The sequence below is a fragment of the Paenibacillus sp. D9 genome, from assembly GCF_001188365.1.
Lineage (GTDB): Bacteria > Bacillota > Bacilli > Paenibacillales > Paenibacillaceae > Paenibacillus_O > Paenibacillus_O humicus.
This window is the reverse complement of sequence record NZ_JZEJ01000001.1, coordinates 4,414,694-4,472,364: the sequence shown is the minus strand read 5'-3', so window position 1 is coordinate 4,472,364 and position 57,671 is coordinate 4,414,694. Positions and strand designations below refer to the sequence as shown.

Sequence of the window (57,671 nt, the reverse complement as noted above, 5' to 3'; positions counted from 1 at the left end):
GATCTTCGACGCACAGCTCTGCGATGGCGCCGAGCGCGTTGTACAGGAAATGCGGATTGATCTGGGAGCGCAGGAAGGCGATCTCCCGCTCCCTCGCTTCCTTGACCGACTGCCGCAGCTTGACGAGGCTGCGCACCCTGGCGAGCAGCTCCTCCGCCTCGAAGGGCTTGGCGACGTAATCGTTCGCGCCGAGATCGAGGGCCAGCTTGCGGTCCTCCTCCCGGCGCCGGCCGGTCAGCATCAGCACGGGAAGCTCGGAAGGCGAGAAGCGCTCCCTCGCTTCCTGAAGGGCTTCGTAGCCGCTGCCGTCCGTGAGCGATACGCCCAGCAGCACGAGGCATAACTCCCGTTCCTTGCCGAGCGCCTCCCGCATCTGCTTCGCCGAATGGACAGCCTCGACCCGGAGCCCTTCCTGCTCCAGCAGCTGGGAAATCGCGTGCAGGCTGGCGGTGTCGGGATCGGCCACAAGCACGGCCGGACGCTGCCTGCCGTCGCGGGCGGCCTGGAGGAAATGGGCGGCGGCAGCCGGCTCCTTCGCTCCCGTTCCCCTCCGGGCCGGCTTGCCGCCATGCTCGGCCTCCAGCAGCAGGGCGAATCGGAACGGCAGCTCCGCCTCTCCCGGCGCCGGCTGCAGCACCCGGCCACCCTGCAGCTCGATCAGCCGGCGGGAGATCAGCAGCGCCAGATCGGCGGAGTCCTCGCCGGACAGGGGAGGATCGGCGATGAATCGCTCATCCGAGTGCATCGGCTTTCTTTTCCCGATGAAACGGATCGTCACGACTGCAAAGCCTCCCTGCTCCTCGGCATCGATCTCGATTCTGCCCTCTTCCGCCCGAAACGCGGCTTGTCCGACCAGACGATGAAGAATCTGCACCAGCCGGTCCTCGTCCGCATAGACTGCCGCCATATTTTCCTTTACCCCATTCAGCAGCAGAACCGGCCGGCGTCCCAGCAGGGACCGGTGCAGCCCAAGCACCGATTCGACTGCGGACCTCAAATCGAGGTTGCGCAGCTCCGGCTGGATGTCCTCATGCTTCAGCCGGGAGAAATCATGCAGATCCTGGACGAGGTACCCGAGCTTGCGCCCCGTACCGGCAATCAGCTCGAGGCTGCGCGCGGGACCGGAGCCCGGCGGGATGGCCGTGCTCTTGGCTACGCTGTCGGCCAGGTGGACGATATCCTGCAGCGGCGCCCTCAGCTGATAGGTCGTCGACGAGAGGAATTCGTCCTTTTGGCGATCCAGCCGCAGCAGCTTGCGGTGCATATGATCCATCTCGCGGAATGCCGAGTAGAAGCGGTAGACAATGATCAGAAAGACGACCAGGCTGAACAAAACGACGTAGATCTGGGTCAGCAGCAACGAGTTGAGCAGCGACAAGCCGAACAGCCAGCAGCAGATGGAGTACAGAATCAGCAGCAGCACAGCCAGCAGCAGCAGCAGCGCCTCGTACCGCTTGGCCCGGCTTGCGCGCGCATAATGAGCCGCAGCGCTCCAGAACAGCCAAACCATCAGCAGCTGCTCAGCGAAAATGATGAGCTGATAAATCAACAGGTACTCCCGGATGTCCAGAAACGGAAACAAAAGCAGACTGACCAGCAGCGCCAGCACGAACAGCCGCAGCCATCGGTTGGGGCGGTCTCCCTGCAAGAGCCGAAGCAGATAGACAGAGACGATGAAGCCGGCTAGAGAGCTCATATCCTTGATTGTATATAACGTTTGAAAGGACAGCCCGTCCAGCAGCAGGGTCAGCGGCCTTTCTCCCAGCAGGCCGTTGAATACGGCCAAGCCGAAGCAGGTGAGGCCGAACAGCAGCAGAGGATAATCCCGCTGCCCGTAGAGCCACACAGCCGCGAACAGCACGAGGTGAATAAGGCCGACGACCGTGAGCACAACGGCCATGGTCGATTCTCCGAGCAGGCTGCGTTCATGGGCGGCGCGGACGGCCTCCTGCTTGCCGAAGTAGATCGGCATCGGGATGCCGGAATCGAGATAGTCGTAATTGGATGCATGCACGACAATCTCCGCCTCTCCGCGCTCCAGCTCAAAAGCAGCAATCCTGGGAGAGTTGCCCGGCACATACGCGTCCTCGCTCAGAGCGGGCACGCCGTCGATCAGCACTTTTTTTCCATTGATGTAAATCTCGCTGGCAAAGCGGATATTCGTCTTTTTGATTGCATAAACGCCGGACTCCGGCACATGGAGAAGCCTGAGCCGGTATGTCGCCGCGCCGTAGGCAGGCATTTCATCCCCGCTTGCCTGTCTGTCGTTCCATGCGCCCGGCACCTCCATCCAGGCCGGCTCTCCCTGCCGGGAGGCCTCTCCCGGCGCAAGCAGCTCATTCCAATAAAATTCCCATTCGCCGTTCAGCGCGATCCGGCCGGAGCCGTCCCAGCCGGCAAGATCGAGCACGCCTTTTTCCGCCCGCAGCCGATTCGGTTCCGAACCTCGCTCCGAGCTGATGCCGAGCGGTATCCAGATGCTTAGCGACACCACGAGGAAGATGATGCCGGCAACCCTCCGCATCCACATATGCCTCCATCCGCCTACTAAAATATCAATAAATCTAGATTGTATTTATCGGTTGAAAACCGGCTTTCGTGAAGAGCGCGTCAGCTTCTCTATCGTTTCTTGCCGTCTTCCTGCTCGAATTGAATAATATAGAACCAAAAAAAAGCCGCTCCCTCCACTTCGGGAGAGATGCGGCTTTGGATAGCCTATTAAGCTGAAGGACAAGCTCTCCGAGGAGCAAAGCCTGTCAGGTGCTGATCAGTTTGCAAGCACTGTCGGCTGCCGCGGCTTAAACAACCGTGTTGCTGATTACCTTCGAATAACCGTTCGAGGAGGCTGAGTCCGTCAGCTTCGCCAGGGAATTTACTGCTGTCTCGCTGAACAAATACCATTGGTCGCTCTTGGCGTCATGAATGAGGACCTTTGCAAATCCTTTCAGATCCTCAGCCGGGAAAGCCTCGACCAAAGTATAAACATCATAACGCTTCACGCTGCTTCCCTTGCTGTCCAGGAAGTCATATTGCTTATTTTTATAATAGGACCCAGGCACATCGATGTTGGCCCTCCACGCGAAGCTGGCAGGCGCATCGACCTTCTGGCCTTTGCCGCTATCCATGAGCTTGTAGACCGAATCGATATAGGAATTTCCATTGATCTGCTCGACGACGCCGCCCATGGTCATATGGTATTCGGTTTGAAGGGTCTTTATTGCGATATCATTAATGACCAGCGGCGGAGAATCGACCGTTACCGTGGAATTGCTGTAACCGACCGTGCAGCCAAAGGTTTCGGCAATAAATCGCAGCGGAACGAGAACCCGATTGTTTTTGACGTACGGCTTGGAGTCCAACTGAACTTCTTCGCCATTTTTTACCGCAGTCGCACTATTGACCTTTAGAATCACTTTCATCTTGTTCTTCGTCAGCGTCACTTCCGAATGGGACCAATCGACCGCAGCTCCCAAATTCTCGCTGATTACACGCAAAGGCACCATGGTGCGATTGTTCTTCATTTCAGGCTTTACATCCGAAGCGACAGCTGCCCCATCAACCTTGATATGGCTGCTAGCCGCATGGGCGGCAGGCGGCGAGACGAGCACGGCTGCTGCAAGAAAGAGGCCGGGAATGATCTTCTTCATTTTTCCATCCATCCTTTTATAATCAATTGATTGAGAACGGGACAATCTTACAGACGGAACAACTGGAAAAAGGTTCCTGCCGAGTTGTTACCCACAGCTTGTGGATAATAACTCATCCGCAATTGTGGATAAGTCCTGGTTCGGCCTTGATTGGCCGCTGACCGCATCGGACAAGAGCCGCAACCGTATCTGGCATGTGCAGCTCAATCCGTTATAAGAGCTACTTTCTCTATCCATTCGCTGTCATTCCAGATATCAGGATTGTCGATCGTCTGACCATCCCCGCGAACGATGGAATCGTAGCTGTCCTTTCCGCTCGCATACCAATCCGCAATAACTGCCTTTCCATTTGAACGATGGACAAGAAACTCGGTAGGTTCAGCATAGCTGCCCACGTCCTTTTGAACGCGCGCATCTAATTTCAAATAGACGTAGCTCTTGTCTCCTCCGTCGTACTCTGCTTTACTAACGCCAATATCAACATCGGTCACCAGGTTATCCACAAGATTGTTCTTGAGAAACAGATCATACTGGGCTGCAATCTTTTTTTTCATATAATGGTTAAGGTTTTTGTTCTCGATATAAGCATCCAAATCGATCTCCGAGCCGTTCCAGATCGCCTTGTAATAGTCAGCCAAAGCTTTTGCGCACATTTCATACGCCGTTTCAAAATCCGAACCAGCCCGATCGCCTTCAACCTCGACGGAAAAGCCGGGGGGGATCTGTCGAGCCCTGTTCTTTCGTGACGGGCAGAGCTGCTGTGTTTATAGCACCTTTCGCGTTGCTATCTTCCACGGCGGCAGGAGTGTTTCCTTCGTCGCTGCTCTCACATCCGCACAGTGTACATACAAGCGCCAGAAGCAGGCAAGAACGTTTCACCGCGCTTCCTCCAATCTGTGCGTCCGGATATGCATGTTCACGTCAGCCTCCCCTTTCTACTCAAGGAAACGAGTCGGAGCGTCCGGAAGGTTGCAATTTGGCAACCATTTCGTATGATTTTATGATGACCGTCCAGGTTGATTTGAAGTATGTTATACTAACCCTCTATAGAAAAAAACGACTCGGCGCCTTGTTTATTGGGAAACTAGTGAAGATATCCATGGTCCGTGTTCATAAATAAATAGGGTGCGTCTATCATTCCTAGGAACGACAAGTGGAATTTGCACTTTTAAACGAGGTTTGGATACACGGTGCTTGTACCTCTCGGTGCGGCTATGAGCCTTATAAGAAGCTGGCCGCATGGAATTTGAACGGCAATTGGCAACAGGAGGTTGTGAACATGGCAAAGGCAAAGGTCCCCAAGCGTCCCACGAGAGATGAGTTCGTCCTGGAGGAAATAGGGAACCAAATAACCGAAGCGTATCAGGAGAATTCGGAAATCGTTCTGACGGTCTGGGGCCGGGAGGAGTTCGTGCGAGGGCAGATCGTGGTCATGGATTCCCGCACGGGCAAGGTTCATGTCCAGCAGGCGCAGGATATGGTCAAAATTCCGTTCATGGATATCATGTCCGTGGACTATCCAAGAGATTGAATTGACGGACCATGATCAATACCCCAGGACCCTTTGGTCCTGGGGTATTGTTTTTACGAGGCGGCTTCCCCGCCACCTCCAGACGCCCTGTTGCCGGCAGCAGGCTTGAGCTGCAAGCCGGGCGAGCACGCTCCGCGGCTCCTTATGACCTTCCCGGCTCCGGCATCGGCCGGCAGCTTCGCCATAGGCGAACGGCCATCAGACGATTCGGCTGGGCGCGATTCCATGATGCTGCTTGAACAGCTTGATGAAGTAGCTCTTATTGTCGTATCCGAGCGAAAATGCCGCCTCTTCCACCGATTTTCGGGAATCGCTGATGAGGGCCATCGCCCGCTCCATCTTCATCCGGTTCACGAACTCGATGAAGTTTTCTCCGGTCTCTTTCTTGAAGAGGCGGCTGAAATAACTGGGATTCAGATGCAGGTATTCCGCCGTCTCTTCAAGCGAAATCTTCCGGCTCAGGTGCAGCCTGACGTAGTTTTGCGCATCCACGATCTCGGTCTTTTTGCTGCTGCTGGCGATTCGTCCGGCCTGGGCGACGGCTTCCGCCAAAAACCTGGCCAGCCACTCCCTAAGCTCGCTGACATGCGTCATGCATCCGATCTCCTGCTGCACCCTCTCCTTGTCGTACGCCATGCCGAGCCGCAGCTTGAGCAGCAGGTCGAGGGCAAGCTTCCAGGCCAGCTGCTTGACGGCCGCAGGCTGGAACCGGCGTTCCGCCACCAAGCCGATGAACGCCTCCACGGCCGGGCCGACTTCGTCGCTCGTCTCCAGCAGCAAGCGGCCGAAGCGCTCCGCGTAGTGGAAATGATAGGCGAAGGGATCTTCCCGATTCCATTCCCGCTGCAGCTCGGCCTTCTTGACCGCGACCGGCCCTTCGGAGTAAAACAGCCGCTCTCCGGCTTCCTGCAGCTCTATCAGCTGCCGCCTGAGGCTTGCTCCCGTCGAGGCTTCCTCTCCGATCGCAACGGAATACTCCAGCTTCAGCACGCCGGCGAACGCCCGCTGCAGCTTCCCCGCAGCGGAGGCGGCATGCTCGTAGGGATTGCGCGCCAAGTCTTTCCTGTATCCGTAGAGCACGAAAAACGCGCTTCCCGCATGCCCCATGAACAGCATGTCCGGCTCGTCCCGCAGCAGCTCCTCGGCTGCGTTCTCCACGATGAACCTGACGGCATCCTCCTGCCGGTAGCGCCGGATCGCCTCCTGATGCCGGTGGGAGCGGAACAGCAGCGGAATGAAATGTCCCAGGCGGGCGGGCAGGCCATGCTCCCGGAGCTGTTCCAGCAAAGTCGAAGGATCCGCATAGGCCGATGAGAGCACCTCTCTCAGCCACTGCTCCCTGGCTGCCGCCTTGCTCTTGCTCGCCTGGACGCTGAGCCGGTCCACCTTGATCTTCAGGCTCTTGTCCTCTTCGATCTTGACCTGTGCCTTGCGGATCATTTCCGCGATGCCCTGACGGGTCAGCGACTCCTTGAGCATGTAGTCCTGAACGCCAAGCTGAACGGCTTGCTGGGCATAGTGGAATTCATCGTGGCAGGACAGAATGACGAACCGGCTCTTGGCCCCCTCGGACTGCAGCCTCCGGATCAAGCTGAGTCCGTCGAGCTCCGGCATGCCGATATCGGTCAGAATCAGGTCGGGGTATCCCCCTCGGCATGCTTCAAGAGCATCCAGCGCGTTCGTATAGGTCCCCGCCAGCTCAAAGCCGAAATCCTCCCAAGGCACGAGCTGCTTGAGAAAGGCCAGCACCGCCACATCGTCGTCCACGAGAATGGCTTTATGCATGAAGGAGCTCCTCCCTGCTCTGCAGCGGAATTTTAAGAATGATCCTCAAGCCCGCTCCAGGCTCGCTCGTCATCTCCATCTCGAACCGGATTCCATACATGATCTGCAGCCGCTCCTTTACGTTCCTAAGGCCGATGCCGGACATCGGGGCGCCGCTGCGGAACAGCTCCAGCGCCTCTTCGGCCATGCCGATGCCGTCGTCGTGGATTTGAATAAAGAGCGTCGCCTGCCGCTTCCAGGAAGTAATGGCGATTTCTCCGCTCTTTTGGCGCAGGCCATGGAGGTAAGCGTTCTCCACAAGCGGCTGCAGCGTGAACCGCGGAATCGACGCCAGCAGCGTGTCCGAGGCCAGATTGACGGTAAGCTCCGCCTGCTCATGATGCCGGAAGTTCATCAGCTGCATGTAATGCCCGACGGTAGCGACCTCTTCGTGCAGCGGAATGAACTCGTTGTTGCGGTTGATCGTCATGCGCAGCAGCGTGGACAGAGAGCCGATAATGCCCCCGATTTCCTCTTCGCCCTTCAGAATGACCTGCATGCGGATGGAGTTGAGCGTATTGAACAGGAAATGGGGGTTGATCTGCGCCTGCAGAAGCTCGAGCTCGGCCATCCGCTTGCGGGTCTGCTCCTCCTCGATCTGCACGATCATGTCCGAGATGCGGTCCAGCATGCGGTCGAAGGCAAGCCCCAGAAATCCGACCTCATGCCGTCCTCTGACGCCCGAGCGCTCGTCCAGAAAACCTTTCTCGACTTTGGAGGCCGTCCGCGCGAGCCGGATGACGGGCTTCGTCCATTGGTTGAGAAAATAGAGCAGCAAAAGGGCGAACAGCAGGAAGAAAGCAAGCTGCAGCACGAACGTCCGGTTGAACACGCTGCCGATCCCGCTCGTGACTTTTTCGTATGGAGTGAGGCTGAGCAGGCTCCATCCGGCAAAGGGCAGCGAGTGGCTTACCGTCAAATAATCGGCTCCGTTCCATTCGGAGCGGCCGTTCTGTCCCTGCGGCGGGGCTGGCACTGGAGCTCTGGACCCGATCTGCGACGGGTCGGTATGAGAGACGATCACGCCGTTTTTATCCAGCAGCATCAACACCGGGTCGCCTTCGTAACGAGCGAATATTTGCCGGAACTGGCCTTCGGGCTTGCTCAGGATGATATAGGCGCTCACGCCGTTGTTGTACAGCTGGAACTTGCGGATGATCGTGACCACATGGGGATATTTATCGGCTTCCGACCGGATGTAGTTGTTTTGCGTGCCCAGCCATGTAGTCGTGTTGCCCGGCTCGGCGGCCATCTCCTCGAGCCACTTCTCCTTGTACATGAAGTTCAGGCTGTTGTTGTAGGTCGAATAATTCGTGAAGTACAGGCCATTGGGCAGCAGAATGGTCACATAGGTCTCTCCGCCGAAAAAGGTGATCCGGTCCAGCTTCTCCGAGAGATGCCGGAACGAGAAGAAATCGACCTTCCCCGTCCCGTCCTGCTTGTATTTGTTCCAGGCGATGCGCATATCCGTTATCGTCTCGCTGTCGTATTGGATGGAATTGAAAGCGTTTACCATATCCTGCATGATATTGGACGTATACAGCTCGGCCACTTCCAGCGACTGCTCCGCCTTCTCGACCGCTTTGGCCTTCAGCTCGTTTTTCGCATACAGCCCAAGCAGGATAAGGGTGATGACGGACGGCACGACAAGACAGAGCAGGGACATTACGATCAGCTTCTGCCTCCAGCTTATCAACGGCATGCGCATGGCCCCTGCCTCCCGTCCGCGTTCCGGAATAAGTTCATCGTTCCGCCGTTCAGGCCGGACGTTTTTTAAGATGGAAAAGGGGATGCCGCAAGAGCATCCTCCCCCCCATTATAATTTTGGAGCTACTTGTTTGCATCTATAATTTTTTGCAGGCTCGCCTTGATGGAGGCCATCGTCTTATCGATGTCATTATTGCCGAGCATGTACGTGTCCGCTTCCGCGATATAAGCCTTCTCCAGATCGCCTGCGTAGGACACCGTAATCGGCGGGATCGGCAGCTTCGTCACGCTCAGGACGTTGATCAGCGATGCCTTGTCGATTTTGTCCGGCGACTGCGTCGCGCTCACGATCCGGTCGACCTCCTGATTGATGTCGGCCTTCTTCCAAGCCGAGAACTGGTGGGTCAGCGCCATTCCTTCGGTCGACAGATAGCGCAGGAAGCGATAGGATTCTTCCTTGTGCTTGGAATGGGAGGAGATGACGAGCGGATCGGCGCCGCCGAACGAGTAGACGTCGTCTCCGGCCGCGTTGGTCGGCCAAGGCGCGAATGCCGATACGAATGTCGCCGGAATCTTGTCGGTGCCGCCGGCCTCGGCTACCATCCACGGTCCGGTCGGGAGCATGGCGGCTTTTTGCTGGAAAAACTGATTGCGGTAAGGAATCTTCTGCGTAATGACGTCCTGATAAGGCGTCGCTGATTTATCCGTCTTCTCCATCTCGTAGCGCAGCTCGAGCGACTGCTTCATCAGCGGGTTGTCGGCATTGAGCGTCTGGCCGTCGTCCTTCATGATGCCTTGATCCGTCGATGCGCTATAGAGCTTCAGCAGGAAGTAGTCCTTCCATTCATGGAAATGCGCGCCGTAGGTCTTGCTCGCCCCTTCGCCCTTGGTCAGCTTCTTGGCGTAGTCCCGGAATTCATCCCAGGTCCAGCTCTTCGGCACCTCGAGGTTCGCCGCGTCCAGCAGCTCCTTGTTCAGAAGAATCATCCACGGCCCGAACTTTCCCGGAAGGGAATAACGCTTGCCGTCCAGCTTTTGCTGCTCCGCCTTGTACTCGTCCTCGTATTTGACGCCTTCCTTGGCCAGATAGCCGTCCATCGGCTCCAGCATCCCGCTCGCGGCGCGCTGGGCGAAGGCCGGGGCAGAGTTCAGCGTAAAGACGTCAAAATCGTCGTCCGAAGCGTACATCAGATCGATCTTCTTGATCGTTTCGTTCGAATCGTTCTCGACGAGCGGAACATAGTCGACTTTGATATCGGGATTCGCTTGCTGGAAGGCGTCGATGGCGGGCTGATAGACGGATGCCTTTTCCCAGCCCAGGAATTTGATGGAGACGGGCTCCTTGACGGCAGGAGCGGTGGCGCTCGGACTCGCGCCGCCAGCCTGCTTGGGCGAAGCTGCGTCGTTCGCAGATCCGTCGCCGCAGCCGGACAGCAGGCCTGTCGCCAGCAGCGCGGCCGCAGCGGCCGACAACCATTTCTTTTTCATTTTTCAACCTCCCGGTTTAGGTGCATCTCTTTTTTGACAATCAAAACTTACCATAGTCCAGAGCGTGATCAGAGCTACTATTTTGACTGATCCGGAATTATTTTTACCCTTTTACGCCGCCCATCGCGATGCCTTCGATGACCTGCTTTTGCCCGATGACGAAGATGACGATAAGCGGCAGGATGGCCGATACGGTCCCTGCCATGATGAGAGAATAGTAGACTCCGCTCTCCGAAGCGAATTTCTGGATGCCGAGCTGAATCGTCGAGAGACGGTCGCTGCGCAGGAAGATGAGCGGATTGGCATAGTCGTTCCAGGTCCAGATGAACCGCAGGATGCCGTAAGTGGCCAGCGCGGGCTTCACCAGCGGCAGCGTGATCTGCAGGAAGATGCGGGCATGCCCGGCGCCGTCCAGCTTGGCCGCCTCCAGGTAATCCCTGTGAATGCCGAGAAAGAACTGGCGGAGCATGAAGGTGCCCAAGGCGCTGAAGGAGCCGATCACGATCAGGCCAAGGTGGCTGTCGAACAGATGCAGCCATCTGAAGAGGAGGAACTGCGGCACGATGATGGAATAGCTCGGCACCATGAACGTCATCAGCACGACGAGAAACATGACGTTCCTGCCCTTGAAATCCACATGCGCGAATCCATAGGCGGCCATGCTCGACACCAGGACGGATACGACCGTCGTAAGCGCGCTTACCTTGATTGTATTCCAATAATAGGTGCCGAAGGGATGCTCGCCGAACCACACCTCGCGGTAATTGCCATAGAGGTTCCAATGCTTCGGAATCCATTCGATCGGATAATTGAACACATCGATCTCGGGCTTGAACGAAGCCGAAATCATCCACAGGAACGGCGTGATGAAGGCGGCGCCTATGATGAGCATTGCGATCGTGGCGGCCGTCCGGACGCCTCTTTTCTGTTTATCCATATGTCGTCACCCCGATCAGTAGTTGACCCATTTCTTTTGCCCGTACAGCTGGAACAGCGTAATCAAGAGGACAAAGCCGAACAAGATCAGCGCCATGGAGGAAGCATAACCGGTCTTGAGGTTCTCGAACGCCGTCGTATAGAGGTAGTAGGTCACGACGGAGGTGGAGTAGGCCGGTTTTCCTTCGGTCAATACCTTGATGATGTCGAACGCCTTGAACGAGCTGATGAACCCGGTGACGAGCAGGAAAAACGTCGTAGGCGACACCAGGGGTAAGGTGATCCGGCTGAACCGGGTCCACGCGCCCGCGCCGTCGATGTCCGCGGATTCGTATAGATCCTTGGGGATGGACTGCAGAGCGGCCATATAGACGATCAGGCAAAACCCGATTCCTACCCAGACCATGATGATCATGACGGACGGCAGGGCATAACGGATATCCGCGAGCCAGGTGGGCGGGCTGCTCACGCCGAGGGAACGCAGAAATTGATTGATCGGACCGTAGGACGGCTGGAAGAGCAGCTGGAAGCAGATCGAGACGGCCACGATGCTGGAGATATACGGCATGAAAAAGATGATTTTAAAGAGGCCCTTCCAGTAGACCAGCCTGTCGATGATGACCGCGAGGACCAGAGAGATGATCAGCTGGATAGGGACGACGAGCAGCAGCCAGAGGTTGTTCTTGAGCGAGGTGAGGAAGACATCGTCGTCGAACAGCCTGGAAAAGTTTTTAAAGCCGGTGAATTTGAGCTTGTCGACGCCGGAAATAAAGCTCCAATCCGAAAAGCTGAGAATAAAGGTAAGGAGCGTCGGGATGATCGTCAGGATCAACAAGCCCAGAAACATCGGTCCGATGAAGATGTAGCCCGAGAGCGTCTCCCTCCGCCGGGCGGCTGAACGGACGCGCGGCTTCGGCTTGCTCCTGGCCGTCTTCAGGATGGTATTGTTCATGGCTCGCACCCCTTCATCATTATCGATCTCTGTACAAATCGTACCGAAGATCGCCGAAGGGAATAAGCCTTGGAAATGACCGATTTGAAAATATTTTTACTTTTTCATGATGGGAACCTTAGAGGCAGCCCCGGCGTTCGGGCTTGCGGACAGATCAAAACGGAGATGCGCAAGCGCACCTCCGTTCCCGGCATCTATTTAGCTTTAATAGTAGAAATGGCTTTGTTATAGCTTGTAATATCGTGAATACCGTTCAGCAGCAGGCGTTCCGGTTCCTTCATGGCGGGAAAAGAATAGGTCTGCTCCCGTAGGACCTTCTGGATGTATGATCTGTAGAAAGCAGAAACCCTTCTAGGCAAATAGAGTCAACTTCCTAGAGCGAAGTCCTTATTAAAAGGCAGGAGCAGGTGATTCGTCTATTTTCATACGGAGCAAGCTATAAGGCTTCTGCCGCAGGTCATATCCATAATGAAATCTGGCCTGCCGATGCAATTGGTTCACGGTGAAATATAAGTATTGATCTGGACCAATCGCAAAAGTATCCGGCCATAAAATTCTCGGATCATGTGCGATCGTTTCCATGATGCCGTTGGGCAATATCTTTCGAATACTGTTGTTTTCATAATCTCCAACATAAAGGGTTCCTTTTGCACCGGTGAACATTCCATCTGAAGCTCCTTTTTCTCCCCCATACTTCACGTGATCCTGTACATTCATATCCGGTATCGTTCGGTCTCTTAGGACTTCCGTTGAAATCGAGTACAGCTGTCGACTGGAGAGAGGACAAAAATACAAAATCTTGCCGTCCGGGGAAATCGCTATACCATCCGAGGCTAATCTAAAGGGTGAAGTAGATCCATCTTTGTTGCGGTTCATCAGGATTTCGCCTTCGACTTTCGGTAAAAAAAAGAGATCGGGCGAAGTTGAATTTGCCCCGTTCAACCGTCTCCAGGCATATCCCGTTTCTAAATCAACGACAATAATGGCCCCCGGTCCTCGGGTAGACGAATCCGTTATATAAGCATAACCTGATTTCCCAACACGAAAATCAAATCGGACATCATTCAGATAAGTGGTTGGCAGGACAACATCCTCTGTAAATGTAAATACGCTTCTTATGGTATTTGTATTTAAATCGACAGCGACTAACTTCGCCCCCCCTTTGATGGGTTCTGAAAAATTAGGAGCCCCCGTATCCAGTACCCAAAGCGTTCCCTTTCCATCCGCAAAGACACTTTGGACACTAATGAAGGACGTTGTGATTGTCGATTGGCTTGCCAAATTAGCTTCTAAACTAGGATAAGGCTGCAAGGTTCCGCAAACGATTTCAGCCACCGTAAATTCAACATCGTCTCCCCATTTTGGAAAACAAATAAAAACTCGTCCGGTTTCAGAAACAGCAACGCCTGTAGGCATGGCTCCGTAAAATAAAAAAACCGCCTCAAGCTTTCCGAAATACCTTTCACTCGGCAACGTCATGAATAAAATCCTCCTCAACAGGTTCGAACTGCTATCACTTATATATGACTGAATGAGGGGCTTCAAGTGCCCGGGTAATAAAATTTTTTACGGAAATGCCCCGGGACGTCGCCCGGCTTGCCCTGCTGCGCTCCTGCTTGCGCCGCGCTGTGGTGCTGAAGAACTTCGGTTAAGCAGAAGAAAGAGGGAGGCCCCCTTAAGGGCCTCCCTCTCGCTTGTCAAGATTCGCGGCGCGGGTCCGTCCAATCAAGCGCGTCCGCCGACGTGCAAAAGGTCTCCTTGAAAGGAGGCCATTTCCGCAGTCTGCTTATAATTATCGGCGTAAGTTCAGAAAACTACCCTTTTATTGTTGGTCCGGCAGACGCAATGCGTTTGCCGAAGTTTGCGCTTGATCTAAAAATTCCTCTGCTTGGGTCAATTGCTGCCGGGCCGTCTCCAGGGCTTGTGAATTTGTTGCCGCATTAGATTCACTTATCGAGCTTATCGCTTGATTTAAAGCCGATTTCACCTCAGAAACCGCGTTAGATGCATGCTGCTCCAGCGCATTGCCGCTCGAGTCAAGTGCGCCTTCTGCCGGTTTTCTTGCGTTTTCGGTGCTTAGAGCCATTTTCTTTTCATTGGGCAAGGTGATTCCTCCTTCCTTGAGCAAAGATCAGCCACTTAAACAGAACTAAGTATGCGGTTGAAATTTTGTTTATATTCTTACGCCTGCATGGGAATTATCCGACCCTACATTTCCGGCAATCCTTTTTAGAATAGGATCCGATGAATTGGAAAATCTAACGTAGTGAAAAAAAGGAGGGGATAAATTCTCAATGAATACGCCAACGCTAGCGCCGCACGAATCGATGGAACTGCATGAAGCTTTAAACTTTAAAACGCTCTGCATCGCCAAGTCAAAGCTTATGCAAGGCTTGGTCTTTGACCAAGAGCTGAAAGCTTTAATGCAGAAAGACGTCATTCAATCCACACAACAAATCTCCGAGCTGCAAGCAATCTACGCAAGAGCTCCTTTCCAAGCGCCAGTTCCGAATAGCCCCACACCTATAACACATTAAAGGGGAACGCAAATGAATACTGATCATCTAGACCCGATTAATTCATTAAATATGCCGGAAATGGCAGATATGACTTTTGCAATGGACTTCCTTCTTCGTGCCAAGGAGGGTGTGCGAAATTTGTCCATCGCCCTGACGGAAACGGCTTCTCCGGATGTAAGAGCTCTGCTGCGCAATCATCTTAATCAGGGGATTGCTATGCACCAAGAAATCACGGAGCTCATGATTCGCAAAAAATGGTTCCATCCTTACGAGCTGAACGAACAGTACCAACTCGACCAGCTTTCGGCGAAAAATACGGTCATGATCGGGCAGATGAATTTGTTCCCGGAGGATACGTCGCGTAAAGGGATGTTTGATCGGACCCCAGATGAACATATTGGAGGACATAAAGCATGAAGGCGGTAACGTATCAAGGGATTAAAAATGTCTTGGTCAAAGAGGTGCCGGATCCGAAGATTGAGAAACCGGACGATATGATCGTAAAGATCACCAGTTCCGCCATTTGCGGTTCCGACCTTCACCTTATTCACGGGATGATCCCTAACCTTCAGGAGAACTACGTCATCGGGCATGAACCGATGGGGATCGTAGAAGAGGTAGGCCCAGGCGTGACAAAGGTAAAAAAAGGCGACCGTGTGATCATCCCGTTCAACATCGCATGCGGAGAATGCTTTTTTTGCAAAAATCAGCTGGAAAGCCAATGTGACAATTCAAACGAAAACGGGGATATGGGCGCATTTTTCGGCTACTCCGGAACAACCGGCGGATACCCTGGCGGGCAAGCCGAGTATCTGCGAGTCCCGTTCGCAAACTTTACCCACTTCAAGATTCCCGAAAACTGCGAACAACCGGACGAAAAGCTAAGCTTGATCGCCGATGCCATGACGACGGCATTCTGGAGCGTAGATAACGCCGGCGTAAAGAATGGAGATACGGTCATCGTGCTCGGCTGCGGTCCGGTCGGACTTCTGGCCCAGAAATTCTGCTGGCTGAAAGGAGCAAAGCGGGTCATAGCCGTCGACTATGTCGATTACCGCTTACAGCATGCTAAGCGAACAAACAATGTGGAAATCGTAAACTTCGAACAGGATAAGAATATCGGCAACAATCTCAAGGAAATGACCAAAGGCGGCGCCGATGTCGTGATTGATGCGGTAGGAATGGACGGAAAGATGAGCGATCTCGAATTTCTGGCCAGCGGTTTGAAACTGCAAGGCGGCACCATGAGCGCATTTATCATTGCGACTCAGGCTGTCCGTAAAGGCGGGACCATCCAAGTCACTGGGGTATACGGCGGACGCTATAACGGATTCCCGCTCGGCGACATCATGGAGCGCAACGTGAATATCCGTTCCGGACAAGCTCCGGTCATTCACTACATGCCGTATATGTACGAGTTGGTTACGTCGGGCAAAGTGGACCCTGGAGACATTATTACGCACGTCATTCCGCTCAGCGAGGCCAAGCGCGGCTATGAAGTGTTCGATACGAAAACGGACAACTGCATCAAAGTCGTCTTAAAGCCTTGAATATGGATAGATACAAGGGAGGACCATCCGAATGAATTCCAATTACGCTTTGCATGAGATGCTGGAGGTTCATGAAATGGCTGCGTTCAAGACGGTCTGCATGACCAAAACCATAACCTTTCAAGCTCTGGTAACCGACCCGGAACTCATGCAAATTTTGCAGCAAGACGCACAATTATCCCAGCAGCAGCTTCAGGAGCTCAGTGGAGTGCTGTCTAAATCGACCTTATAGGAGATAAAAACATGAACACAATATTAGAACACATGACAGGGCTTCATTCGCTGACCGATGACGTGATTGCAATGGACTGTTTGATGAACGCCAAGAGCGGAGTCAGAAACTACGCCATGGCCGTGACCGAATGTGCCACCCCCGAAATCAAGCAGATTTTGATGAAACAGCTCGACGAAGCCATAGATTCCCATGAAAAGATAACAACCTACATGATGCAGCGGGGCCTATACCATCCCTACCATATTTCAGAGCAAATTCAGCTCGATCTGAAAAACATTCAGACCGCTATGAACATTCCGTCCTGACACCGTATTCGTATCCGTCCCGACAAAAACGCGCAAAACCGCTATGGTTCAGGCGCGTTTTTTTGATTTTAGCCGAAGACTCCAAGAGAATAAAATGTTCCCCGTGTCTCGATTTATTTCATTTTTTTCGCAATCATCCATTTGTCCTTATCCGATTTTCCAGTCGATTTTCTCCATGATGGCCTTCAGCGACCGAATATTCTCCTTGGCATACCAATCCGGCTCGGACTGGCGGCTGTGGAAGCCGATCTCGGCGGCGAGGTAACCGCCGTAATTGATGTCCTTCAGCGCTTGCAGCACCGCTTCAAAATCGCCGCGGCCGTGTCCGGGCGGCAGACGGTCGCTGTCCGAGATGTGGACATGGTGCAGCTTGTCGCCCATCCGGTATACATAATCGCTCGGCACCTCGTTGCGGTACAGGGCGTGAATCGTATCGAACATCAGCTTCACGTTGTCGTGGCCGGACTGCTCGGCGAGCAGGATCGCGTCGTCGGCCGATTCGATCAGGTTGCTGTCCGTCGGCGTCGGCTCGATCACGAGCGTGATGCCGAGCTCCTTCGCATACGGCGCAATCTGGTCGAGCGCCTCGAGACTATAATTCCAGGCCTCCGTCTGCGACGTGCCGAACACGGCCCAGCCGGCCAGATAGATGACGGTCGGGCACTCCCAATCGTGGGCCAGCCGGAGAATGTCCTTGTAATGCTCCACGACCCAGGCGCGCTCCTCCGCTACCGGCGAGCTCGGGTTGTTGCCCGGTCCGCCGCCCGGCGCCGGAAGCATCGACGAGACGGCGAGCTTCTCCCTGCGCAGCAGGGCGAGGATGTCCCGACGGCGTTCGGCGTTGAGATGCGGGGGCCAGGCGTGGGGGCTGGCGCAGCCGATCTCAATCGCATCATAGCCGAAGCCCGCTATGCGCCGGATCGTCTCCTCGAGTGGATACGACGGAACCCATACGGGGAAGCTGCTGTACACCCAGGTATTGAACGAAAGTCCTTTCATCGGTACACGTCCTCTCGGAAGGGTAGTCTTGCTTCTTGTACGCCCGCGTCAGTCCCAGACAAAGACCGCTTTCTCCGTCTTGCGCTCGTCGAACATCCGGAACGCGGTCTCCGCTTCCCCGATCGGAAACGTGTGGGAAACGAGCTTCTCCACCGGAAGGCCCTTCTCCATGATGAACCTCGTGATTTCGTCATATTCGAAGATGGGAAAATACCAGGAGCCCATAACGGTGACCTGCTTGCGGATCAACTGATTGCTGGGATGGATCGTCAGTTCGCGGCATTCGCCGATGAACGCGGCGCGGCCGTGCGGCCTCAGGGCGTTCAGTGCCGTATTTTCCGCGTGCGGGCTGCCGGAGCAGTCGATCGCGGCATCGGCGCCGCGGCCTCCCGTAATCTCCATCACTCGGGCCAGCACGTCTTCCTTGCCGTTAATGACATAATCGGCACCCAGTTCCTTGGCGACCTCCAGCCGCTCGTCCAGCATGTCGACGGCGATGACGGTAGCGCCGAGCCCCTTTGCGACCATGACGCCGGCGCCCCCCATCGGGCCCATGCCGAAGATGACCAGCGTGTCGCGGCCGCTGATGGCCAGCCGCTTCTGCGCGTGGTACAGCGTGCCGACCGCATCGGTAGATACCGCTGCCACCAGGTAGCTCATGCGGTCGGGGATGCGCATGCAGTTCTCAGCCGGCACGACCATGTAGTCCGCGTCGCCGCCGTGCTGGTCAAAGCCGATGCATTTCCATTCCGGGCAAAACATCCGGTAGCCGCTCTTGCAGTGCGCGCATTCGCCGCAGCCGACGGCGAGGTACACGGCCACGCGGTCGCCTTCCTTGAAGCGGGTTACGCCTTCGCCCACCTGCACGATTTCACCCGCCGGTTCATGACCGGGGTGGATGCAGCCGGATTTGGCCGCTTCTCCTCCAACCACCGCATCGCTGCCGTAGTACAGGCTCATATCGCTGCGGCAGATCGCGGACGCCTTCATCTTGATCAGCACTTCGCCGCCGCCCGGCGAAGGAATCGGAACTTCCCTTATTTCGACCTTCTTGTCTCCCGGAAAAACAACCGCCTTCATCATAATGAGTCCCTCCTTGGTGGTTAGGTTGTTACGCGTATCCAGCGTTCCTCTTCGTGGCTCTGAAGGATGGCGTCCGTAATGCGCATGGACAGGTGTCCGTCCTCGAAAGTAGCGAAGTTCGGCCGGTCCTTGCGCGGGTCCTTACGATCGCGGATGAATGTATAATATTGAAGCATCATGTTCTTCAGCGAATCCGGCCAGCCTTCCGTATGCCCGCCGGGGTGGTGGATGGATGTCCGAGCTTCCTCCAGGAACAGCGAAGGATCCGCCATCAGAACTTCGTTCGATTTGTCCCGGTGTCCGATCCACAGACTGGCGGGCTCCTCCTGTTTCCAATAAGCGGATTTTCGGCTGCCGTTCAACTCGAAGCTCAGCGCATTCTTACGGCCTGCGCTGGCTTGGGAAACCGTAAAGGAGCCCTTGCTTCCATCCTCGAACCGGACGAGCACCGACGCGCAATCCTCGGTGCTGACAGGCACCTCTTCGTAGGCGGTTTCGCCGCCGTCCGTCTGCAGGCCGAACGTTGCACCGCTCGCGATCGGCTTTTTCCGGACCGGGTGGACCGTCCACAAATCCGCGAAGACGGCCGTGATCCGCTTGCCTGTCACATACTGTACCGTATCGCACCAGTGCGAGCCGATGTCCGCGACTGCCCGCGACCTTCCGCCGATCGCTTGGTCGAGCCGCCAATTATAGTCGGTATCGAACAGCAGCCAGTCCTGCAAGTAGCTGCCGTGCACGAGATGGATCGGGCCAAGCTCGCCTTGCTTTACCATCTCGGCCAGCTGCTTCATCATCGGGTATTGCCGGTAGTTGAAATTGACGCCGTGCACGACGCCGCGATCGCGCGCCAGGCGAAGCAGTTCCGCCGACTCGCGGCTTGTCATGGCCAGCGGCTTCTCGGACAGCACATGCTTGCCCGCAGCGATAATGGCTTTGTTGATCTCGAAATGAAGGTGGTTCGGCGTGCAGTTATGCACCACGTCGATGTCTGGATGGGCCAGCAGCTCCCGATAATCGCCATAGGCAAGCGGCACGCCAAGCTGTGCCGCTTTTTCCCGCGCCATCTCTTCGCCGTTCTGGGCGAGGGCGATGACTTCGACGAATTCGAGCCGGCGCATGGCCTCGATATGCGCCGGGCCGATAAAGCCGGTTCCGATGACGCCCGCCCGAATTTTGGGGGCCGTCATTTCTTGATCGCCTTTTTGCCGAACATCACGGCAAGGATGATGATAAGGCCCTTGATCATCATCTGCTGGGAGACGTCGAGGCCCATGATGATTAAGCCGTTGTTGATCGTGCCGATCATGATTGCGCCGACGACCGTTCCGATGATCGTGCCGACGCCGCCGAACAGGCTCGTGCCGCCGAGAATGACCGCGGCGATGACCGAGAGCTCGTCGCCTTCGCCGAAGGAAAACCGCCCGGCGTTCATCCGGCCCGCATAGAGCAGTCCTGCCAGACCGGCCATCAAGCCGGTACCAAGGAAGACGAGCAGCTTGATCCGCATCGTCTTGACGCCGGAAAAGCGGGCTGCGGTCTCATTGCCGCCCGTGGCCAGCGTCTGCCGACCGAACGACGTTTTGCGGAGCAGCACGTGGGCGATGACCGTGAACACCAGCGTCCAGATCAGCAGAACCGGAATCGGACCTATATCGCCCGAGCCGAAGATAAAGTTGAACGTATCGTTGACGATCGGTACCGGCGCCGTGTCCGTGACCCACATGGCAAGACCCTTAACCGCCCCCATCGTACCCAGTGTCACGAGGAATGACGGGATGGCCGCCTTCGTCACCAGCATGCCGTTGACCAGCCCGACAAGAACGCCGGTTCCAAGTCCGGCGATGAGACCGCCGATGACGCCGAAGCCGTGCGAAACCGCCAGGGCGCCCGTCAGCGAAGACAAGGCAGCGATGGAGCCGACGGAGAGGTCGATCTCGCCCGTGCTGATTACGAACGTCATCGCCAGACCCATCAGCGAGATGGTCGCCGTCTGCCGCACGATGTTGAGCAGGTTGCCCGTCGTCATAAAGCCGTCCGAATACAGGGTGACGGAGAAGTAAATGAGCACGCCGATGAATGCGATATAGACGATATAGTTGCGCCATTCGAAGCCCTTGAGTCCCGCGAACGGGGCCGGCTTCGCCGGTTCAATACCCTTGGATGGCATACTGAAGCTCCTCCTCTGTGTGAATGTCCTGCCGCTCCAATTCCTTGATAAGCCGGCCTTCGTGCATGATCAGCACCCGGTCGCTGAGCGCCAGCAACTCGGGCAATTCGGAGGAAACGACCAGCACCGCTTTACCGCTCTCCGCCATTTCGCGGACGATGTCGATGATTTCGGTTTTGGCGCCGATGTCGACGCCGATTGTCGGCTCGTCGAGCAGGAGAACATCCGGATCGTTCGCCAGCCATTTGGCGAGAACGATCTTTTGCTGGTTGCCGCCCGACAGCAGGTTACTCGTTTTGAAAATGTTGTCCGTCTTGATTTTCAGCCGTTCGACCATTCGCTTGCTGACGTCGTTCGCTTTGCGGTCGTCAAGCCAGGGGCCTTTCTTCATCTTCCGGATGATAGGCAGGATCATGTTGTCCCGCACGCTGTGCTGCAGCACCAGACCCTGCACGCGCCGGTCCTCCGGGATAAGCGCGATGCCCGCGTCAATGGCATCGGTCGCGCTGCGAATGGTGCGTCGTTTGCCGTTGATGCGGATCTCGCCGCCGTCCATCGGATCGATGCCGAAAATAGTGCGAAGCAGCTCCGTCCGCCCGCTTCCCATTAGACCGGCAATGCCGACGATTTCGCCGGGCCGGATGCTCAGGCTCACGTCCCGGACGCGTTCGCCCGAGGAGACGCCGAGCAGCTCCAGCACCGGCGCCGCTTCCTTCGCGTAGTCGCGCGCCACCCATTCGAACGCCTTATTGAAGGACTGGCCGACGATATGCTGGATAACGGATTCAAGGTTGGTCTCCTTGATCACTTCCGTCGTGATTTTACGGCCGTCCCGGAGGATCGTGATCCGGTCGCAGATTTTGAAAATTTCGTCCATCCGGTGCGAAATATAAATGATGGCATAGCCTTTGGCCTTCAGCTTTTCGATGAACGAGAACAGCACTTCCGTCTCCGTCTTCGTCAGCGACGAGGTAGGCTCGTCCATGATCAGCACTTTCGCTTCCTGCGATAGCGCTTTCGCAATTTCCGTCATCTGCCAATAGCCGACGCCGAGGTTCTGCACGACATCGTCCGGCTTGATGTCGACGCCCAGGTCGTTCAGGAGCTTCGCCGTCCGGATTTTGTTGTCCCTGTCGTCCAGCAGCCCCATCGCCGTCTTCGTCTCGCGCGTCAGAAAGATGTTCTGTGCAACCGTGAGCGTGGGGATCAGACTGAACTCCTGGAAGATCATCGAGATGTTGTTCGCCCTCGCATCTTCATAGCTGTGAATCGTAACGGGCTTGCCCTCGATCCGGATTTCGCCCTTGTCGGCGGAATACACGCCGGTGAGAATTTTCATGAGCGTCGATTTGCCTGCCCCGTTGCCGCCCATCAGCGCATGAACCTCGCCTTTATTCACCGAGAAGCTGACATCGTCGAGAACCGTAATGCCGTTAAACGCCTTGGAAATGTTCGTCATCTCCAGCACGGGTTGATCCATTCGCACTCACCTTCTTTGTGGGATGGCGGGAAAGGCCGCCCGGGTGCGGCCTTTCGCCTGATTCTGCTCCTTATTGCTTCAGCGCGTTCTTCACGCTGTCCGGTGCGTCCTGACCGTAAATCAGCTTCCAGTTGTCGAGCACATTCTCTTTCGTCACCTTGATCGCCGGGGACGCGACGTACGCGGGCGCCTGTTTGCCCAGAAGCGCGTAGCCCGCCAGAATCGCCTGCGCCACGCCCTGATCGTAAGGCAGCTGGGCGCCGAGACCGCGGACGAGGCCATCGGACGCGATCGAAATCGCTACGTTCGTGCCGAGGTCGACTGTCGTCACGATCAGATCGTTCCGGCCGGCCGTCCGGGCGGCCGCCATAACGCCTTCGGCCGGCACGTCCCATGGGGCAAAGATTCCCTGAATGTCGGGATGGCGCGTCAACATCGCCGAAGCGACCTCTTCGCCCTTGTTCGGATCCGTGATGCCGCCGCGGGCCACGATTTCGATGTTCGGATATTTTTCCTTCATTCGTTTCTCAAAGGCGTCCGAGCGGTTCTTCGTGACGAAGAAGTTGACGTCATGGAAGACGACCCCGACTTTTCCCTTGCCGCCGAGCTTCTCGGCCATGATGTCCGCCGCGAGCGCGCCGTTGCCGTAGTTGTCGCCCGAAACGATGCTGATGTAATCCTTGCCGGGCTTCATGCCCTGCGCCGCGCCGTCCATGAACACCAGCTTGACGCCCTGCTGAACGGCTTTCTTGTAGGCGCCGGCCGTCGACACCGCATCGACCGGAACCGAAATCATGACGTCCGGCTTCTTCGCGAGCACCGTCTCGATGTCGTTCACCTGTTTCTCTGCTTTGAACTGGGCGTCCGTTACCGCAACCACCTTGATGCCCATCCGCTCAAAGGTGTTCTTCATGGCGCCGACGGCCGCGTTCATATAGTCGGTGCCGGAGTAATGCATGACGATGGCGGCCGTGTAATGGCCGTCCTTGATCTTCTTGAGCTCATCCTCGGTGAGCTTCAGCTCCTTGGCGGACACCGCCTTCTCACCGTTCGGACCGATGTCCTGCACCGGCAGGTCCGGGATGTTCGGATTGATCGTAAGCGGTCCGGATGCATCCGCACTGTAGTTTTTGGAGGTGACCTCCGCCGCCGACGTAGTTGTTTTTGCCGAGCCGCAGCCGGCAAGCGCCAGCCCGCTGACGAGCAGAACCGCGACTGCGGTTGTCCACGACTTTCTCTTCATGCTGCTTCCCCCGCTTTTTTGTTTTTTTGTCGAACCTGACGGTTGCGAACGATTCGTATCCTGAGTATATCGGGACCGGGGAAGCGGCTGTAGCCGACGATTTTAACCGCGCGGGGGGAAATTTTTAGCTGGAGGACCCTGACAAAAAAAAACGGGTCCGCGAACGATTCGCGAACCCGGCACTTCATTCAGTAGCCTTCCATGATCATGAATTGCGAGACCGTATCCACCGCCTGGTCCAGCGCTGCCTTAGCCGACTGCCTGCCGGACAGGTAGCTCTGGACTGCGGTTTGCACAGCTTCGGACAGCTGATTGTAGTTCTTGATGCGCGGCCGGCCCACGCCGACGCGCAGCGACGCTCCCAGGACGTCGTAATATTCCCGCAGTGACGTGTCCCCAAGGTGCCGTGCCGCCTCATAGGCCGACATACGCGTCACATGGTGGCGGTATTTCAGGTAGCCCTGCTGAGCCTCAACCCCCGCCAGGTAGGCAGCCAGGTCGAAGGCCGCCTGCTTCTGCCGGGAGTACTTGTTGACAGCCAGCCCCCACGAGCCGAAATGGGGTCCCCTTATGATCGTACCGTTCCGTTCCACGCCGGGCAACATGAACGAGCCCACCTGACCCTGCACCTTAGGGTTCAGCTTCATGTCGTGATAATTCATCCCCATCGCCGTCTGCCCGTAGCCGAAGGCAATCTCCACCTCGTCCCAGGTGTACCCCGTTACGCCGGGAGGCGTCACCTTGTCCTTGAGGATCCAATCGCCGTACGTCTCCAGCGCCCGGACACCAGCTGGCGAGTTGAAGACCGGCCGCATATTGTGGCCGAACAGCTCCCCGCCATATACGTTCAGGAACGATTTGAAATCGACGAAATTGGCTTCGCTCATGCCCGCCATCAGCGTTGTGCCGTACAAGTCGACCGTTCCGTCCCCGTTTGTGTCGCGCGTAAAAAAACGGGCCAGATCGAGGTACTCGTCCAGCGTCTGCGGCACCTCGAGCTCGCGGCCGTACCGCTCCCGGAATGCGGAACGGTTGGCCGAGTCGAGGAACAAATCCTTCCGATAGCTGACGGTCAGCACATTGGATTGGATGGGCAGGCTCCAAATATCGAAGCCGGCGTTCTGGATGCGGTCCACATCGACGACGTCCATGGCGGGCGGCTGCTGGCGCGACTGGATGGAATCGAAAACAGACGTATCCAGAAACACCTTGGCGATAAAATCGTCTACGCGGATTGGCGGGTTCGCGCTCCGGATGTAGGCGGAAAGGGGCTCCAGATGAGGAAGAATCCGCGGCATCCAAGGCGTATCCACGGCCATGAGGTCATACTGGCCGCTTTTCCGCGCGAGCTCCGAAAACACCTTTTCCTGCAGACTGTTGTAAGGAAACGTGTCGACTTCAACGGGTTGGCCAGTGATGGCCTGATAGCGCTCGGTCGCCGCAATCACGGCCTCCGAGCCGGCTTCAACCGTTGCGTACAACACCCGCAGCGGACGCGGCGCCGAGGGCTGCTCCTCGGGCCCGCCGCCGCCTGACTGGCTGCACCCTGCGAGCAGCAGCGAAGCAACCAGCAGCGTAATCCATCCGACTCTCCATCGTTTCACTCCGGCTGTCCCTCTTCCGCACGGCATCCTGATCACTCCGGCACCCCGTCGATTCCATGCTGCCTGCGAAACTCGGAGGGCGAATAGCCGAATTCCCGTTTGAACAGGCTTCTGAAATAGGCATGATCCGCGTAACCGGTCTCTTCGGCGATTTCATTGATTTTTTTAGGCGTACGCAGCAGGCGTTCCCTGGCATACGACAGCCTTTTTCGCGTCAGGTAGCGGACAAAATTTTCGCCCATTTGCTGCTTGAACATCCGGCTCAGCGTGACGGGATGCACGTTCACCGCATCCGCGACCGCCTCCAGGCTGACGTTCATGTCGGTGGAGTTCTCGATAAGCGCCAAGGCCTGCTGAAACCAGCTGCCGGGGGGCTGCTCCCGCTCCGAGCGCTCCTGGCGCTCCACGTCCTGGATAGCCTTTACGCCGCCAAGAACGATTCGCTGCAACCGCTGCTTAAGTTCTTCCCAGGAGGCATGGTTCGACACCCATTGCTGCCAGTAGCGCAGCGTATCCTCGTCGACGATAAGCATGTCCTTCTTCGTCAACCCTTCGTCCAGAAGCGCCATCAAAAAGGCACACTGGTGCTCCAGGGCGTTATAATCCAGATGGCCAAGGCTGTCCATCCATTCTTCGAAAGCACGCTCCAGCTCTCCGTAATCGCCGCCGCGCGCATGCAGGACGATCCGCTCCCGGCAGGCGGCAGCCCGGCGCGCCCATTCCTTGCCCGAGCGGCCGCCGTTGTCCGCTGCCGGACGCGAATGAAAAAACATGCGGGCCCGATGCTTCCGGTATTCGGCCAGAAAAGACGGTAGGAATGCCGCCTTTTCCCGGAAGCCTCCGGACGCCGGCTCTACTGTCATGCCGACGACGGCCCCTTCCGTTCCGTCCTCCAGGGCGAAGGCGAAGACCAGGCCGGTTTCGCCGTTGCGCGGACTCGCCGGTTCCATATCCCGGGGCTCGAAGGAAACCGCCTTCCACAGCCTTTCGTCGAACCATATTCCCGCTTCCTGCGGCACGATCCGGAAACCGGCGAGCATGGGAATGCTTGCGGCGTCGATCCGCTGCCGCATGTCCTGGAGCAGCAGCATCTGCAGGGAGTCTCGGACCCTGTCGACGATTTCCCTCAGCTGTACGCGGTCCGCGGGCTTCAGCAGATAGTCCGATGCCCCGGATTGCAGCGCCTGCCTCGCGTATTCAAAATCATCGTACCCTGATATAATGACCACATGCATGGCCGGGTAACTGGCTTTCAGCCGCTTAAGGATGTCGATCCCCCCGATCTCCGGCATGCGGATATCCAGGAAGGTCAGATCCGGGCGTACCATCTCAATCCGCTCCAGCGCCTGATGACCGAATTCGGCGTCAAATATTTCGTCGTCCGGAAACAGCGCATTCAGCTTCTGAAGAATGCTCATCCGGACCTCCCGTTCGTCGTCGACCACACAGATTTTCATAATCGAACTTGCTCCTTCCGGCCAACCTGAGCTGGAGTACGTCACACGCCAGGAGGTCCTCACGTGGCCATGCCCGCCTTTGTCATGCGTATCGTAAACCGGCTTAGCTTGAAATTCAAGCTGTTCGTCTTGCTGATCCTTATATCCATCATCCCGATAACCCTGGTCGGTTACAACTCCAATACGTTCATGTTCCGCTCGGGAACGGCGTATTCCGGCTCCATCTCATCGCAATACGTGGATTTCGTATCGACGGAGTTGAACGCCTACCTCCAGAGCCTGAATCAATCCTTCGACCCCCTGTTCAGCACGCCGGCCTTCGTCCATTACATGGGTACGCCGGACAGCTGGCTGAAGGAGCAGGCGGAGGATCTCATGCGGTTCCGGCCGCTCGTCCGGAGCTCGCTGCAATTCCACCCCGAAGTGATCAGCGTTCTCTACTTGGACCGCTTGGGGAAAGTGTACTTCGACTCCTATCAGCGGCAGCTCGATCCGGCCTTTGCCTTCGGCGAAGACCCATGGTACCGGAAGGCGTTCCGGATCAACCGGAATGCGCTGAGCGAGCCGCACGCCATGCCGTACGTGCTCTACAGCAAAGATACGACGTTCTCCTATGTCCGGCCCATCCTGGACACGGATACCGGCGTAACGAGGGCCGTTTTCGTCGTGGAAATCCAGGAGAACCGGATCAAGAGCATGCTCCGGGGCGAGCAGACCGGCCAGCCTGGTCAGGTGATCCTGATACACACCCAAACCGGCGCCACTGTGTCGGAGACGCCGGTCGATTCCGGCGTCATGCGCGATTTCAAATCCGCACTGGTCGATCAAGCAGGGTCGAAGCAGCCGTTCCTTTTCCGCTCCGGCCCTACCGAATACCAAGCCAGCTACGCCGCGCTACCCGACAGCCAATGGCTGGTCGTCTGGACCGCGCCCCTGAATACGATCAATAAAGCGGTGCGGCAGACGGTTCAACTGTCGCTGCTGATTGCGGTCCTCAGCCTGCTAACGGCACTCATCGTTGCGTTTCCGGTCATGAGCGTTCTTCTGCGTCCGCTGTACAAGCTGAAGGCCGGCATGCTGAATCTGGGGCAGGGCAAGTACGTGCCGATTCCACAGGGCGAACGGTACGACGAGATCGGCTACCTGATCCGCAGCTTCAACAAGACGCTGGAGAAGCTGCAGCGGATGGAGCGCGAAGTGTACCAGGCCAACCTGCGGGAAAAGGAGCGCGAGCTACTGCAGCTTCAGGCCCAGATCAATCCGCATTTCCTGTTCAATACGCTCGAAACGATCGATTCCTACGCTTCCCGGAACAACGGCGATGCGGTTGGCGACATGGTGCAGTCGGTCTCGCGCATGATGCGCTTTACGGTCCGGAACGATGACGGCTGGGCGCCGCTCCGCGAGGAGCTGGAATACATCCGTAATTTCCTGACCATCCATTATTACCGGAACGGCCGGGAGGTAAGCGCCATGTTTGACATCGATCCAGCGGCCATGGACGTGCAGGTCATGAAGCTCAGCATTCAACCGTATTTCGAGAACGCGATCAAATACGGCTGGAGCCCCAACATGACGGCGGACGAATTCAAGCTCACCGTGAAGGTGTCCCTGCAGGAGAATCATCTGGAGGTCGACGTTCAAGATACGGGCACCGGCATGCCGCCGGACGTGCTTCGTCGCATCCGTCAGCTGATTGCGGAACAAGGCGAGTCGAAGGACCCTTATTTCCGGTCGCATACCGGCGTCCGCAACACCTTCCGCCGGCTGTTTCTCGTCTACGGCAGCGAGGCAGATGTCGTCGTCGAGAGCGTGCCCGGCGCGGGAACGCGTTTCCGGTTCCGGGTTCCAGCCGGACGACCGGCCCTTTAAGCCCCCTGCGAGATGAAACGACAAAGAGGCAGTCCCGGACGGCGATCCGCTCGGACTGTCTCTTTCTGATGTATCAAGTGTTCTAGGAGGGCTATTCGACCGTTTTGACCCATGTGCCGCTCTCTGCGGAAGCCATGATGGCGTCGGAAATGACATGGATGCGGTAGCCGTCGTGGAAGTTCGGCGATACATCGGTATCGTTGACAATGGCGGAGATGAAGTCATGCGCTTCGATGATTTTCGTCTCGCCATAGCCGATGCCGAGCGCCGGAATCGGCCAAAGCGCCGGGCCGTTCGGATGCGCCGGACCCGTATAGATCGTCCGGAATCCGCGGCGGTCGTCCGGATCGTCGGCGAAGCAGACCTGCAGCTCGTCGCGGCGCTCGTAGTTGAACGCGATGGAGCCTTTTTCGCCATGGATTTCGAACGTCAGAAAGTTGTTGCGTCCCCACGCGTTGCGCGTCGCTTCAATGCTGCCGACCGCACCGTTCTCGAACCGGAGCAGCGTGCTGATCTCGTCATCGACGTCGACGGCCTCCTTCTTGACCTCGCCCGAAGCCTTCACGGTCCCGAGCTTGTCGACCGGCCCGGACGATATCGGACGCTCCTTGATCCAGGTCTGCGCCGTGCCCATGACCTCCGTAATTTCGCCCACCAGATAGCGGGCAAAGTCGATGACGTGGGTGCCGATGTCGCCCAGCGTGCCCGATCCCGCGATATCCTTCCGGAACCGCCAGGACAGCGGCGAATTCGGATCGGCCGACCAGTCCTGCAGGTAGGTCCCGCGGAAGTTCAGCACGCGCCCGATCGCGCCTTCCTCGATGTATTTCTTCGCTAGCGCGACGGCGGGCGTCCGGCGGTAGTTGAAAGCGACCATATGCTTGACGCCGGCTGCGGTGACGGCATCCAGCATCTGCTTGGCTTCCTCGGTCGTCCGGGCAAGCGGCTTCTCGGAAATAATGTGCTTTCCCGCCTTGGCCGCCGCGATTGCGATTTCGGCATGCGTATTGTTCGGCGTCACGATGTCGATAATGTCGATGGAAGGATCCTCGACAACCTTTCTCCAATCGGAGGCGTAGGATTCGAAGCCGTAACGGGCTGCCGCTTCCTTAGCCAAGTCGTCTGAGATATCCACGACAGTCTTGCGGAACGGAATGGCCGGCGCCGGCCAGAAGAACATCGGCATCCCCGCATAGGCGAGCGAGTGGGCCTTGCCCATGAACCCCCCGCCAATCATTCCAACATTTAACGTACGCATGTGGCCATCTCTCCTTTTCTGTCTGCGCCTGCTTGTTGGGCACGGAACTTCCGCATCGGCTTATACGCCTTATTTCTTGGCCGCGTCCTGAATCGTTTTCGGCGCATCCGCATGGTACACGGTCTTCCACGAATCCAAGATGTTCTCCTGATTGACGGGCAGCGCCGGAACCGCTACATAAGGAGGTGTCTCCTTGCCGAGCAGCGCATTTGCGGCCAGGATGGCCTCCGCTACGCCTTGGTCGTACGGCAGTTGGGCGCCGAGACCCTTAATCATGCCGCCCTTGGCGATTTCCAAGGCGACGTTCGTGCCGAGATCGATCGTGGAAATGGCGAGATCAGTGCGGCCTGCCGAACGGGCGGCGGCCATGGCGCCTTCAGCCGGGACATCCCATACGACGAACATGCCCTTCAGCTTGGGCTGCTTGGTCAGCATGGCCGCAGCTACTTTCTCGCCGTCATTCGGGCCTGCAATGCCGCCGCGCTCGACGATATGAATATTTGGATACGATTCCTTGATCGTTTTCTCGAACGCTTCGGTGCGCTGCTTCGTGACGAAGAAGTCTGCGTCGTGGTAGATTACGCCGATGTCGCCTTCTTCGCCGATCGCTTTTGCGAGGATGTGTGCGGCTTCAACGCCGTTGCCGTAGTTGTCGGCGGAAACGACACTCACATAATCCTTGCCGGCTGTAAGACCGGCGGCTTTATTGTCCATGAAGACGAGCTTGACGCCCTGAGCGGCCGCCTTCTTGTACGCACTCGCCGTGGATACGGCGTCGACCGGAATGCTGACGAGAATATCCGGCTTCTTGGCCAGAATCGTCTCGATATTGGCCACCTGCGTCTCGGCTTTGAAGTTCGCGTCCGTTGTGGCGACGATCTCAATGTTCATCTTGGCGAACGTATCCTTAAGCCCTTTAAGCTGAGCGGCCGACCAGTCGTTTCCGGCATAGTGCATGGAAATCGCCGCCGTGTAGTTGCCTTCCTTGACCTTAGCCAGATCCTCCGGCGAGAGCGACAGCGTCTTGGCGGAGACGGCGCTTTCGCCGTCGGGACCCTTGCTCAGGATATCCTTGTCCGGCAGGTCCTGGTTAATCGTGATCGGGCCGTCGGCAGTGCCGTCCGCATCCGCCGTCCCCGAATTCGACGTTGTGTTGGCTGCGGCACCGGATGCCGTATTGTCCGGCGCGCCACCGGAGTTATTCGTATCCGCTTTCGAGCCTCCGTTGCCGCAGGCTGCCAGCAATAACAGGCAGACGAGCATAATGGAAAGCAGGGTCGATCTTTTCATGCCATATGGCCCCCCAAATTTGGTTTATCCTAACCTTCTATCGCAAATGCAGCGTATCTCTCAGGTATGCTCTGCTTATGCCTGCCGCCTTCGCCGGATCGTCGTGGCTGTCCAGTTCGATCGTAACCCAGCCGTCGTATCCCTGCTCCCGCAGAAGCCTCAGCATGTCGCCGAACGACTGTCCGCCTTCACCGAGCGGGACGAATGCGCCCGAGCGGTAATCCTTGAAGTGAATGTATGTGATCCGGCTGCCGTATTTCCGGATGACCTCCAGCGGGTCGCCGCCTCCCGCTTCGATATGCGCCGTATCCGGACAAAGCGGAATGTCCGTCAGCGGCATAAGCCGGTCCAACTGATCGGGGCGCTCCACCATGGTGCCCAGATGCGGATGATAGCTGGCCTGCAGGCCGTGTCGCCTTGCAATCCCGGCAGCGATGTCGAGCCCTTTGGCAAGCGCGGCAAAGTCCTCTTCCCGTATACCGGCAGCGCGGACGGCTCCTCCACCGAGCACCAGATGCTCCGCGCCCGCTGCGGCGGCAAGCTCGGCCGTTTTCTCGATTTTGGCCATTTCGTCCGGCAGGATGTCCTCATAGATGAAGTTGGCGCCGGTATATACGCCGATCAGGTCCAAGCCGCTGCCGCTCAGCAGCCGGCGGAATTCGTCCATCCGGTTCTCGTACTGGACCAGATTGCCGTCGAACAGCTCAATCCCCTGGTAGCCGGCAGCCGCAATGTCGCGGATCGCCTGCTCCGTGGAACCGTTGGCCAGATAGAACAGATCTTTGACCGACGTGACTCCGGCCGGATGACCGACGACGCCCCCCCAGGTATTCGTCTGATAGCCGATTTTCATGTTCCATCCTCCTTTCCCCTTTTGATCTGATAGCGCCTTCATCTTCCTGCAATGTAACAGGCACGGTTGGCTGCTAAGCCAAGTATAAAAGGCATTGCGAACCGGAATAAGCGGAATAAATTAGCCGGAAGCGCTGATATTTTTAGCGTTGATTGTTTTGCGTCCCCTCTCATCACGGAAGCAACGTAAACAGCCTCGCGGTTGCGTTGCTCCCGGAGGCTGCCATTGTACGGCTCAGCGCGATCTGGCTGAACACTAAAGATCCATAACCTCCCCGTCATCAGGTACAATAGCAACTTGCTCCAATCCTCGTTCCTTCAGGAAAGACCGGAGGTGCTGTCGCTTGAATGTGCAATGGCTGATGGCATCCATATGTACGGCAATAAATCTCGTAGTTGGAGACAAGTCTGCAAGACGAAGGATATCTTCTGCAGTCATTGTGATGATAGTCCCTAACAACATCTGTGCACGGGGCGTATTTAATATCGCAATATTCGGTTGATATTTCAGAAAGGTCTCTTTAATAGCGGGTGTGTAGATGCAGTCGCCAACGATATAAATGGAACCAGCCTCTGCTGCGCTTACAATATATCCAGATACCGGGCCTAGCAGCTTGGCTGCGAAACCGGGGGCATGCTGTCCTTTTATACGTTTCATCTCAATGCCACACCATTCATTAGATTGCTGAATAGCATGTACATGCATAAATCCCGCTGTCTGCAGGAAGGCCTGATCCTCGGGCTGACAAAAGACAGGCAATTTTTTATTCAATATAGACAGGGCCTTCTTATCCAAATGGTCAAAATGGCGATGTGTCAGAAGTATTGCGTCCATGTCTTCGAAAAAATCAAGCGGAACAGGTAAAGGCGTTAACGGGTTTCGGCGAAGCGTACGAGTGAACGGAACCGGCGGGAGCTCGCCTGGATCACTTAACATAGGATCGATCAATATCTTTTTGCCGTTCACGATTAATACCGACGTAGCGTTTCGTATGTGTTGAAACGACATACCCATTTCAATCATCCTTTCCAATTTAATACCGACCGGTCTGTTTTAATTTAACATAGCCTAACGTACAGAGCAAGCATAATTTCCCAGCTCGCATTGAATGCAAAAGGAAACTATGCTAATTTAAGACCAATCGGTATTTTTTGAAAGAGGGATCGCTGTGGGAAAAGGACAAGCTACGAAAGAACATATTATTCGCCAATCCGCCGAGCTCTTTAATACAAAAGGGTATGCAGGTACATCTCTGTCGGAGATTATCGAGCGTGCCAATGTACGCAAGGGGGGCATCTATAATCATTTCGAAAGTAAAGATGAAATTGCGCTAAGCGCATTTGATTACATGTTTGCTAGATTAAAAGGTCTCTTGACAGAGGCAATATCTGAGCGGTCCGAGCCAGCAGAAAAAATACTGGCTATTTGTGATGTTTATATCAAGGTGGTTGAACAAAATATATGGGAAGGCGGTTGCCCCATAATGAATACCGCTGTTGAGAATGACGACGGCCACCCTATGTTAAAACAAAGAGCCCAGCATGCAATGAATGAACTAATGACGAGTCTTGGGGAAATCATCAAGGAAGGCATTAGGCGGAAGCAGTTTCGAAGCGAAATCGAAGTGGAGGCCGCAAGCAGTGTAATAATCGCTTTAGTAGAAGGCGGGGTTATGTTGAGCAAATTGTATAATGACAACAAATACATTCGGCATTGCACGAACCAAGTAAAGACGTATATTCATGGGGGTATGGCAGTCTAGCAGTCAGCTTTTAATGCATTATCCTGCCCTACTTCAAAGAAAATCAGGGAGCAGAAACAGCCCGCGATCTGCTCCCTGGTTATTACATCATCTCCCGAACAGTGAAACTGATTGACGTTCGCTCGCGGAGACTTATGGTCGCCAGACTTCCCAAAGGTTGCCGTCCGGATCAGCGAACGTGATGTTAGGTCCGCTCGTGACCCGTTCGCTTATAATAGGTACGCCGTTTTTCTTGAAGCGCTCAAGCAGCTCCTCGATCCGCGGCGATATGAAGCATGCGATGGCATGAGGTCTGCCTTGGTCCAAAGACCATGAAAAGCGCAATCGACCGCCCGCTTCATCGGATTGGCGAAGGAACAGCGCAGGGACGACTTGCCTTAAACCGGGCGAAGGCAGGTTGCCGGCCTGATCGGGAACATTTAATACCGCCGTTGTCATTCCGGGCTCAACTTGGTCGTCGTTCGCCGGCAGGTAACCTAAAATTTTTTGATACCATTGAATCGACGCATAAACGTCATTTACGGGTACGTAAATACAAGTTACGCCCGTAATGTTCTCCAGCTTTTCATCGCGTTCCTGATTGTCCTGCATCGTCATGCCCTCCTCTAGGTTCATTCCTTCGATCAAGGCTCGATTACTTGATGACCTCAAATCCTTTTAAGCAGCCGCTCATTTCTTTTCGATTGCTCATTTCTTGCGTTCACCCGTGCGTTGGAATCTGCTGCATTTCTCTTATAATCTCTATGAACTGCCGGATCTCCTCGGACGGATGCAGCGGATATAGCAAACCATACGGAACCGAAAAATCCAAATCGCTTAGAATGGTCGACAAGGATGGATGAATATCTGCCCATGCCTCTAAGGTCAGCATCACCGTATTGCTTTCCTCGCAGCGATTGAACACATCCAAATCATAGAGGCGCGGAATATCTTTTATTCGTATTCGCGGATGATTCCTGACCAAGAAATCACAAATGCCTTGGATCGCATTACTTTCGCCGCCGTTTACCACTGCTAACTTTTCCCCGTACAAATCTTGGACAGTAAGAATCTTTTTAGAGGCCAGTCTATGGTGCCGGGATACGGCAAAGCAAACGCGGCAGCTCCCCAACGCAAGCATTTGATAGCAATCATTCAAGCGATCTGTAAGAAACGGCCCCGCTATGATATCGAACGATTGGCCAAGCGTGCGGAGAGTGGTCGGAAGCGTATGTGCGTCATCATCGAAAGGAACGATGTTGATTCCGAATTGCGGAAATTGGTCGCTGACTTCATTCCACCTATCAATCAAAACCTTACAAGGGTTGAGCATGGATGTGCCCACCCGAACCATATGCCGATTCGCCTGTGCGGCTTGATGCATGCGAATGAGCGATTCCCGATAGTACCGCAGCATAAATTCCGCATCCTTAATAAAGGCGGAGCCTGCCTGCGTAAGCCGGACACCGTGGTTGGTACGGTTAAAGAGAGGAACCCCGGCTTGCTTTTCCAGCAAGTTCATCTGCTTCATCACGGCTGTCGTAGAGATGAACAGCTTCTCGGCTGCCTTAGAGAAGCTTCCAGACTCCGCCACTTGAACAAATGTCTTCAGTTGTTCATTCATTTCCGTTCGGCTCTCCTTTTTGCATGAACCAATAGTTAACACCATGCTAACCTTTTTGAAATTCCGTATCAAGCGGCTGCGTCGTAACATTAGAGATGAACGAACGGGCATCAGAAGTTTAACCAATGCCACTCCACAGTAACGGAGGAATACACGATGAAAAACAAAGTCTGGTTCATTACAGGAGCATCTCGCGGATTCGGGCGCATTTGGGCCGAGGCCGCTCTCTTGCGCGGGGATCAGGTTGCCGCGACCGCACGCACGCTGGAGAGCATCACCGATCTGAAGGCGCGTTTTGGTGACGCCGTCCTTCCCCTAACGCTCGATGTAACGGATCGTCGTCAAGCGGAACAGGTCGTTCGACAGGCTCACGCGCATTTCGGCAGGCTGGACGTCATCCTTAACAATGCCGGCTACTCGCTAGTCGGTACGACCGAGGAAGCCGACGAATCCGATGTCCGCGATCTGTTCGACGCCAATTACTTCGGTACGCTGCGGGTCATCCAAGCCGCCCTGCCGCTGCTTCGGCAACAGGGCAGCGGGCATATCGTCGGCGTATCGAGCGCCATGGGCCTTGTGGCCGCACCGCTCATCGGCTTCTATTGCGCCTCCAAATGGGCGGTCGAAGCGCTTCACGATAGCCTCGCGCAAGAGGTAAAAGACTTCGGCATAAAGGTGACGCTGCTCGAGCCCGGCGCCTTTGCAACCGATTTCGGAAGCGCCTTGTCGATGAAGAGATCCCGGGGATTGGAGGCCTATGACGAGCTTAGAGACCGGGTGGTAGGCCGTTTAGCGACCGCAGAACGAGGCGACCCGCAAGCGACGGCCGAAGCGATTCTCCAAATCGTAGATGCCCAAGACCCGCCTCTTCGGTTCGCAGTCGGCGCGGGGGTCTTGCCTTTGATACGCGATGCCTTTGCCGATCGCCTAGCGGCATGGGAGTCATGGGAGTCCGTATCAAACGCGGCGCAAGGCGGCCGATAAACAGCCGTTAATAGAACCGCATAAAAGGTGTAAGTCAAAAAGGCTTCATCATAAAAGGAGCAGCTGCCGCGTCGGCAATCTGCTCCTTGATTATGGAACAAATGCGTTTATGCCGATGATCTACGCCGCGGTCGCGATGGTGGGCTGATCCTTCGTAATCATAATGGTGTGCTCGTGCTGTGCCGTAGCCGTTGTCCGGCATGCTTAACGTCCATCCGTCCCCTTGCTCGACGACATCCCCTGCTTCGGTCGACAAGAAGGTCTCGATCGTAATGACCATGCCTTCTTTTAATACGCGTTTGTCGTGCTTGTTATAAACGGGCAGAATTTCTGTGGGCGCCTCGTGCAGGGATTTCCCGATCCCGTGGCTGCACAGATTTTGAATGATTGTGTAGCCGTCCTTTTTAGCCTCGATTTCAATGATCCTTCCGATCCTGTTCAACTTAACGCCATGTTTAAGCGAAGAGATGATCTTCATCATCTTCTTGTGCGTAAAATACTCATATTCGGTCAATGGAAGTACCTACGGCAAATCTTAAAAATCACTATAATTTTTTGCGCTTTGCACAAAAACGAGCGCCTCCGGTACGATGGGTTACCTATGAAACAAACTGTTTAAGTACTTCCGATTGTTACGAATACTGGCTTATTCGCGGGATCTCAAGACTGCACGGAGTACCGGATTGCATTACGCAAAAGGGCATAGACCCGTTCCGTTAGGATAACCGGCCTCCACCCACCGGATAGGCGTGACGAAGGAATGAAAGGGCATCGACCCGTCGAGAAATGGGAGTGAAAGCCTCCGGAGATACGTGGAGCAGCGTGCAACAGAGCAGTAAAAAAAGGAGCGGAAACCCGCCCCTTCTGTTCCTGCATGCGCTTCGGTTGCCGAATTTGACGGTCATCCCCTCTCCTATCCAGATAGCAATTTATCTATTGGAGAGATCCTGCGAATAAACGAACATTCGTGAGAAAACTACATTTTACCGAGGGAGCTTAACGGACTTCGATTCGAATCATTCACTCATGGCGTATGATCCAACCCATATTTTACCTTCATTCGTTGATATAATCTAAAGCCTTGATTCCGATCGATGATTTCTTTCATCACCTTTCTCCATTCCGTTTCCATCCATTTTGGTTTCTTATCTTTAATTGTTGATTCATCAAATTTTTTACTGATATAAATCAAATCAGCTTTAAGGACTTCAAGTTCTTTTACGATATTTGCTCTTGATTCAACATCAAGCTTATTTTTATTAGTCAGGATATCATCAGATAAATCAGCTCTGACATACCAAAATAGATCCCCAAAAAAGTTATACATCAGATATGATGAAGCTCCATAATGATTAAAGTCACGGTTAAGCAAAATAAATGATTCTTCTGCAGTATTTATTGAAGTCCCCAAATTCCCCAGTGTATATAAAATAGTATCTTTGGTTGCATTCTCATTTAGGCTCTTAATGACATAATCTATATTTTCAATTGATTGCGTATTTCCGCCAGTGAATCCATGATTCAATTTTAAATGATAGCTGTTCTCTAAGGTACTTTTGTACTTGTTGAGTTGCACATGATAAAATAAAATAAGCGAAATAAATACGAGTAAAAATATAATCACTAGTGTTACTGCTGTTCTTTTCGAGACGTTAATTTTTTCCTCCATCGTTATGTTATATCCCCCGATTTGCTATGTTAATCTATACATTTTTATCACGTTAACGGAATGATTAAATTCCCACATGTAATTAGACGAAACTAGCCTAGTATTGTTGCGCTAACCTGCCCGCTAGTTTAATGACTTGCGGCTCCTCTAAATGTTATTTTCACGTTTTAATACTTAATTTAACATCAACAGAGTCACACAGATAAGGCGCAACGTAATCTGGTGAGTTCGAATGCGTACTGAGGTTGAAAACTTTTAGGTAAAAATACTGAGTTTTTATCGGAGGCAAACGGCTCCTGATTTAATTAACATGTGTATAACTCTGTACACAAACAGATTTTTTCTTAATTCATCAAAGAGTCTCTGCTGACGGTTTCGTTTTCCCCTGCTCGATTTCACCTAATCGGCCATGGGATATTCCAATGGTATCTGCAAAGGCAATTTGATTCAGTTGATGTTGTTTGCAAATAGCCTTCACTTTGTCCCCTATGCTCATCACATTAGCCCCTTTAAACAAAAGTAGGCCGTCCCCATGCTGCAGGACGGCCCATGATGTTTATAGAACAAACTTTATTGTAATTTTATCGGTCAGAACAAAACTTTATTGTTCAGAACAACACTATGTTGTAATGAATCACGTTTTAAACCCGTCTCGCCTTCCTTACTCAACCGTCACGCTCTTCGCCAAGTTCCTTGGCTTATCCACGTCGTTGCCGAGGGCCAGCGAAGCATGATAGCTCAGCAGCTGGAGAGGAACGACGGACAGCGCAGGCGTCAGCAGCGGAAGCGTGCGAGGAATCGAGAACACCTCGTCGACCGACTTCATGACTTCTTCCTCGTAGCCTGCGTTGGCTATGCCCAGAACATGCGCGCCGCGAGCTTTGACTTCCTTGATGTTGCTCAGCGTCTTCTCATACAGCTCTTCTTGCGTCACCAGAGCGATGACCGGAATGCCTTCCTCGATCAGAGCCAGCGTGCCGTGCTTCAGCTCGCCCGCCGGGTAAGCCTCGGAGTGGATGTAGCTGATTTCCTTCAGCTTGAGCGATCCCTCTTGAGCGACGGCGAAGTCGAGGCCGCGTCCGATGAAGAACAGATTGGCATGTTTCGACACGGATTCGGCGACAGCCTTGAAGATGTCCGCCTGCTCCAGAATCTGCTCGACCTGCTCCGGCAGCTTCTGCATGGCGGCGATGATTTCCGCCGCTTGCTCCGCTTCGACCGTGCCGCGCTCTTGCCCCAGATACAGGCCGAGCAGATAGAAGGCGATCAGCTGCGAGGAGTACGCTTTGGTCGAAGCGACCGCGATCTCCGGTCCCGCCCAGGTCGTGATGACATCATCCGCGTCGCGGGCGATGGAGCTGCCGACCACGTTGGTGATCGTAAGCACGCGCGCGCCGTTGCGCTTCGCTTCGCGCAGAGCGGCCAGCGTGTCTGCCGTCTCGCCGGATTGGCTCACGACGATGACGAGCGTATCAGGAGTGATGATCGGTGAACGGTACCGGTATTCGGAAGCGACATCTGTCTCTACCGGAATGCGGGCCAGGCTCTCGATGACGGTTTTGCCGACGAGACCGGCATGGTAAGCCGTTCCGCAAGCGACGATATGCACGCGGGAAATGCCGCGGATCTGCTCCGTCGTCATGCTGATTTCCTTCTTGAGATCGACCGACTTGCCGTCTTCGCTGATGCGGCTCATCATCGTGTCGCGGTAAGCCTTTGGCTGCTCATGGATTTCCTTGAGCATGAAGTGATCGAATCCGGCTTTTTCCGCGGTGACGAGATCCCAGTCGACATGGAATATTTCCTTGGAAATAATGTCGCCCGAAGTCGTCATCAGTTCGACACCGGAACGCGTCAGAACCGCCATTTCGCCATCGTTCAGGATGTATACGTTGCGCGTATACTCCAGAATAGCCGGGATATCGGAGCCGATAAAGTTCTCGTTCTCGCCGATGCCGATGACGAGCGGGCTCGCGAAGCGTACAGCTACGAGCTTCTCCGGCTCGTATTCGGTCAGAACGCCGAGGGCGTAAGCGCCTCTCATGCGTTTCACGGCACGCTGCACCGCTGCGACGATATCGCCGTCGTACTCGTCTGCGATCAGATGGGAGATGACCTCGGTGTCGGTTTCCGACACGAAGGTATGGCCTTTCGCGCCGAGCTCTTCCTTGAGATCCAGGTAGTTTTCGACAATGCCGTTATGCACGACCGAGAACTTCGACGAGTTGTCGGTATGCGGATGGGAGTTCACATCGGACGGCTTGCCATGCGTAGCCCAGCGCGTATGACCGATGCCGACGGACCCTTGGATCGGCTCGCTGACGAGCTTCTCCTCCAGGTTGGCCAGGCGTCCCTTGGATTTGCGGATTTCCAGCCCGTTGTCCGTGAATACGGCGATGCCTGCGGAGTCATACCCGCGGTATTCCAATTTCTTGAGTCCTTCGATCAGAACTTCCTTCGAGTCACGATTGCCGATATAACCTACGATTCCACACATAGTGAAATAAACCTCCGTATGCGGCGCCGGCCGCCCGGTTGGATGCCATTAGACGCAGGCTTCCCCTGCGCCGATTCCGTTTTGTCGAATCAGTGGTGGCGCGGCAGTCCATGGGACGCCGATGACCTTAAGCAGCAGAAAACAGAACCCTGGATGTCGCCATCCTTGGCCTAGTATCCGCAGCAGCCCGATCCCTCATGCGCTCGGCGCATGTTCATACGGGCATCGCAAACCTTCAGGGCGGCAGACCCGTCCTGTAGTAGTATGTTGCTTCTAAAAGAATCTATAAGGTCCAAAAGCAAACCGGCTGCGATGCCGGCCATGCCCTCTACGTTTCATTCCTGCATGGTGCCGTTCGTTTGTAAGACCGGTTGCCCGCGTCCTTTTGCGATAACGGCTGTCGATGTCATGCCCACCGGAAGGTCCCCGCCGAATGTTTCGAACACCTTCACCTCGTCAGCTTGCTCTGGGGATGCCTCAGGAATCCAAAGGCCGCCGCTCCTCGCGAAGCTGCCCGGTCCCGCCGCTCCCGCCTGGATCTTCTATCCGGCGTCGTCGACCATGGACCGCACCCGTATGACACGGGCTATCCTTTGCTCCCGCTCCGTGGCCGGGAGTCCTGCCGAAAATCGGCATCCTTTGTTGCAAGCTCTGGCGCTTATATTGCCTGATCCAACCTCGATCCTCGCTTTCCTTCCGGAATCAAAACCAATACCCTATATCATATTCAATGCGGGCTTGAATTGCAACTGAGCGTCCGCAGTGCTTAGCCAGCTGGAAGACATTAACCCGGGAAGCGCCCGGGTTAACCGTCATCTGCTTTTTTTGAAAAAGGGGACGTTCTTAGCCGAGCTCGGCTTTTACAACGGCAACGATCTGGTCGACGTAAGCCGCTACTTGATCCTTGTCCGGGCCTTCCGCCATGACGCGGATCAAAGACTCCGTTCCCGAAGGACGTACGAGCACGCGTCCGTTGTCGCCCATCTCGCCCTCCACCTGCGCTACGGCAGCCAGAATCGACTGATTGTCGTTGTAGAGCGATTTGTCGGCCACCCGCACGTTGATGAGCACCTGCGGGTATTTGCGCATCAGGCTGCGCAGCCCGCTCAGCTTGCCGCCCGACTTCACGAGCGTATCTGTCAGCTGCAGAGCGGTCAGGATGCCGTCTCCGGTCGTATTGTGATCGAGGAAAATGACATGGCCGGACTGCTCGCCGCCCAGGTTGAAGCCGCCGCGGCGCATCTCTTCCATGACGTAGCGATCGCCTACAGCTGTCTTGGCTGTGCTCAGACCGAGGGATTCCGCCGCCTTGAAGAAGCCGATGTTGCTCATGACCGTCGTCACGACCGTGTCGTTCATGAGCTTGCCTTCGCGCTTCATGGCATCCCCCAGTATGCAGAGGATGAAGTCGCCGTCGACTTCATCGCCGTTATTGTCGATGGCGATCAAACGATCGGCGTCGCCGTCGAAGCTTAGACCGAGATCCGCTCCATGACGCAGCACTTCATCGCGCAGGTATTCCGGATGGGTCGAGCCGACGCCTTCATTGATGTTGCGGCCGTCCGGCTCCGCTCCGACCGTGATGACCTCCGCCCCCAGCTCGCGGAACACCGCCGGGGCGAGCTCGTAAGCCGCTCCGTTGGCGCAGTCGAGGACAATTTTAAGCCCCTCGAAGCGGGAAGAAACGGTCGTCTTGAGGAAATCGATATATAGACGCTTCGCATTCCCTTCATAACTCGCCGTGCCGATGTCTCCGCCCGTAGGACGCGGCAGCTCGTCGATCTCGGCGTCCATCAGGCGCTCGATCTCGTTCTCGGTCTCATCCGACAGCTTGAAGCCGTCGCCGCCGAAAAACTTGATGCCGTTGTCCTGCACCGGGTTATGCGAAGCCGAGATCATGACGCCGGCATCGGCCTTCAGCATCCGCGTCAAATAAGCGACAGCCGGAGTCGATACGACGCCGAGGCGTACGACGCTTGCGCCGATTGAAAGAAGGCCGGCAATGAGCGCCGACTCCAGCATCGGGCCGGAGATCCGGGTGTCGAGGCCGATGACCACGGTCGGCTTGTGTGCTCCAGCTGTTAGTACGTAACCGCCGCAGCGGCCGATTTTATATGCAAGCTCCGGCGTGAGTTCGCTGTTCGCTACCCCGCGAACGCCGTCGGTTCCGAAATATTTGCCCATAGTGAGTGAAAAGCCCCTTTTCTGTAAGCTCCCTTTTAGCAAGCTTTTATGATAGAAATGATCAAGGATAAGAATGGTATTCATTATAAAGGGTTTAGCCCATTAAAACTATCGCAACCTTATGCCATGGAAAATGGCCCCGGAATTCATCATACGCAGACCGAGCCCAGTTGGGTTCCAAATTGCATGACAGGATAAAACTGGAATTCCAAAATGATTTGATAAAGGCTGCTTCCCCGCTCCGATAGTGCTGTGTCAGCATAGTGAAAGCAAGCGGGTATGTAAGCTATTGCCTTACGTTATTTGCTTTACTTATTTGACGTTTGCATTACGTTATTTGCATTACAATATTTCATTACGGTATTTGCTATGCTTAACGGTTTTTGCTTTACGTTATTGCTTTACGTTATTGCTTTACGTTATTGCTTTACGTTATTCGCTTTACGTATTTGACGTTTGCATTACATTATTCCTGGCGTTGTTGCTTAAGTTATTGCACGTTATTCCTGTTCGCCAGTCAGCTGCTATACGTTAACTACGGTATATTAGTTGCTTGCTATGCGGGCCGTTTCTTTACGTTCGTTTCTCTAGGTGAATTTCTGCGTCGCCATACAGTTGAGATCCGGATATTTGTTTCTTGCGTTGGCCGTTTCGTCCATGCATCCTCCCGCATCCAGAAAGAAACATTTTCATGGAGCATTGTTCCCTCCATCAGAGGCATTGCCCTCCCCGGCAGCACCGTCTCCTGCCGGCTCATTCCCTGCGCCACCGCCATCATTGCCGGGCGAAGGGCTGGGTGAAGGAGACGGACTGCTCTCGGGCAAGCCCGAGGCAGGTTCGCTGGCAACGAGCTTGACGGTCACGAGCGGCGGCTCGCCGACAGCTTGGACACCGTTTGGCAGCGTCAACGCGAGCCGCACCTCATGAGCGCCCTCTGCGAGATTCGCCAGGCTGGCGACAGCGCGGATATCCGCAGCGGTCAGCCGGCCCAGCTCCTCCGGAGTGCCGCTTACCTGGATGTCTACGGTTCCGTCCCGGGGCGCCTCCAGCGCTGCATCCAGTCCCCTCGGCGTATTCTCGAAGGTGACGGGGACCTGGAGCGTCTTCGTCCCCGAAGAAGACAATGTCACGGTTACGGTGACTTTGGACGGCTCGACCGCCTTCAGTCCTTCGGGAGGCAGCAGCTCCAGCTCGACATCGCCCGAGCTGCGGATCTGGCTGAGATCCACGTCAGCAGCCAGCTGGTTGACTTCGTCGAGAAGCCCTCTCGGCCCGTACAGCCTGACGGTGCTCGACTTGGACTGGATTCCGCCCAGCGTCAAGCCACCGGGCAGGCTGCCCTTATAACCGATCTGCAGAGGGACTTCCTTGCTTGGCATCGTCAGCGGCACCTCTACATCCAGAGTGCTGGGGTTCAGCGCCGCTCCTTTGATTTCGTTGCCCGATTTGTCGAACACGGAGATTTTGGCTTTCTTCTCATGCACGGGCGCATCTTCTCCATCTACATTGACGAAAACCTTGACGGAGCCGACGCGGGCAAGATCCTGAGCCGGCAGCGTGACCTCCACCGTGCTTCCCGGCTTGATGACAGGCGTTCCCAGCTCGTACCCTTCCACCGGCTTGCCTTGGGTAACGACGCCCGCCTCGAACGTTCCTTTTTCCAGGCGGTCGATGACGACCTGAACCTGGCTCGGCGACAGCGTCACGAGCTCGATTCCCCTGGGCAGCTTGCCTACCGTCAGCGGAATGGTATAGGTTCCCGGGCCCTTGCCTTCCAGATTGACGCTGATGGAGTAATCGTCGTTCGTCGTAAAGGCAAGCGCGGACCGGCTGCCCTTGACCATCATCTTGGCCACGCTCGGCTCCAGCAGCTTGAGCGAATAAGCCGACTCGTCCAGACCGGTCGTCTGAATTTTCACGACATCGACGCTTTGGGTCTCGGTCGTGGAGGCGACGGTGTTGGGCGTGGACTCCGGATCGAAATGCACCACGGCCCAAAGCAGGATGCCGATGACGACCGACAGGATCTTGATGGCCGTTGGATGGCTGAGCCATTTATCCATTGGCATCGCCTTCTTTCTTTTTGCGCAGGCTGAATCTGGATCTCTGTTTCGCTTTCACGGAGCTTTGCAGCGTCAGCTCCTCGAACAGCTTGGAGATGAGAGACTCCTCCTTGATGTCCCGCACGATGATGCCGCCAACGGCAAGAGTAACCTGTCCCGTCTCTTCGGAGACGACGACGGATACCGCATCGGTCACTTCGCTGACTCCGATCGCGGCGCGGTGGCGGGTTCCGAGCTCCTTGCTGATGAAGGGGTTCTCGGAGAGAGGCAAGTAACAGGCGGCCGCCGTGATTTGCGGTCCCCGGATGATGACCGCTCCGTCGTGGAGCGGCGTGTTCGGAGTGAAAATATTGATGAGCAGCTCCGAGCTGATGCGCGATTCCATCTTGATGCCGGATTCGATCAGCTCCGTAAGGCCGGTCATGCGCTCGAATACGATGAGCGCTCCGATCCGGCGCTTGGACATGAACTGTATCGCCTTGATCAGCTCGGTAATCCGCTCGTTGAGCTGATCCCGATCCGCCGACGAGGTGCGTGCGAACAGCTTGCCCCGGCCGAGCTGCTCCAGCGCCCGGCGCAGCTCCGGCTGGAAGATGACGAGCACCGTCACGACTCCGAAGGTGAACATTTGGTTCATGAGCCACTTCAAGGTGTACAGATCCAGCCAGGTGCTGATGGCCCAAGTCGCCACAAGCATGAAGATCCCTTTGATCAGCTGCACGGCCCGGGTGCCACGTACCAGCAGAATTAGCTTGTATATGATATAACTGACGATGCCGATGTCGATCACGTTGCGGATCCAGCTCTGCCAAGTCATTTCCGTGAAAAATCTCATGTTTGATACCCCCGCCCGCTGCCTGCCGGATGTCTTTTTTTCTGTTGTCCGCAGGCTGACCCTGAGTGTTGTGCTAACCCTATTCTTTTCTAGTTAGCTTACCACAAATCCTTGTCAAGCAAAAAAAAAAGCTCCCTTGCGCAGGGAGCGTGGCCTGTAGCCTTCACGGAGTGCTTCCGAAAGTCTGGGTCACCTTGTACCAAAGCCGGTCCAGCAGCTGGTCGATCTTGCGTGTCTGACCGGCGATGTGAGCCGTGGAGGCCGTCAGCAGAGAGCCGTCCACAACCGTGACGCTGCCCTGCACGTCTCCCCGCACGTCGGCGATGCCGTTCTCGACCGTCAGGCTGCCCTTCAGATGGGCGCCTTCGGGAACGATGACCGTATGGCCGTCGATGACGACCTGTCTCAGATCGTCGCCGCGCACGATAAGCTCGGAACCGTTGTTGACTGCAGGCGTGAAGCTGGCCAGCATGACCAGCACGAAGACAGCCGCTGCCGTCAAGGCAGGATGTCTGCGAATCCATCCCGTCCAATCTCTATGACGAGCCGGAGGGGGAATTTGTTTTAGAATTCTTTCGGTCAGCGCCGCCGAAGCCGCAGGCGCAAGCATCGGCTCCCTCGGTTCCGTCATGGCGGAGGATAGCAGCGCCTCGGTCTTCTCGAGCTGCTCGAAGCGTGCCCGGCATCCCGGACAGGAAAGCAGATGCTCCTTCAGAACGACGGCGTCCTCGCGGGGCAGCTCGCCGTCTATATAGTCATGCATCCAAACGATGGCGACATTGCATTTCATGGCAGCCAGTCCTTTCTTCAGGGAACGGGTCGTTTCCCGATGACTTTTGAAAAACGCGCTGATCGGCGCTCTACTTCATAGCTTACGTTGCGAGATCGGGTTGTGTTTCGTTTTTTTGAGCCTGTTATGTGAAGCCCTGCGGCTTATAATTTGTGCTCAAGCTTCTTGCGGAGGAATTCCCTTCCCCTATGGACGCGCGTCTTGATCGTCGTGACCGGCATATCGAGCACATCGCTGATCTCCTGCAGCGACAAGTCCTCCAAGTAACGCAGCACCATGACGGATTTGTACTTTGGAGGCAGCGTCTCGATCGCGGTGCGGATGATCCGCTGGGTCTCCGACAGCAGCACCTCGTCCTCCGGAGATGCATCCTCGCTGGCGAACATGGAATACCCGTCCAGCCCGTCATGCTCCGGCACCTCCGCATCCAGCGAGAAGCCCGGCTTGCGGCGGCGCAGCCGGTCGATGGCCAGATTGGTCGTAATCCGGTAGATCCAGGTCGAGAACTTCATCGACTCGTCATACCGCTCCATATTGCGGAACACCCTCAGAAACGTCTCCTGAACGGCATCCTCCGCTTCCTGGCGGTTGTACAGCATCCGGTAAGCCAAATGGTATAACTTGTCCTGATACATGCCAACCAAATCCGCAAACGCCCGCTGGTCTCCCTTGAGCGCGAGGCGGATGAGGTTGGCTTCGATGGATTTCACTGCATTCATTCCTCCAGACTTGCCGGACTTTCCTTGGCGGGAGCCTTCTGCGCCAGCGCGATGCCGGCCAGAATAGCCGCTATGCCTCCCAGCTGGAGGGCGCTGAGCGTCTCTCCTTCGATCAGCCAGGCTGCCGCTGCCGCTACCGGCAGCTCCATGGCCCCCAGCAGCGCGGCAAGGCTGCTCCCTATGCGCGGAATCCCGATCGTGAACAGCAGCGTGGGGATAACTTGCCCGAGCAGCGCAAGCATGACCGCCCACAAGACGAGCCGGGGTTCGGCGTCTCCTGCCCATGCGCCTCTGCCGAACAGCGCCAGGACCAATATAAATCCGAATGTGACCATTATAGCAGAAGCCGCGGCGGGATTGAGATCCGCCCGGAATCGTCCGGTTCCCGCCAGATACAGGCTGTAGGTGACCGCCGCGCCTAGTCCGCACAACAGCGGCATGGCCGCGGCGTGCGGCCAGGAGGCTCTGCCGATTCCGAGCGCGAGCACCGTGCCCGCCAGAATGACCGCCACGCATCCCAGCCTTCCCCAGCCGGGAAGACGGCGGCTCCAGATACTGTCTAGCGCAATCGTAATCCAGGTGAACTGAAAAAGCAAGACGATGGCAAAGGAGGCCTTGAGCCCTTGCAGGGCTTGATTGTACAGCACCGTCGTCATCGCGAGTCCTGCCGTGCCGATGAGAGCAAGCCCCGCCCATTGCCCCATGGATAGACGGGGCCGCAAGGAAGCCCCCCGCCGTTTCCCCGCCGCTGCAGCCACGATCCACAGCATCGCGGTCCCGGCAGCCAGCTGATGCACGACAACCTGGCTGAACGTATACCCGAATCCATACACATGCTTGATGAGCGGCGACATCAATCCGTAGCTGGATGCCCCGAGCAGCACGAGCAGCACGGATGTCCAATAGCCTTCTCTTGCCAGTCTCCCCATAGCCTCTGGACGCCCCTTTCAGGCCGGGAAAGGCAGCAAGAAGGCCGCAGCGCTCATAGTTGAGCAGTGCGGCCGCTTGCTGCCTTTCCTTCGGATGAACCAGTCAACCTGGTGTAGATGAGGTGCTTTTCCGTTCAGGCTATCAGCCTGTATTGCGGAGGCCTGCGGCAATTCCGTTGATCGTGAGCAGCACTTCGCGCAGCAGATGGGCGTTGTCGCCCTCTTCCTGGCGCAGCTCCGTCAGCAGCTCCACTTGAAGATAGCTGAGCGGATCGACGTATGGATTGCGCAAGCGGATCGATTCCTGTATGACGGGAACGTTGTCCAGCAAGTCCTTTTGTCCCGTAATGTCGAGAATGAACTTCAACGTCAGAGCGTATTCCTCCTCGACGAGGCGGAAGATCCGGTCACGGACCCCATCGTTCTGAATCATGCCGGCATATTCTCTAGCGATGATCAGATCGGCTTTGGCCATGGCCATTTGCAGGTTGTCGACAAGCGAGCGGAAGAACGGGAAGTCCTTGTACATCTCCTGAAGGGTCTGGAGCCGCTTCTCATCCGCGCCGGCATAACTCCGGAACGCGGTTCCGGCGGCGTACCAGGCCGGAAGCAGGTAACGGCTCTGCGTCCAGGCGAATACCCAAGGAATCGCGCGCAGATCCTCGAAGCGGTCGCTGTTCTTGCGCTTGGACGGGCGCGACCCGATGTTGAGCTCGCCCACTTCGGACAGCGGAGTCGTTCCCTTGAAGAACTCCATGAAGTCCGAATCCCGGAAGATCAGATCCTGGTACTTCCGCTGAGCCGTCTCGGAGATCTCCTTGGCGATCTCATTCCATTCCGGATTTTCGGGAGCCATTTGCTCCGGATGCATCGCGAGCCGCGCCGCGGTCAGCAGCGCCCAAGTCGCCTGCTCCAGGCTGCGGTACGCGATTCCTTGCATCGAGTAGCGCGACGAGAGCACCTCGCCCTGCTCCGTGATCTTGATTCCGCCTCCGATCGTATGCGGAGGCTGAGCGAGAATGCTGCGGCCGAGCGGCATGCCGCCCCGGCCCAGCGCCCCGCCCCGGCCGTGGAAGAACTTGAGCTTGACGCCGTATTGCGCGCCCGTCTCCGTAATATCGTTGAGGGCCATGCGCAGCTCCCAGTTGGCCGTTACGACACCGCCGTCCTTGTTGCTGTCGGAGTAGCCCAGCATGATCTCATGCTGGTTGCCTCTTGCCTCGACGGCTTGGCGGTACAGCGGCAGCTCGAACAGCCTCTTCATGATATCCGGCGCGGCATGCAGGTCGTCAATCGTCTCGAAGAGCGGCACCGACTGGAGCGTGCATCGCACCGAGCCGTCCGCTTCCTTGCGGAAGAGGCCCACTTCCTTGGCGAATACCATGACCTCCAGCATATCGCTGGCGCCTTGGGTCATGCTGATCAGGTAGCTGGAAATGCAGTCCGTGCCGAACTCCTGCTGGGCGCGGTAGACGGTCTGGTAGACGTCCAGGCATTCGCGGGTGCTCTCGGAATAATCCAGATGGCCCGACGTAAGCGGACGCGGATCGTCCAGCAGCTTGGCCAGCAGCGCGATCTTCTCTTCTTCGCCCATCGCCGCGTAGTCCTCGACGATATGCATCTTCGCCAGAACCTCCGCCATGGCGTTCTCATGCTCCTGGCTGTGCTGGCGGATGTCGAGCGCAGCCATATGGAAGCCGAACAGCTCCACCTGGCGGATCAGCTTGCGGACATGCGTATCGGCCGTATAATCCGCATAATGGGAACGCAGGCTGCGGTCGATGAGCAGCAGGTCCTCCTTGAATTCATCCGGACTGCCGTAGCGCGTGGACGAGCCGCGAAGGGAATCGTCTCCCGTGTTGACAAGCTTCTCAAGCATGTAGCTGAGCTTGATCTTGTACGGCTCCTTGACGTTGCGCCATCTGTCGACGCCTCGCAGCTCGACGCTCTGCTGATCCTTTGCGATGGAATCCATCAGCTCCGCCGGCACTTCCACGATATTCGTGCTGAAGCTGAGAATCTCCATCCATTGCTTCAGGACGGTCTCATACTTGCGGAGCGCGAGCTGCTTGTGCAGCGTCAGCGTCTCCCAGGTCACCTTGGCCTTGACGGAAGGGTTGCCGTCCCGGTCGCCGCCGATCCACGAGCCGAACTTCAGGTAAGTCGGCACATGCCACTGCTCTTCCGGATAATATTTGTGAAGGCAGCGCTCCAGTTCCTCGTAGACGTTGGGAAGAACTTCGAACAGCGTTTCGTCGAAATAATAAAGGCCGTTGCGCACCTCGTCGATGACCGTAGGCTTGCGGTCGCGCAGCTCATCGGTCTGCCAAAGGATGAGCACTTCATTGAGCAGCCCTTCGCGCAGCTTCTCCCGCTCCCGGTAGGTCAGGTTCGGATTGTCCAGCTCCATCATGCCGACAGCGATCCGCTTGTGGATGTCCTGCACGACGCGGCGGGTCGCCTCCGTCGGATGAGCCGTCATGACGAGCTCGAGGGAAATGTCGTTCAGCATGGATTTCACGTCGTCGATGGAGATATGGCGCTCCTGCAGCCCTTGGACAGCCGCTTCGATCGAGCCCGGCTGCACCGCTTCTCCAGCCGAGCGCTCATAGTCCCTCTTGCGCCGAATCCGATGGTTCTGTTCTGCAATATTGACCAGCTGGAAATAGATTGCAAATGCCCGGATAACCTGATGGCGGATATCTGGGTCCAGCGTCGTAATCGTCTGCTTGAACTCATCGTACAGCTCCGTCACGAACTCGGCGCGCAGCGCCTTGCTCATCTCGCGGATTCTCTCCACGACTTCCAGCAGCTCCTTGCCGCCCTGGTGAACGAGTACATCCCCTAGAATATTTCCCAAGAAACGGACGTCTCGGCGCAGCAGATTATTCGATTGCGGGCGATTCGCCGCTTGGGCGGTTACAGCCTGTTCCGACATTCTGTTCCTCCTCCAGGTTCCTTGCCCAAGGCGGGCGGAACCGCATCGTTAGCGTAGAGTGCATGAAATGGCTGATTTTGCAAACACGGTAAGCGCGGCTGCTCTCCTGCTAGCCCCGCTCCGGTTACCGGTACGCTGAATAACAAGGCGTCGTATCGAGGCGTACGGCATGTTCATGCCATTACCTCAAACCCTTGCTGCTCAAACGTCATGTACGGCCGGCCCTCTGGCCCGTCTTACCCGCTAACTGGTGCCTAAAAATCGCTTTAATCATCATACTACAAAACCTTTTGGGATAGAAGACTGTCGAAGCCAGTATTTTTTGGTGAGTCACAGCGGTAAAGCAGCGGCATCCATACGCGGCATACAAGAAAAAAGCCTTGAGTCGCTCAAGGCTTTTCGGCTTTGTTCCATATCGGCCGGCTGTCGTACCGGATCAGCTCACTGACCGTAACGAACCGGTATCCCTGTTTCTTCAGGCTGGGAAGAATCTGTTTCAGCGCTTCGATGGTCTGCATGCTGTGCTCCACCCGGTCATGGAAAAGAATGATATCGCCGCTCCGCACGTTCCGCATGACTTTATTCACGATGGCGCTTGTGCCCGGCCGAGCCCAATCGCGCGTGTCCTGATGCCATGACCAGAGGATCGTCATCATCCCTTCTTGTTTCATCGCTTGCAGCATCCGCTCGTTGTAAATGCCTCCCGGCGGCCGGAACAGCACCGGCTTGATGCCGGTAATGCCGGTCAGCACCGCCTGGCTGCGCTTCACTTCACGGATCAGCTTGTCTACTTGAGGCGGCTGCCTCATCAGATGGGTATACGTATGGTTGGCTACTTCATGGCCTTCCTCCGCTTCCCTTCTTACGACATCCGGATATTTCTCCGCATTTTTACCGATGACGAAAAAAGTAGCCTTCGCTTCGTATTCCTTCAGTACGTCGAGGATGAGGGCGGTCTTTACCGGGTCAGGTCCGTCGTCGAAAGTCATCGCGATTACTTTTTGATCGGATCTCACCTCCCATAACGCCTGGCCCGTCGACTCGAAATAGTCTCTCCCCTTCTCCCCCTGAGGCGCCGCGTACCCGGTACCGATAATCGCTGCTATGCCGAGCAGCATCCAGCGCGGCTTTTTCGCCGCACCGACAAATCTCTTCGTAGGCATCTTGCAACCCCCTTGCATGGGCTAGGCAACCCGATTCTCATTCCGATTCAGGTTTCCCAAGGGGGCCGCATTCCATCCCAAAAACAACAATCCAAACAAAAAATCCCTGCCCGAGGGCAAGGATTAGAAAGGTTATGTAAATATGGAGCGGGTGATGGGAATCGAACCCACGCTATCAGCTTGGAAGGCTGAAGTTCTACCATTGAACTACACCCGCAAACTAAATGGTCGGGATGACACGATTTGAACATGCGACCCCCTGGTCCCAAACCAGGTGCTCTACCAAGCTGAGCTACATCCCGATATTTAAATGGCGTGCCCGGAGAGATTCGAACTCCCGACCTTTTGATTCGTAGTCAAATGCTCTATCCAGCTGAGCTACGGGCACACATTATGGAGCGGAAGACGGGAATCGAACCCGCGACCCTCGCCTTGGCAAGGCGATGCTCTACCGCTGAGCCACTTCCGCTTGTTGTCATCGCTTTTGTTCAGCGCGACAAGTAATAATATATCAGCTTGCCCAAAGGAATGCAAGTGTTTTTTTGAAATTGTTTTTTGTTCTTTTAAACCTTCTGCATCTCCCGGATTTCCTGTATCATTTTGTCGCGTTCGGAAGATTTGAGCCTTGGACAAGTATAGCAGTATTTCGCGAAGTCCGTCATGTAAGCCAGGCAGCATGAAGCCCGCATCATGCTCTGCTCCCCGGGCTTGTACGGATTGTCCACATATCTCATCGGAATGGCCAGCGGATTGCGATCCAACCCTACCTTCTCGCCTGGCATTTCAGTCAGCACATAACGAAAGTCCGATTCCAAGGACATGAATTCATTTTCTGCGGGGGAGTCTGCAAGCAGTGTCGCCTTGGTATAGTTCAGATTGGTCGCCATGAGCCGCCACAGGTCGTTCTGGCGAACGCCGGACACATCTGCGAAGGTGCGGAAAATAGGTGCGATCAGCTCTCCGTATAAACGGTCCATGACGGTCTGCGGGTCGATAGCCGAGCCGTCGCCCTCCACTGTGACAAGCGTGGCGGAGGAAGGCATGAAGCTGATGGAAGCGTACGCTCCCGGCTTGGCAAGCACGACGGTCCAATCCTGCGGAGCTACCGACAGGCAGCCGCCGCGGCTGGCCAGGAGCCAATGCACCGCGCTTGTAAGGCTTCTCGCCCAGGAACAGAAGTAAGTAGCCGAAGGCTGAATCGAAGTGGACGGAAGCAGGCCTGCATACAGCTCCAGGAACCGGGATGCCGTGTCTGGCCGCGCCAGCTCCTCTGCGGTAGCGGTCATATGAATTCCATCGGGAAGCTCCCAGAGCAGTCCATGCTTGTCTGAAAGCTTCTGCCTGATATCTGCGTTCATGCTTATCCCTCGATTCCTAAACTCCGTTACTAGACGTTCTAACGGCCCGAAACAGCCGCCTGCAATACCTGCTGCGGCTCCAATGCCGCTGCAGCTACCGTTTCCCTGCGCTTTTCTTTGGGCGCCAAAGCGTATGGAAGGCACAGAGGAACTCCTGTACGCGGATCCGATACGATATCGGCTTCGATGCCGAATACATCCCTCATTACGGCAGGCGTCATGACTTCAGCCGGCGCGCCCTCGGCCATAACTCGGCCTGATTTGATCGCGATCATATGGTGGGCGAAGCGCGAGGCATGGTTCAAGTCATGGACCACCATGACAATCGTCCTCTTCGCCTGCTCGTTCAGCTCTTCAAGAAGCTGCAGAACGTCGAGCTGATGAGCCATATCGAGAAATGTCGTCGGTTCGTCGAGGAAGAGGATATCCGTCTCCTGAGCCAGCGCCATGGCAATCCATCCCCGCTGCCGCTGTCCGCCCGACAGCTGGTCCACAGGACGATCCGCGAATTCCGTCATGCTCGTCGCCTGAAGCGCCCAGTCCACGATCTCGCGGTCTTCCTTGCGCATGGAGGCAAATCCCTTCTGATAAGGGAACCGGCCGTAGGAGACAAGCTCCTGCACCGTCAGGCCATCGGGAGCCGTCGGGTTCTGAGGCAGAATCGCCAATTCCTTGGCGACTTCCTTGGTGGCCTGCTTATGGATGGACTTGCCGTCAAGCAGCACCTGTCCGTTTTGAGGAGACATCAGGCGAGCCATCGTCTTCAGAATCGTCGACTTGCCGGAGCCGTTAGACCCTACCAGCGCCGTGATTTTCCCCTGAGGAATGCTCAGGTTGAGGTCACGGACGATCTGTCTCTTTTCATAGGCTATATCCAGCTGGCTGGTCGTCAATCGAACCATGGCTGCAAGCTCCTCTCTGCTTATGCGGATCGCTGCGACCCGATTATTTGATAACGATTATCATTATACAATGTATGATAACGGTTCTCAATTGAAATGTCAAAGATTTATGTGGTTAAGCCGCTCGCGACGATTCAGCCTTTTATTCGGAAAAACAAAAAAAACCTTGATTTCTCAAGGTTTTGTGGATGCGCGTAGAGGGACTTGAACCCCCACGCCGAAGGCGCCAGATCCTAAGTCTGGTGCGTCTGCCAATTCCGCCATACGCGCAAACAAAAAAAGTGAGCCATGAAGGACTCGAACCTTCGACACCCTGATTAAAAGTCAGGTGCTCTACCAACTGAGCTAATGGCTCGCAAATGGCTGGGGATTCAGGGATCGAACCTGAGAATGACGGAGTCAAAGTCCGTTGCCTTACCGCTTGGCTAATCCCCAACAGGCATATGGTGGAAGCTGAGGGGATCGAACCCCCGACCCTCTGCTTGTAAGGCAGATGCTCTCCCAGCTGAGCTAAGCTTCCTCAATAATTTGCCCACTGAACCATTTACTATGTAAAAATAAAAAAAATGGTGACCCGTAGGGGATTCGAACCCCTGTTACCTCCGTGAAAGGGAGGTGTCTTAACCCCTTGACCAACGGGCCACGCTTGTGGAGCTCTCAACCGGGATCGAACCGGTGACCTCATCCTTACCATGGATGCACTCTACCTACTGAGCTATGAGAGCAAATGGCTCCCCGAACAGGACTCGAACCTGTGACAACTCGATTAACAGTCGAGTGCTCTACCAACTGAGCTATCAGGGAATATGTGGTGCATTCAAAGCTTGCGCCTTGAAAACTGGATCGAATCAATATGCTGGATGCTGAGTCCATTCGTGCTTCTTACATGGCTAACGAATCGTACTGAGATTCATCTCGCCATGTCTCGCCAACGTTCATCGTCTTGCGACGATATCCCGTTAGGCTTGATCCATAGGATAAGCCCTCGACCGATTAGTATTCGTCAGCTGCACGCATTGCTGCGCTTCCACCCCGAACCTATCAACCTGGTCGTCTACCAGGGGTCTTACATACTGGGAAATCTCATCTTGAGGGGGGCTTCGCGCTTAGATGCTTTCAGCGCTTATCCCGTCCGTACGTAGCTACCCAGCGGTGCTCCTGGCGGAACAACTGGTACACCAGCGGTACGTCCATCCCGGTCCTCTCGTACTAAGGACAGCTCCTCTCAAATTTCCTGCGCCCACGACAGATAGGGACCGAACTGTCTCACGACGTTCTGAACCCAGCTCGCGTACCGCTTTAATGGGCGAACAGCCCAACCCTTGGGACCTACTTCAGCCCCAGGATGCGATGAGCCGACATCGAGGTGCCAAACCTCCCCGTCGATGTGGACTCTTGGGGGAGATAAGCCTGTTATCCCCAGGGTAGCTTTTATCCGTTGAGCGATGGCCCTTCCATTCGGTACCACCGGATCACTAAGCCCGACTTTCGTCCCTGCTCGACTTGTAGGTCTCGCAGTCAAGCTCCCTTATGCCTTTGCACGCTGCGAATGATTTCCAACCATTCTGAGGGAACCTTTGGGCGCCTCCGTTACATTTTAGGAGGCGACCGCCCCAGTCAAACTGCCCGCCTGACACGGTCCCTGTACCGGATCACGGTACCAGGTTAGAACTCCGATACGATCAGGGTGGTATCCCAACGGTGCCTCCACCGAAGCTGGCGCTCCGGCTTCCCAGGCTCCCACCTATCCTGTACAGATCGTACCAAAGTCCAATATCAAGCTGCAGTAAAGCTCCATGGGGTCTTTCCGTCTTGTCGCGGGTAACCTGCATCTTCACAGGTATTAAAATTTCACCGGATCTCTCGTTGAGACAGCGCCCAAGTCGTTACGCCATTCGTGCGGGTCAGAATTTACCTGACAAGGAATTTCGCTACCTTAGGACCGTTATAGTTACGGCCGCCGTTTACTGGGGCTTCGGTTCACAGCTTCGGGTTGCCCCTAACCGCTCCCCTTAACCTTCCAGCACCGGGCAGGCGTCAGCCCGTATACTTCGCCTTACGGCTTCGCACAGACCTGTGTTTTTGCTAAACAGTCGCTTGGGCCTTTTCACTGCGGCCCCCTCGGGCTATTCACCCTACCGAGGCACCCCTTCTCCCGAAGTTACGGGGTCATGTTGCCGAGTTCCTTAACGAGAGTTACTCCGCGCGCCTTAGCATGCTCTGCTCGCCTACCTGTGTCGGTTTGCGGTACGGGCACCTTCGCCTGGCTAGAAGCTTTTCTTGGCAGCTGGAGATCATGACCTTCGGTACTATAAGTTTCCCTCCCCATCACAGCCCAGCCTTACGGTTTGCGGATTTGCCAACAAACCAGCCTCACTGCTTGGACGGACACATCCATCGGTCCGCGTCACTACCCTTCTGCGTCACTCCATTGCTCATAACGGCTTACGGTGGTACAGGAATATCAACCTGTTGTCCTTCGACTACGCCTTTCGGCCTCGCCTTAGGTCCCGACTTACCCTGAGCGGACGAACCTTCCTCAGGAACCCTTAGGCTTACGGCGGATCAGATTCTCACTGATCTTTTCGTTACTCATACCGGCATTCTCACTTGTGTACTGTCCACCAGTCCTTACGGTCTGACTTCAACCTATACACAACGCTCCCCTACCCAAGTACCTATTGGTACATGCCATAGCTTCGGTGGTGTGTTTAGCCCCGTTACATTTTCGGCGCAGAGTCACTCGACCAGTGAGCTATTACGCACTCTTTAAATGGTGGCTGCTTCTAAGCCAACATCCTGGTTGTCTGGGCAACTCCACATCCTTTCCCACTTAACACACACTTGGGGACCTTAGCTGATGATCTGGGCTGTTTCCCTCTTGACGATGGATCTTAGCACTCACCGTCTGACTCCCGGTTATACATGACTGGCATTCGGAGTTTGACTGGACTTGGTAACCCTTGGCGGGCCCCGCACCCAATCAGTGCTCTACCTCCAGCATGCTCAACACCGAGGCTAGCCCTAAAGCTATTTCGGGGAGAACCAGCTATTTCCGAGTTCGATTGGAATTTCTCCGCTACCCCCACCTCATCCCCGAATTTTTCAACATTCGTGGGTTCGGGCCTCCAGTGCGTGTTACCGCACCTTCACCCTGGACAGGGGTAGATCACACGGTTTCGGGTCTACATCCACGTACTATGGCGCCCTATTCAGACTCGCTTTCGCTGCGGCTCCGTCTTCCCGACTTAACCTTGCACGTGAACGTAACT

47 protein-coding genes, 11 tRNA genes and 1 rRNA gene (2 of these 59 running past the window's edge) are annotated in these 57,671 nt (G+C 55.7%); 9 read left to right on the top strand and 50 right to left on the bottom strand.

Annotated elements, in window-relative coordinates; all coding sequences use genetic code 11:
* The 3 genes from VE23_RS20145 to VE23_RS20135 all read right to left on the bottom strand — a co-directional run.
* A protein-coding gene (locus VE23_RS20145) for a hybrid sensor histidine kinase/response regulator (RefSeq protein WP_049868894.1) crosses the window boundary here: on the bottom strand, positions 1–2,524 show its 5' portion. Its footprint begins 539 nt before the window's first position; the window shows 2,524 of its 3,063 coding nt (coding positions 1–2,524); the start codon lies at positions 2,522–2,524; its stop codon lies beyond the left edge, outside the window.
* 274 nt (positions 2,525–2,798) lie between these two features.
* On the bottom strand, positions 2,799–3,647 hold the full coding sequence (locus tag VE23_RS20140) for a copper amine oxidase N-terminal domain-containing protein (RefSeq protein ID WP_049868892.1): 849 nt from the start codon (positions 3,645–3,647) through the stop codon (positions 2,799–2,801).
* Between the two features lie 203 nt (positions 3,648–3,850).
* Positions 3,851–4,285, bottom strand: coding sequence for a hypothetical protein (locus tag VE23_RS20135; protein WP_127508569.1), 435 nt, complete (start codon positions 4,283–4,285; stop codon positions 3,851–3,853).
* Positions 4,286–4,926: 641 nt separating this feature from the next.
* On the opposite strand from VE23_RS20135, the gene VE23_RS20130 reads away from it, so the two are divergent.
* The gene (locus VE23_RS20130) at positions 4,927–5,178 is read left to right on the top strand and encodes a YolD-like family protein (protein WP_049868889.1); all 252 of its coding nucleotides are present in this window, start codon (positions 4,927–4,929) and stop codon (positions 5,176–5,178) included.
* Positions 5,179–5,376: 198 nt separating this feature from the next.
* Here VE23_RS20130 and VE23_RS20125 read toward each other — a convergent pair whose 3' ends face one another.
* The 7 genes from VE23_RS20125 to VE23_RS20095 all read right to left on the bottom strand — a co-directional run bounded on the left by VE23_RS20125 (position 5,377) and on the right by VE23_RS20095 (position 14,189).
* Positions 5,377–6,963 (bottom strand): helix-turn-helix domain-containing protein, encoded by a 1,587-nt coding sequence (locus VE23_RS20125; RefSeq protein ID WP_049868888.1) that lies wholly within the window; start codon positions 6,961–6,963, stop codon positions 5,377–5,379.
* A complete protein-coding gene (locus VE23_RS20120; protein ID WP_049868887.1) occupies positions 6,956–8,710 on the bottom strand; it encodes a cache domain-containing sensor histidine kinase in 1,755 nt (584 codons plus the stop codon). The genes VE23_RS20125 and VE23_RS20120 overlap by 8 nt, the downstream gene beginning before the upstream one ends.
* A 122-nt stretch (positions 8,711–8,832) precedes the next feature.
* Positions 8,833–10,197, bottom strand: coding sequence for an ABC transporter substrate-binding protein (locus VE23_RS20115; RefSeq protein WP_021878561.1), 1,365 nt, complete (start codon positions 10,195–10,197; stop codon positions 8,833–8,835).
* A 103-nt stretch (positions 10,198–10,300) separates the two neighbouring features.
* Positions 10,301–11,134, bottom strand: coding sequence for a carbohydrate ABC transporter permease (locus VE23_RS20110; RefSeq protein ID WP_049868885.1), 834 nt, complete (start codon positions 11,132–11,134; stop codon positions 10,301–10,303).
* A 15-nt stretch (positions 11,135–11,149) separates the two neighbouring features.
* Positions 11,150–12,085, bottom strand: a complete 936-nt coding sequence (locus VE23_RS20105; protein ID WP_049868884.1) for a carbohydrate ABC transporter permease — start codon at positions 12,083–12,085, stop codon at positions 11,150–11,152.
* A gap of 390 nt (positions 12,086–12,475) precedes the next feature.
* Complete coding sequence (locus VE23_RS20100) at positions 12,476–13,564, bottom strand: L-dopachrome tautomerase-related protein (RefSeq protein ID WP_049868883.1); 1,089 nt, start codon at positions 13,562–13,564, stop codon at positions 12,476–12,478.
* Between the two features lie 343 nt (positions 13,565–13,907).
* Positions 13,908–14,189, bottom strand: a complete 282-nt coding sequence (locus tag VE23_RS20095; protein ID WP_049868882.1) for a hypothetical protein — start codon at positions 14,187–14,189, stop codon at positions 13,908–13,910.
* A 190-nt stretch (positions 14,190–14,379) separates the two neighbouring features.
* Between VE23_RS20095 and VE23_RS20090 the strand changes: the two genes are divergently transcribed.
* Genes VE23_RS20090 through VE23_RS20070 form a run of 5 tightly spaced genes read left to right on the top strand, consistent with a single transcriptional unit; the run spans position 14,380 to position 16,694 of the window.
* On the top strand, positions 14,380–14,622 hold the full coding sequence (locus tag VE23_RS20090) for a hypothetical protein (protein WP_021878555.1): 243 nt from the start codon (positions 14,380–14,382) through the stop codon (positions 14,620–14,622).
* Positions 14,623–14,634: 12 nt separating this feature from the next.
* The gene (locus tag VE23_RS20085) at positions 14,635–15,021 is read left to right on the top strand and encodes a spore coat protein (protein WP_049868881.1); all 387 of its coding nucleotides are present in this window, start codon (positions 14,635–14,637) and stop codon (positions 15,019–15,021) included.
* A complete protein-coding gene (locus VE23_RS20080; protein WP_021878553.1) occupies positions 15,018–16,154 on the top strand; it encodes a zinc-dependent alcohol dehydrogenase in 1,137 nt (378 codons plus the stop codon). The genes VE23_RS20085 and VE23_RS20080 overlap by 4 nt, the downstream gene beginning before the upstream one ends.
* A gap of 31 nt (positions 16,155–16,185) precedes the next feature.
* Entirely contained in the window at positions 16,186–16,386 is a 201-nt protein-coding gene (locus VE23_RS20075) for a hypothetical protein (RefSeq protein ID WP_021878552.1), read from the top strand.
* An 11-nt stretch (positions 16,387–16,397) separates the two neighbouring features.
* Complete coding sequence (locus VE23_RS20070; RefSeq protein WP_048747009.1) at positions 16,398–16,694, top strand: spore coat protein; 297 nt, start codon at positions 16,398–16,400, stop codon at positions 16,692–16,694.
* Between the two features lie 147 nt (positions 16,695–16,841).
* Here the strand turns inward: VE23_RS20070 and VE23_RS20065 are convergent, their stop codons facing one another.
* From VE23_RS20065 to VE23_RS20025, 8 genes are all read right to left on the bottom strand, one after another.
* Complete coding sequence (locus VE23_RS20065; RefSeq protein WP_049868880.1) at positions 16,842–17,693, bottom strand: sugar phosphate isomerase/epimerase family protein; 852 nt, start codon at positions 17,691–17,693, stop codon at positions 16,842–16,844.
* Positions 17,694–17,741: 48 nt separating this feature from the next.
* Positions 17,742–18,776 carry a zinc-dependent alcohol dehydrogenase family protein gene (locus VE23_RS20060; protein ID WP_232317002.1) on the bottom strand — a complete coding sequence of 345 codons (1,035 nt, stop codon included), beginning with the start codon at positions 18,774–18,776 and terminating at the stop codon, positions 17,742–17,744.
* Between the two features lie 20 nt (positions 18,777–18,796).
* Positions 18,797–19,966: a Gfo/Idh/MocA family protein gene (locus tag VE23_RS20055; protein ID WP_021878547.1), complete on the bottom strand. Its 1,170-nt coding sequence runs from the start codon at positions 19,964–19,966 to the stop codon at positions 18,797–18,799.
* Positions 19,963–20,946 carry an ABC transporter permease gene (locus tag VE23_RS20050; protein WP_049868878.1) on the bottom strand — a complete coding sequence of 328 codons (984 nt, stop codon included), beginning with the start codon at positions 20,944–20,946 and terminating at the stop codon, positions 19,963–19,965. Before VE23_RS20050 ends, VE23_RS20055 begins: the two co-directional genes overlap by 4 nt.
* Positions 20,927–22,426 (bottom strand): sugar ABC transporter ATP-binding protein, encoded by a 1,500-nt coding sequence (locus VE23_RS20045; protein ID WP_048745597.1) that lies wholly within the window; start codon positions 22,424–22,426, stop codon positions 20,927–20,929. The genes VE23_RS20050 and VE23_RS20045 overlap by 20 nt, the downstream gene beginning before the upstream one ends.
* Before the next feature lie 70 nt (positions 22,427–22,496).
* On the bottom strand, positions 22,497–23,669 hold the full coding sequence (locus tag VE23_RS20040) for a substrate-binding domain-containing protein (RefSeq protein ID WP_049868877.1): 1,173 nt from the start codon (positions 23,667–23,669) through the stop codon (positions 22,497–22,499).
* 188 nt (positions 23,670–23,857) lie between these two features.
* Positions 23,858–25,273, bottom strand: a complete 1,416-nt coding sequence (locus VE23_RS20030) for an ABC transporter substrate-binding protein (protein WP_049868874.1) — start codon at positions 25,271–25,273, stop codon at positions 23,858–23,860.
* Positions 25,274–25,305: 32 nt separating this feature from the next.
* Entirely contained in the window at positions 25,306–26,730 is a 1,425-nt protein-coding gene (locus tag VE23_RS20025; RefSeq protein ID WP_049868873.1) for a response regulator, read from the bottom strand.
* A gap of 69 nt (positions 26,731–26,799) precedes the next feature.
* On the opposite strand from VE23_RS20025, the gene VE23_RS20020 reads away from it, so the two are divergent.
* Positions 26,800–28,602 carry a cache domain-containing sensor histidine kinase gene (locus tag VE23_RS20020; RefSeq protein WP_049869806.1) on the top strand — a complete coding sequence of 601 codons (1,803 nt, stop codon included), beginning with the start codon at positions 26,800–26,802 and terminating at the stop codon, positions 28,600–28,602.
* Positions 28,603–28,693: 91 nt separating this feature from the next.
* Here VE23_RS20020 and VE23_RS20015 read toward each other — a convergent pair whose 3' ends face one another.
* From VE23_RS20015 to VE23_RS20000, 4 genes are all read right to left on the bottom strand, one after another.
* A complete protein-coding gene (locus VE23_RS20015) occupies positions 28,694–29,860 on the bottom strand; it encodes a Gfo/Idh/MocA family protein (protein ID WP_021878542.1) in 1,167 nt (388 codons plus the stop codon).
* Between the two features lie 69 nt (positions 29,861–29,929).
* Complete coding sequence (locus tag VE23_RS20010) at positions 29,930–31,150, bottom strand: substrate-binding domain-containing protein (protein ID WP_049868871.1); 1,221 nt, start codon at positions 31,148–31,150, stop codon at positions 29,930–29,932.
* Between the two features lie 37 nt (positions 31,151–31,187).
* Positions 31,188–32,003: a sugar phosphate isomerase/epimerase family protein gene (locus tag VE23_RS20005; protein ID WP_049868869.1), complete on the bottom strand. Its 816-nt coding sequence runs from the start codon at positions 32,001–32,003 to the stop codon at positions 31,188–31,190.
* 255 nt (positions 32,004–32,258) lie between these two features.
* Positions 32,259–33,017 (bottom strand): MBL fold metallo-hydrolase, encoded by a 759-nt coding sequence (locus tag VE23_RS20000; protein WP_048745611.1) that lies wholly within the window; start codon positions 33,015–33,017, stop codon positions 32,259–32,261.
* 154 nt (positions 33,018–33,171) lie between these two features.
* Between VE23_RS20000 and VE23_RS19995 the strand changes: the two genes are divergently transcribed.
* Entirely contained in the window at positions 33,172–33,765 is a 594-nt protein-coding gene (locus tag VE23_RS19995; RefSeq protein ID WP_049868868.1) for a TetR/AcrR family transcriptional regulator, read from the top strand.
* Positions 33,766–33,897: 132 nt separating this feature from the next.
* Here VE23_RS19995 and VE23_RS19990 read toward each other — a convergent pair whose 3' ends face one another.
* Positions 33,898–34,356: a VOC family protein gene (locus tag VE23_RS19990; protein ID WP_048745613.1), complete on the bottom strand. Its 459-nt coding sequence runs from the start codon at positions 34,354–34,356 to the stop codon at positions 33,898–33,900.
* 109 nt (positions 34,357–34,465) lie between these two features.
* On the bottom strand, positions 34,466–35,368 hold the full coding sequence (locus VE23_RS19985; RefSeq protein WP_049868866.1) for a LysR family transcriptional regulator: 903 nt from the start codon (positions 35,366–35,368) through the stop codon (positions 34,466–34,468).
* A gap of 156 nt (positions 35,369–35,524) precedes the next feature.
* Between VE23_RS19985 and VE23_RS19980 the strand changes: the two genes are divergently transcribed.
* The gene (locus VE23_RS19980) at positions 35,525–36,352 is read left to right on the top strand and encodes an SDR family NAD(P)-dependent oxidoreductase (protein ID WP_049868864.1); all 828 of its coding nucleotides are present in this window, start codon (positions 35,525–35,527) and stop codon (positions 36,350–36,352) included.
* 34 nt (positions 36,353–36,386) lie between these two features.
* On the opposite strand, the gene VE23_RS19975 is transcribed toward VE23_RS19980, so the two are convergent.
* From VE23_RS19975 to VE23_RS19855, 26 genes are all read right to left on the bottom strand, one after another.
* Complete coding sequence (locus tag VE23_RS19975) at positions 36,387–36,833, bottom strand: M24 family metallopeptidase (RefSeq protein WP_232317001.1); 447 nt, start codon at positions 36,831–36,833, stop codon at positions 36,387–36,389.
* Positions 36,834–37,376: 543 nt separating this feature from the next.
* Positions 37,377–38,021 (bottom strand): hypothetical protein, encoded by a 645-nt coding sequence (locus VE23_RS19970; RefSeq protein ID WP_021879265.1) that lies wholly within the window; start codon positions 38,019–38,021, stop codon positions 37,377–37,379.
* A 352-nt stretch (positions 38,022–38,373) separates the two neighbouring features.
* On the bottom strand, positions 38,374–38,517 hold the full coding sequence (locus VE23_RS27870) for a helix-turn-helix domain-containing protein (RefSeq protein ID WP_083436347.1): 144 nt from the start codon (positions 38,515–38,517) through the stop codon (positions 38,374–38,376).
* Positions 38,518–38,682: 165 nt separating this feature from the next.
* Positions 38,683–40,518, bottom strand: a complete 1,836-nt coding sequence (gene glmS, locus VE23_RS19965) for a glutamine--fructose-6-phosphate transaminase (isomerizing) (protein WP_021879266.1) — start codon at positions 40,516–40,518, stop codon at positions 38,683–38,685.
* An 843-nt stretch (positions 40,519–41,361) separates the two neighbouring features.
* Positions 41,362–42,702: a phosphoglucosamine mutase gene (glmM, locus tag VE23_RS19960; protein ID WP_048748689.1), complete on the bottom strand. Its 1,341-nt coding sequence runs from the start codon at positions 42,700–42,702 to the stop codon at positions 41,362–41,364.
* Between the two features lie 689 nt (positions 42,703–43,391).
* Positions 43,392–44,765, bottom strand: a complete 1,374-nt coding sequence (locus tag VE23_RS19955; RefSeq protein ID WP_049868862.1) for a CdaR family protein — start codon at positions 44,763–44,765, stop codon at positions 43,392–43,394.
* Positions 44,758–45,600 (bottom strand): diadenylate cyclase CdaA, encoded by an 843-nt coding sequence (gene cdaA, locus VE23_RS19950; protein ID WP_048746329.1) that lies wholly within the window; start codon positions 45,598–45,600, stop codon positions 44,758–44,760. Before cdaA ends, VE23_RS19955 begins: the two co-directional genes overlap by 8 nt.
* A 163-nt stretch (positions 45,601–45,763) precedes the next feature.
* The gene (locus tag VE23_RS19945) at positions 45,764–46,390 is read right to left on the bottom strand and encodes a zf-HC2 domain-containing protein (RefSeq protein ID WP_048746328.1); all 627 of its coding nucleotides are present in this window, start codon (positions 46,388–46,390) and stop codon (positions 45,764–45,766) included.
* A gap of 143 nt (positions 46,391–46,533) precedes the next feature.
* Entirely contained in the window at positions 46,534–47,109 is a 576-nt protein-coding gene (gene sigW, locus VE23_RS19940; protein WP_021879271.1) for an RNA polymerase sigma factor SigW, read from the bottom strand.
* Positions 47,106–48,038 carry an EamA family transporter gene (locus tag VE23_RS19935; protein ID WP_049868860.1) on the bottom strand — a complete coding sequence of 311 codons (933 nt, stop codon included), beginning with the start codon at positions 48,036–48,038 and terminating at the stop codon, positions 47,106–47,108. The genes sigW and VE23_RS19935 overlap by 4 nt, the downstream gene beginning before the upstream one ends.
* Before the next feature lie 142 nt (positions 48,039–48,180).
* Positions 48,181–50,976 (bottom strand): phosphoenolpyruvate carboxylase, encoded by a 2,796-nt coding sequence (gene ppc, locus VE23_RS19930; RefSeq protein WP_049868858.1) that lies wholly within the window; start codon positions 50,974–50,976, stop codon positions 48,181–48,183.
* Positions 50,977–51,365: 389 nt separating this feature from the next.
* Positions 51,366–52,139 carry a polysaccharide deacetylase family protein gene (locus tag VE23_RS19925; RefSeq protein ID WP_048746325.1) on the bottom strand — a complete coding sequence of 258 codons (774 nt, stop codon included), beginning with the start codon at positions 52,137–52,139 and terminating at the stop codon, positions 51,366–51,368.
* Between the two features lie 143 nt (positions 52,140–52,282).
* A tRNA-Gly gene (locus VE23_RS19920) sits at positions 52,283–52,356 on the bottom strand.
* Between the two features lie 8 nt (positions 52,357–52,364).
* Positions 52,365–52,441 (bottom strand) — tRNA-Pro (locus VE23_RS19915).
* 9 nt (positions 52,442–52,450) lie between these two features.
* Positions 52,451–52,527 (bottom strand) — tRNA-Arg (locus tag VE23_RS19910).
* A gap of 6 nt (positions 52,528–52,533) precedes the next feature.
* A tRNA-Gly gene (locus tag VE23_RS19905) sits at positions 52,534–52,608 on the bottom strand.
* Positions 52,609–52,702: 94 nt separating this feature from the next.
* Positions 52,703–53,497 carry a (2Fe-2S)-binding protein gene (locus VE23_RS19900; RefSeq protein ID WP_049868856.1) on the bottom strand — a complete coding sequence of 265 codons (795 nt, stop codon included), beginning with the start codon at positions 53,495–53,497 and terminating at the stop codon, positions 52,703–52,705.
* Positions 53,498–53,535: 38 nt separating this feature from the next.
* Entirely contained in the window at positions 53,536–54,399 is an 864-nt protein-coding gene (locus tag VE23_RS19895) for an ABC transporter ATP-binding protein (protein ID WP_048746324.1), read from the bottom strand.
* Positions 54,400–54,588: 189 nt separating this feature from the next.
* Positions 54,589–54,669: transfer RNA gene (locus tag VE23_RS19890), tRNA-Leu, on the bottom strand.
* Positions 54,670–54,681: 12 nt separating this feature from the next.
* Positions 54,682–54,754 (bottom strand) — tRNA-Lys (locus tag VE23_RS19885).
* Between the two features lie 5 nt (positions 54,755–54,759).
* A tRNA-Gln gene (locus VE23_RS19880) sits at positions 54,760–54,834 on the bottom strand.
* A 9-nt stretch (positions 54,835–54,843) separates the two neighbouring features.
* Positions 54,844–54,919, bottom strand: a tRNA-Val gene (locus VE23_RS19875).
* Between the two features lie 47 nt (positions 54,920–54,966).
* Positions 54,967–55,041: transfer RNA gene (locus VE23_RS19870), tRNA-Glu, on the bottom strand.
* A 7-nt stretch (positions 55,042–55,048) separates the two neighbouring features.
* Positions 55,049–55,124, bottom strand: a tRNA-Thr gene (locus VE23_RS19865).
* Between the two features lie 3 nt (positions 55,125–55,127).
* Positions 55,128–55,203: transfer RNA gene (locus VE23_RS19860), tRNA-Asn, on the bottom strand.
* Between the two features lie 169 nt (positions 55,204–55,372).
* A 23S ribosomal RNA gene (locus VE23_RS19855) occupies positions 55,373–57,671 on the bottom strand; it runs 630 nt beyond the window's last position.

What these genes read in the sequence shown, in the direction of transcription:
- VE23_RS19990 (WP_048745613.1), bottom strand. Translation starts at nt 34,356, where the DNA reads ATGCAGGACAATCAGGAACGCGATGAAAAGCTGGAGAACATTACGGGC.
- ppc (WP_049868858.1), bottom strand. Translation starts at nt 50,976, where the DNA reads ATGTCGGAACAGGCTGTAACCGCCCAAGCGGCGAATCGCCCGCAATCG.
- VE23_RS19895 (WP_048746324.1), bottom strand. Translation starts at nt 54,399, where the DNA reads ATGGTTCGATTGACGACCAGCCAGCTGGATATAGCCTATGAAAAGAGA.
- VE23_RS20070 (WP_048747009.1), top strand. Translation starts at nt 16,398, where the DNA reads ATGAACACAATATTAGAACACATGACAGGGCTTCATTCGCTGACCGAT.
- VE23_RS20020 (WP_049869806.1), top strand. Translation starts at nt 26,800, where the DNA reads ATGCCCGCCTTTGTCATGCGTATCGTAAACCGGCTTAGCTTGAAATTC.
- VE23_RS20115 (WP_021878561.1), bottom strand. Translation starts at nt 10,197, where the DNA reads ATGAAAAAGAAATGGTTGTCGGCCGCTGCGGCCGCGCTGCTGGCGACA.
- VE23_RS20100 (WP_049868883.1), bottom strand. Translation starts at nt 13,564, where the DNA reads ATGACGTTGCCGAGTGAAAGGTATTTCGGAAAGCTTGAGGCGGTTTTT.
- VE23_RS20005 (WP_049868869.1), bottom strand. Translation starts at nt 32,003, where the DNA reads ATGAAAATCGGCTATCAGACGAATACCTGGGGGGGCGTCGTCGGTCAT.
- VE23_RS19955 (WP_049868862.1), bottom strand. Translation starts at nt 44,765, where the DNA reads ATGGATAAATGGCTCAGCCATCCAACGGCCATCAAGATCCTGTCGGTC.
- VE23_RS20060 (WP_232317002.1), bottom strand. Translation starts at nt 18,776, where the DNA reads ATGATGAAGGCGGTTGTTTTTCCGGGAGACAAGAAGGTCGAAATAAGG.
- VE23_RS20080 (WP_021878553.1), top strand. Translation starts at nt 15,018, where the DNA reads ATGAAGGCGGTAACGTATCAAGGGATTAAAAATGTCTTGGTCAAAGAG.
- VE23_RS20065 (WP_049868880.1), bottom strand. Translation starts at nt 17,693, where the DNA reads ATGAAAGGACTTTCGTTCAATACCTGGGTGTACAGCAGCTTCCCCGTA.
- VE23_RS20110 (WP_049868885.1), bottom strand. Translation starts at nt 11,134, where the DNA reads ATGGATAAACAGAAAAGAGGCGTCCGGACGGCCGCCACGATCGCAATG.
- VE23_RS20085 (WP_049868881.1), top strand. Translation starts at nt 14,635, where the DNA reads ATGAATACTGATCATCTAGACCCGATTAATTCATTAAATATGCCGGAA.
- VE23_RS19945 (WP_048746328.1), bottom strand. Translation starts at nt 46,390, where the DNA reads ATGAAATGCAATGTCGCCATCGTTTGGATGCATGACTATATAGACGGC.
- VE23_RS20040 (WP_049868877.1), bottom strand. Translation starts at nt 23,669, where the DNA reads ATGAAGAGAAAGTCGTGGACAACCGCAGTCGCGGTTCTGCTCGTCAGC.
- VE23_RS20140 (WP_049868892.1), bottom strand. Translation starts at nt 3,647, where the DNA reads ATGAAGAAGATCATTCCCGGCCTCTTTCTTGCAGCAGCCGTGCTCGTC.
- VE23_RS20075 (WP_021878552.1), top strand. Translation starts at nt 16,186, where the DNA reads ATGAATTCCAATTACGCTTTGCATGAGATGCTGGAGGTTCATGAAATG.
- VE23_RS20130 (WP_049868889.1), top strand. Translation starts at nt 4,927, where the DNA reads ATGGCAAAGGCAAAGGTCCCCAAGCGTCCCACGAGAGATGAGTTCGTC.
- VE23_RS19975 (WP_232317001.1), bottom strand. Translation starts at nt 36,833, where the DNA reads ATGATGAAGATCATCTCTTCGCTTAAACATGGCGTTAAGTTGAACAGG.
- VE23_RS19985 (WP_049868866.1), bottom strand. Translation starts at nt 35,368, where the DNA reads ATGAATGAACAACTGAAGACATTTGTTCAAGTGGCGGAGTCTGGAAGC.
- VE23_RS19900 (WP_049868856.1), bottom strand. Translation starts at nt 53,497, where the DNA reads ATGAACGCAGATATCAGGCAGAAGCTTTCAGACAAGCATGGACTGCTC.
- VE23_RS19925 (WP_048746325.1), bottom strand. Translation starts at nt 52,139, where the DNA reads ATGCCTACGAAGAGATTTGTCGGTGCGGCGAAAAAGCCGCGCTGGATG.
- glmS (WP_021879266.1), bottom strand. Translation starts at nt 40,518, where the DNA reads ATGTGTGGAATCGTAGGTTATATCGGCAATCGTGACTCGAAGGAAGTT.
- VE23_RS20050 (WP_049868878.1), bottom strand. Translation starts at nt 20,946, where the DNA reads ATGCCATCCAAGGGTATTGAACCGGCGAAGCCGGCCCCGTTCGCGGGA.
- VE23_RS19970 (WP_021879265.1), bottom strand. Translation starts at nt 38,021, where the DNA reads ATGGAGGAAAAAATTAACGTCTCGAAAAGAACAGCAGTAACACTAGTG.
- VE23_RS20000 (WP_048745611.1), bottom strand. Translation starts at nt 33,017, where the DNA reads ATGGGTATGTCGTTTCAACACATACGAAACGCTACGTCGGTATTAATC.
- VE23_RS20055 (WP_021878547.1), bottom strand. Translation starts at nt 19,966, where the DNA reads ATGACGGCCCCCAAAATTCGGGCGGGCGTCATCGGAACCGGCTTTATC.
- VE23_RS20045 (WP_048745597.1), bottom strand. Translation starts at nt 22,426, where the DNA reads ATGGATCAACCCGTGCTGGAGATGACGAACATTTCCAAGGCGTTTAAC.
- VE23_RS20090 (WP_021878555.1), top strand. Translation starts at nt 14,380, where the DNA reads ATGAATACGCCAACGCTAGCGCCGCACGAATCGATGGAACTGCATGAA.
- glmM (WP_048748689.1), bottom strand. Translation starts at nt 42,702, where the DNA reads ATGGGCAAATATTTCGGAACCGACGGCGTTCGCGGGGTAGCGAACAGC.
- VE23_RS19935 (WP_049868860.1), bottom strand. Translation starts at nt 48,038, where the DNA reads ATGGGGAGACTGGCAAGAGAAGGCTATTGGACATCCGTGCTGCTCGTG.
- VE23_RS20105 (WP_049868884.1), bottom strand. Translation starts at nt 12,085, where the DNA reads ATGAACAATACCATCCTGAAGACGGCCAGGAGCAAGCCGAAGCCGCGC.
- sigW (WP_021879271.1), bottom strand. Translation starts at nt 47,109, where the DNA reads ATGAATGCAGTGAAATCCATCGAAGCCAACCTCATCCGCCTCGCGCTC.
- VE23_RS20025 (WP_049868873.1), bottom strand. Translation starts at nt 26,730, where the DNA reads ATGAAAATCTGTGTGGTCGACGACGAACGGGAGGTCCGGATGAGCATT.
- VE23_RS27870 (WP_083436347.1), bottom strand. Translation starts at nt 38,517, where the DNA reads ATGAGCATAGGGGACAAAGTGAAGGCTATTTGCAAACAACATCAACTG.
- VE23_RS20120 (WP_049868887.1), bottom strand. Translation starts at nt 8,710, where the DNA reads ATGCGCATGCCGTTGATAAGCTGGAGGCAGAAGCTGATCGTAATGTCC.
- VE23_RS20015 (WP_021878542.1), bottom strand. Translation starts at nt 29,860, where the DNA reads ATGCGTACGTTAAATGTTGGAATGATTGGCGGGGGGTTCATGGGCAAG.
- cdaA (WP_048746329.1), bottom strand. Translation starts at nt 45,600, where the DNA reads ATGAGATTTTTCACGGAAATGACTTGGCAGAGCTGGATCCGCAACGTG.
- VE23_RS20010 (WP_049868871.1), bottom strand. Translation starts at nt 31,150, where the DNA reads ATGAAAAGATCGACCCTGCTTTCCATTATGCTCGTCTGCCTGTTATTG.
- VE23_RS19980 (WP_049868864.1), top strand. Translation starts at nt 35,525, where the DNA reads ATGAAAAACAAAGTCTGGTTCATTACAGGAGCATCTCGCGGATTCGGG.
- VE23_RS20125 (WP_049868888.1), bottom strand. Translation starts at nt 6,963, where the DNA reads ATGCATAAAGCCATTCTCGTGGACGACGATGTGGCGGTGCTGGCCTTT.